This is a genomic window from Bacillus luti (assembly GCF_009739945.1).
Taxonomy (GTDB): Bacteria; Bacillota; Bacilli; order Bacillales; family Bacillaceae_G; genus Bacillus_A; species Bacillus_A luti.
Window position 1 is genome coordinate 4,390,001 of the sequence record NZ_CP040336.1, and the last position, 57,671, is coordinate 4,447,671.

The window sequence follows — 57,671 nt, forward strand, 5'->3', positions numbered from 1 at the left end:
ACTCACGCGGCGTTGCTCCGTCAGACTTTCGTCCATTGCGGAAGATTCCCTACTGCTGCCTCCCGTAGGAGTCTGGGCCGTGTCTCAGTCCCAGTGTGGCCGATCACCCTCTCAGGTCGGCTACGCATCGTTGCCTTGGTGAGCCGTTACCTCACCAACTAGCTAATGCGACGCGGGTCCATCCATAAGTGACAGCCGAAGCCGCCTTTCAATTTCGAACCATGCAGTTCAAAATGTTATCCGGTATTAGCCCCGGTTTCCCGGAGTTATCCCAGTCTTATGGGCAGGTTACCCACGTGTTACTCACCCGTCCGCCGCTAACTTCATAAGAGCAAGCTCTTAATCCATTCGCTCGACTTGCATGTATTAGGCACGCCGCCAGCGTTCATCCTGAGCCAGGATCAAACTCTCCAATAAAGTTAGTTTGTCTAGCATCTAAAAATAAAAATTGACGTTTCACGTTGTTTGTTTCGTTCAGTTTTCAAAGAACTTGTCCGCCGCTTCAGAAGCGACTTCATCATATTAACATCTTCATTTTTCGATGTCAACTAAGTTTTAAAATTTCTTTTTGTCGTTTTCTGCGTTTCCGCATCAGCGACGTTTATTAATATACCATCATGGTTTTTAAATAACAAGTGTTTTTATAAAAAAACACAAAAAAAATTATCTATCCTACTTTCTTCTATAGTAAGACTCTTTATCCTCTCTACTGAAAGCAAGTATTTTGATTATATGCCAAAACACTCTGATCAACCAAACTGTATTTCACTCTCTTCTATATTAAACTTCATAATCATTTATCTCTCTATAAAATAACGATACACGTTAGACGCAAGAAAAGGATCCCCCGTACTAAAAAGCAACTCAAGTGAATACCTCCTCTCCAATCAGATATTTCACTTTCTAAAAATAATGAAATGTCGCCAAAAACATTAACTTAAGATTATTGTTAGAATTTTTTTACATTTAATTAATGAAAGATATCCATTTTTTGTTATATAGTAAGAAAGTGCCCACAAAACTATAAATACTAATGGAGGAATTATCTTATGGATAGGTTAACAAAGTTTTCATTAAAAAACCGCGCCGCTATTATTATCATGGTTTTTCTCATTTCCATACTCGGCGTTTATTCCGGTTCTAAATTACCGATGGAATTTTTACCAAGCATCGATAACCCCGCAATAACTGTAACGACATTATCTCAAGGACTTGATGCTGAAACGATGACCAAGGAAGTAACTGATCCCCTCGAAAAACAATTTCGTAATTTAGAACATATTGATGGCATCACTTCCTCCACACACGAGGGATTATCACGGATCGACATTGCATATACATCCAAGGCAAATATGAAAGACGCAGCACGCGAAGTCGAAAAAGCAGTTAGTACGATTAAATTACCTAAAGATGTAACTAAGCCTGTAGTTAGCCAATTAAATACGTCTATGATTCCACTCGCTCAAATTACCATCCAGAAGCAACACGGATTTTCAAAAGCAGATGAAAAACAAATCGAGAAAGAAATCGTACCACAACTCGAAAACATTGATGGTGTTGCCAATGTCATGTTTTTCGGAAAATCAACTTCCGAATTATCCATCGTACTTGATCCTAGCAAACTAAAAGATAAAAACGTAACATCAGAGCAAATATTAAAAGCTTTACAAGGGAAAGAAACTTCCACTCCAACTGGAGCGATTACCGTTAACACGGAAGAATACAACCTTCGCGTCATCGGGGATATAAAAAATGTAGATGACATTAAAAACATCACCGTTGCACCTCAAGTAAAATTACAAGATGTTGCCCAAATTGAACTTAAACAACACTACGATACAATCTCACATATAAATGGAGAAGAAGGTACAGGATTAATCATCATGAAAGAGCCTAGTAAAAATGCGGTGGCAATCGGAAAAGAAATTGATAAAAAGGTTAAGGATATAGATAAGGAGTATAAAGGTCAGTTTTCTATTAAGCTTTTAGCCTCAACTCACGAACAAGTTGAAAATGCTGTTACTAGTATGGGAAAAGAAGTAATCCTTGGGGCCATTGCTGCAACTCTTATTATCTTATTTTTCTTACGTAGCTTCCGAACGACACTTATCGCTGTCGTCAGTATTCCTTTATCTATTTTATTAACACTCTTTTTACTACACCAATCTAACATCACACTTAACATTTTAACTCTCGGCGGCTTGGCAGTTGCAGTTGGACGTCTCGTCGATGATAGTATCGTTGTCATTGAGAATATTTTCCGCCGTTTACAAAAAGAAGCTTTCTCTAAAGATATTATTCTCGATGCAACGAAAGAAGTTGCCGTCGCAATTACTTCTTCTACTTTAACAACGGTCGCTGTTTTTTTACCTATCGGCCTCGTATCAGGAGCAATCGGAAAATTAATGTTACCTATGGTATTAGCAGTTGTATATTCTATTCTATCTTCCTTAATCGTTGCACTAACAGTTGTTCCACTTATGGCCTTTTTACTACTCAAAAAAACAAAGCATCGAAAACCGAGCTCTTCACCACGATATGTCGCTACATTAAAGTGGGCTCTTTCTCATAAATTCATCATTCTATTTACTTCTTTTTTATTATTTGTAGGATCAATCGCAGCCTATATATTACTACCGAAAGCAAACATAAAATCTGAAGACGACACAATGTTATCTATTAACATGACATTTCCAGCCGATTATAACGCTGAAGCTCAAAAACAAAAAGCATTTGATTTCGAAAAGAAACTACTTTCTAATTCAGATGTAACAGACGTTATTTTACGAATGGGATCTAGCGCAGAAGATGCACAATGGGGGCAAACAACTAAAAATAACCTTACCAGTATATTTGTAGTCTTCAAAAAAGGTTCTGATATCGATCAATATATTAAAGAGTTAAAAAAAGAAAACAAAACTTTTGAGCCTGCTGAACTTGATTATATAAAAACAAGTTATTCGAGCTCCGGTGGCGGTAACAATTTGCAATTTAACGTAACAGCTACTAACGAAACGAATTTAAAAGAGGCAGCTACTATCGTCGAAACAAAACTAAAAAGCATGGATATTCTTTCTAAAGTAAAAACGAATTTAGAAGACTCTAAGAAAGAATGGCAAATTTATATCGATCAAACAAAGGCCGAACAACTAGGTTTAACACCAGAAATAGCTGCGCAACAAGTAGCATTCCTTATGAAAAAATCACCTATTGGCGAAATTACAATTAATAATGAAAAAACTACTATTATGATAGAACACAAAAAAGAAAACATTAATAAACAAGAAGATATTTTAAACACAAACATACTATCACCTATTAATGGACCAATCCCTTTAAAAGACATCGCAACTATTTCAGAAAAACAAACTCAAACAGAAATTTTCCATAAAGACGGAAAAGAAACGATTCAAATTACCGCAGAAGCTTCAAATGAAGATTTAAGTAAAGTAAGCGCAGAAGTAAATAAAGCGATAACTGAATTAGATTTACCTAGCGGAGCTAAAGTAAATCTCGCAGGTGCCACTGAATCTATGCAAGAAAACTTTACAGACCTATTCAAAATTATGGGGATCGCAATCGGGATTGTGTATTTAATTATGGTTATCACATTTGGGCAAGCACGCGCCCCTTTTGCAATCTTATTCTCCCTGCCATTAGCTGCTGTCGGCGGTATTTTAGGATTGATTATTTCACGAACACCTGTTGATGTAAATTCCTTGATTGGTGCATTAATGTTAATCGGGATTGTTGTTACAAACGCTATTGTATTAATAGAAAGAGTACAACAAAACCGGGAACATGGCATGGAAACGAGAGAAGCCTTACTTGAAGCAGGTTCTACTAGACTACGCCCGATTATTATGACAGCTATTACAACAATTGTCGCTATGCTCCCACTCCTATTTGGTCAATCTCAAGCAGGAAGTATGGTATCAAAAAGTCTGGCCGTTGTTGTGATCGGTGGCCTGGCAGTTTCAACCGTCCTTACCTTAGTAGTGGTTCCAGTTATGTATGAACTATTAGATAAAATTGGGAGAAAAAGGCGCTCTCGCAGAAAAATAAGCACTTCTACAGAAACACCTGATATTTAAAAGAAAAAGGGTTATCTTCATTCATGAAGATAACCCTTTTTCTCTACCTACTCATATACTCCATCATTTTTCCGTATACCGTTCTAGAGGTTCACTAGAATCCACAATAATATATTCACTATTTAAAGGTCTTTTACTACCGTTTAACCACTTTTTAAAAGCTACTTCCGACTCTACCTTTTCAATTAGACTGACCATACGCTTACGTGTTCGCAACCTATTGTTAATCTCTTCCATACCATTCAGATAACACTCAATATATTTATATTTCACACCATGTTTATTAGACAACTTAATTCCTTTTTCAACCACCCCTTTATATAGACATGGACTATCCAATATCACACTATGCCCTTGTTCTAAATAAGAATCAATCAATACCCATTCAACATCGTATTATCCATTCCTTCTATATTAAAATACAAAAAGAACTCCCTACTTATAAATAGAGAGTTCTTCTTTATAACCTATGCTGCTTTTACCTTCTTCGTCGTTTTACTTTTTCTCTTCGTTCCTGTAAAACGTTTGTGTAATACAGATGCTATCAAGCGTGAAATAACGTTGAATAGTAATACCATAATAATTAATACCGCTGCAGATTTTGTCGCAATCAACTTCGCATCTGGGATAACCCCTTCAGAATTCAACTTCCAAATGTGAACCGCTAATGTTTCAGCTGGTCTAAATGGATTTAAAGGATGCGCAGGACTTGATAATTCTACTGCCGAATTTAAAATTGGAGATGTTAAACCCGCTGTATAAATTAACGCTGCCGCTTCTCCAAATATACGACCCGCCGCTAAAATAATTCCTGTAATAATTTGCGGTAATGATGACGGAATAATAATACGAGCGATCGTTTGCCACTTTGTTGCACCTAATCCAAGACTTGCCTCTTTTACATTATGAGGGACTTCCGAAATCGCATTTTCACAAACACGTGTTAAACCTGGTAAGTTTAAAATAGTTAAAGCAAGAGCACCACCCATTACTGTGTATCCCCAGCCTGTCATTGTAACGAACACTAACAAACCGAATAAACCAACAACAATAGAAGGTAAAGATGCCATTGTCTCAATACATAAACGAACAAAATTTAAAAAACGTCCTTGTTTTGCATACTCTGCTAAATATATTCCCGCACCTAATCCAAGAGGAATAGAAATAACAAGTGTTATAACAAGCATGTAGAAGGAATTAAATAACTGCGGACCAATTCCACCACCAGCTCTTGTATTGCTTGGTTCTCCAAACAAGAAATTAGGATCCCAAAAACCCCATCCCTTTTGTAAAATTTCAAACACTAAGAACACTAGCAGCGCTACAACTAAAGCCGCAACTGCATAAAAGATACCTGTCCAAACTTTATTTACCGTTCTTGCATTCATTATTATCGCTCACCTCTTTGCCCAATCGCTCGAATTACTAAAATAAACAGGAATGAAATAACAAGTAAAATCATCGCTAAAGTCCATAGCGCATTGTTCCACGCAGTTCCGTTCAATGTATTTGTCATATCCATTGTCAAAATACCTGTTAACGTTGCTGTCGGACTATATATTCCTTCTGGTAATTTAATCGTGTTTCCGATTACCATTTGAACCGCTAACGCTTCACCAAAAGCACGCGCTAAACCTAAAACAATACCTGTTAAAATCCCTTTTTTCGCAGCAGGAACAATCACTCGGCTAACCGCTTGCCATTTCGTTGATCCTAGACCATAAGAAGCTTCTAAATAATCAAACGGAACAGAGCGTATTGCATCAGAAGCGATACTAGCAATAGTAGGTAAAATCATAATACTTAATACAACAATACCTGCAATTAAACTAAAGCCCACTCCACCAAACGAATCACGTAATAGCGGAACTAAAATCGTAACCCCTAATAATCCGTATACAACTGAAGGAATACCGACTAATAATTCTAAAACAGGCTTCAATACTTTATTTCCAAACTTCGGCGAAATTAAATTCATGAATATAGCAAGAGCTATAGCAATCGGTGCACTAATAATAACCGCACCTAACGAAACCACCGTTGAACCTACAATGAAAATCAAAGCCCCAAAGGTTCCTTCGTCAGCATTTGGATTCCATTTTGTCGATGTTAACATCTCAGTAAATGAGATTCCACTTTGCGTAAAAGATTGAATTCCTTTACCACAAATAAACGCAATAATAGCTAATGTAATTAAAACAATTAAAATACCACAAAACGTAACAAGTGATCTTCCTATATATTCACTTTTCACGTAATTAATTTGTTTTTTCCCCTTCATCACAGGACAGACCCCACTTCACAGATTGAAATGAACAGGACTGGCCTTGCAGCCAGCCCTATAAATTTGATTATTTACTTAATTTAGACATTGGAATGTAACCCATATCTTCTACTTGCTTTTCAAAATCCTTACCTTTTACATAATCGATGTAAGCTTTTGTTGCTTCTTTCGCTTCACCTTTTGTTACCATATATTCGTAAGACCAGAATGGATATTTACCAGACGAAATGTTTTCAACTTTCGGTTCAGCACCATCAATTTTCACTGTTTGTAATGCACCTTTTTTATCGCCAACCATGTAAGACATTGCTAAATAACTTACTGAACCTGGCGTAGAATTAATTGCCTGCTCTACTGCACCGTTAGAATCTTGTGTTGTACCAGTTCCATCGTTAATTTTTGCATCTTTCATAATCGTTTTTTCGAATGTAGCACGTGTACCAGATGAAGCTGGACGATTAATTACGTTAATTTTTTCATCTTTCCCGCCTACTTCTTTCCAGTTTGTTACTTTTCCAGTGAAGATATCTTGTACTTGTTGTACTGTTAAGTTATCAACTTTTACATCTTTATTTACGACAAGAGCGAATGCAATACCCGCTACCTTGTTATCTACTAATTCTTTTGCCTTTTCAGCATCTTTTATTTTATCTGAGGACGGAACATCTGAGTTACCAATTTGTACCGCACCAGATGCTACTTGGTTAATCCCAGTTCCACTACCGCCACCTTGAACTTGAATAGAAACTTTCGAGTTTTTCTCCATGAATTTCTTTCCAGCTTCCTCCGCAAGAGGTAGAAGAGCTGTAGAACCAGCCGCTGCAATCGTACCTGATAATTCTTGTTTCGCATTATCGCTTCCTTTAGCAGCCTCTTTATCCGTACTTTCTGCTTTTCCACATCCAACTAATGCACCTGCCATAACTAAAGCTGCTAAAGAAAATTTAATACCTTTTTTCATAACCATGTCTTGTACCCCCATTTGGATTATCGCTTTTCGAATTCATTTTCTTTCGAACACAAATTCATTGTAGGACAACAATATTATGTGAGTGTTAAGCAATTTTTAATTTTAAGTAAATGACGATAATAATCCTTAAAAACTAGTAATCCCAACATTTATAGTTAAAGAACCCAACAAAATCCACACTAATTAAGCTGTAATGTAAATTTACTCTTAACAATGTAAATTCAATGTAAATGTTTTTCACTCTTTTTCCCTTTTAGTTAAAGTTACATTTACAATTCTGCTGTATTTTGTTACTTTTACGCGCCTAATTTATGCACATTACAAAGAATTTCAGTAATATTTTTTAGTACAACTAAATAAATTGGAACAATTCTAAAAATAAATGAATATTTTTAAAGTACCAATTGACAGCATCATCCAATGTAGTCTACTATATTACTAACAAAAAGTTTACCTAAGGAAACTTTTTAAACTTAAACTAACAATATAGAGATGAGGTAACTTTTATGGTATCGGCTAATACAAAACCACTTTCCGAATTTAAGACAGGAGAGTTTGTACAAATTGAGAAGATACAATTAGAAGGAACTATGAAACGACGTTTATTAGATTTAGGATTTATCCCTGGCGCAACGATTAAAGTATTACAACGCAGTCCACTTGGCGATCCGGTCGCTTATCAAGTAAGCAACACAACTATTGCACTACGTAAGGAAGAAAGTTCCCTTATTTTCGGGGTATTAATAGGAGATGATTTCAGATGAGCAAACATCGCATTGCTTTAGCTGGCAACCCGAATACCGGGAAAAGTACATTATTCAATACTTTAACAGGCTTAAAACAACATACTGGAAACTGGACAGGAAAAACTGTTTTAAAAGCTGAAGGGGAATATGAACATAACGGTAGTAAATATACATTAATAGATTTACCTGGAACTTACTCACTATATTCAAATTCTACGGATGAAGAAGTAGCAAGGGATTATATTATATTTGAAAAACCAGAAGTAACTGTAGTTGTTATCGATGCAACTGCTATGGAAAGAAATTTAAATTTAGCACTCCAAGTGATGGAAATGACGAGTAACGTAGTCATTTGTATTAACTTAATTGATGAAGCTGAGAAAAAAGGCATCGTTATCGATGAAAAGAAATTAGCAAAATCACTCGGTGTACCTGTAGTTAAAATTTCCGCTCGTAACCGAGTAGGCATCGGTCATTTACTAAATGTCATTGCCAAAGTAGCAAACAAAAAGCTAATTCCAACACCAATTAAAGTTACTTATAGTGAAAAAATCGAAAATATGATTCGAGAATTAGAACCACAAATTTATAAAGTGTTCGGTGATACGTATCCAGCACGTTGGATTGCGTTACGTATATTAGATGGAGATAAAAATTTCTTAACTACACTTCAAAAACACCATAATGAACCACTTGTAAGGGAGGTCGTAATTAATGGAATCTCACTCAGCCAGTAAAGCTCTTCCATTAGACTATATTATTCAACATGCACAAACACTTTCAAAAGAAGATATACGAGATGATATTGTCGGAGATATTTATCGAACATCTGCAAGCATATGTAAAGAATCTGTTCAATATACAAATACGGATAAATTATATCGTTCTGAGAAACTAGATAAAATTTTCACATCTCCAATCTGGGGATTCCCAATTATGTTAGGTATTTTATCTATCATTTTTTATCTTACAATTGCAGGTGCTAACGTACCTTCTGATATGATTGCCGAATTCTTCGGATGGACAGAAGGATATTTAACATCTTGGTTCCAAGCAATGCATGCACCTGAATGGTTACATGGCATTTTAATACTTGGTTTATTCCGTGGTATCGGTGCTGTTATTAGTGTTATGTTACCACCTATGGCAATCTTTTTCCCTATGTTCGCACTATTAGAAAACTATGGATACCTACCACGCGTTGCGTTTAATATGGACCGCTTATTCAAACGCTCTGGTGCACACGGCAAACAATCTTTAACAATGGCAATGGGATTTGGTTGTAATGCTGCAGCCATCATGTCAACACGTATTATTGAATCACCACGTGAACGTATGCTTGCAATCTTAACAAACAACTTCGTCCCTTGTAACGGTCGCTGGCCTATGTTAATTTTAATGGCTTCACTATTTATGGCCGCTGGTTATACAGGCAGCATGCAAACACTTGTTACTGCCGGCGTTGTAGTTGGAATGGTTGTAATTGGTGTTATTATGACATTAACCGTTTCTTGGGTACTATCAAAAACAGCTTTAAAAGGCGTTCCAACTCACTACACACTTGAGTTACCGCCGTACCGGAAGCCAAAGGTTTGGAATACAATTGTACGTGCAACACTCGATAAATCAGTCTATGTTTTAAAACGTGCTGTTGTTGTAGCTGCCCCTGCGGCTGCATTAACTTGGTTACTAGCTAATATTTTCATCGGTGACACGAGCCTACTTATGTATTTTGTAAACTTCCTAGATCCATTCGCTAAAATGTTAGGACTTGACGGCTTTATTCTAGCTGCATTCATTCTTGGACTACCAGCGAATGAAATTGTTATCCCGATTTTATTAATGTCTTACTTATCAACCGGAGCTTTAACTGAAATAGATGATTTTAATCAAATTAAAAATCTATTCTTAGAAAATGGTTGGACTTGGTTAACAGCGCTAAACACAATGTTGTTCTCACTTCTTCATTTCCCATGCGGAACAACACTGGTTAACATATATAAAGAAACAAAAAGTGCAAAATGGACATTCTTATCGTTTGCAATCCCTACCGTTATCGCCATTGTTGTGACATTCCTCTCTACACAATTGGTACATTGGTTAGGGCTTGTATAAAAACAAAGCATACATAGAAGGTATCCCCCTTCATATATGCTTTGTGCGAAAGAAACCTGAAATTATTCAGGTTTCTTTTTTTGTATATCTGTATTCCAAGGCTGTGCTCCATACGTTGTAATTTTTTTATGAATGTAGTATATGGCTCCCGGAAGAACTGCCATTAATATTGTGCAACTAATCCCTAATCCAGTAAACACCTTCCATCACCTTACTTTACTCTTTTTGGTAAAGCTGAACCCGAATGTTCAATTGTCGGATGAACATGAATAGTAACCTCAGCATCACTAAAGTAATTTTCACCTTGATCCCAATTCTTACTTATTTTTTTCCACTCTTTATAATTATGCCGCTTATATACTTCCCCTAATTCTAATACATCTACCTTATATTTTTTTTGAACAAGCTTAATCGATTTTCGGATGCGCTTCTCCATTTCCTCCGAAATATCCTTCTCTAAACGTTTTTCATTCAAGACCTTTTTATGATCACTAAAGTGTAACTCAGCTATTGTACCTTCCAAAAATAAGTGAATATTAAACTTTGGTTTTGTAACATTCGTTGTAGATACTTTAATTTTCCGACGCAACTTATGAATTTCATATGTAATAAGTTGATTTTTTTTGCGGATGGTAAAAAAACCTCCAATTTTTTTACCTATTATATAATTCATCCCTAATGTTTCCTCACCATTCAAACTACCTACACACTTGTTATCCTTCCCACGGAACAACGCTGCCCCGTTCATTTGTACACCTTGCTTTGTTAATTCAAGAATAGGTAATACGAAACTTCGATTGGAAATCATCTTTTCCTGAACCTCACCAATTCTTGCAGCCTCAATCATTTGGGCATTTTTTGGAGGATGTTCAGCTAACATATCAATATACTGCGCTGGTAAATTTTCAGGCTTAGCGCTCTGCTTCAAAATAGCTTCTGCATCTTTATCAGAAACGAACAAACGAATATTTCGTCTCATCTCATGATCACGAATATATACATCTAACGTATTTTGTAAAACATATGGATTCACTAATAAATCTTTAGAAAAAATTATGACTTGTATATGCGGAAAGAAGAATGAGCGACTAATTTTTTTTGCGATAATTCGTATTTGTTCAAAGACATTATCTGCTTTCGCACTAACGTTAATATAATTCTCGCTTTCTCCACCACCTTGTCCACCTTGCTGCGCTAACTTACTGGGAAGTACCATCTGATACGTACCTTTCATAATTGGATTCGCTTTCTTTTTTTTCACAATATCATAGGCTGCACCTACTACAAATCCTCGTTCTTCTATTTCTTCTAGCTCAGAGCACCCACTTATAGATCCAACTAAAACCATAACCATTATAATTTTAAGAAGGTGTTTCATTTCTACCATTCCTTCTTTTTATTTTATATACAATAAAAACTAACAAAGGCGCTAACACGACAAACCCCATATCTATCCAAGCTAAGTAAGTTCCATAATTCGACAATTCATTCAAACTACTAGGTATCATATTCGCCATAAAAATAATCGGGGCACTTACAAAAATGAAAATATGTTTCTTCACTTTTGGAAACATAGCACAAAATAATAAAGATGCGACGTCATAATACATGGCTGTAGTGTTATAAATAGTAATAATCCAAGTTGTAAAAAAAATTGCATCGAACCTTTCTAAAAACCCTCCACCAATTTCAATTTCTTTCCCTAATTCAATTGTTGGGTACGTCAATCCACGAGTTGTCATATACGTAAAAACACTAATACAAGTTACATAAATTAAAATGTACGACAGCACATTTACCATTACCGCTTTCGCAACTGCCATTGGTGCTTTTTTTGCCGTCTTATCGTTTAACAACACAGCATAAAACAGAGCTACTTCAAATCCAATAAACGTAAAAATAGAATTCTTAACTCCAACAGCATATTGACTCACTTTCGTCTGAAAAGCTGGTAGCAAATTATTTATTTCCATTAAATTTATATTCAATAAAGAAAGAAGCACGATCGCAATTAAAACAATAGGTAAAAATAGAACATTTAACCTTAATAAAGCCGCTCTTGATCCTGCTATTCCATAAATAACAACTAATAAGAAGAAGAAAGACAGTAGTTGTATTGGTGTATCACTAAATAAATACGTTTGGGAAATGACTGAAATCATTCGCGATTCATATGCCGTCAACGCAGCAAACGTTAATACTAAAATGCTACTAATCGTGTATGCAACAGGCTTTGTCAAATGCGCACTTGTATATTGAACAAAGTTTTGTTTCGGGAATAAAATAGCTACCCTCGTTACAAACCAACCTAAAACTGCACACACCAATCCACCCAAAAGCAAAATAATCCAACCGTCCGAAAACAAAGTTTGGTTAGCGATATCTCTTGGCATAGACAATGCCCCTATACCAATAATTGTTGAAGATACCGCAAACCCAATTTCCCGAGATCCAATCTCTTCATCGCCATACTCAAATGGTTTCAATTATTCTCGCTCCTTTGGACGTATTGTAGAATCCTTCGTTTGTAAATATTCCGGTCTCTCTTTCAGCATTGATTTTGGCAAACGAATAATTTCTTCTTTCCAATCTTTATAAAATGCAGGAGCAATTGGAGTTGTATACGGTACACCAACGCTTGTTAAATTTGTAATATGAACAGCAAGTGCGATAAGCGCTAAAATAATTCCATACAATCCAAAAGCCGTTGCAGCTAATACAAATACAAAAAGTAAAATCCGAAACGTAATCGTAATACTGTATACAGGTAATGAAAAAGTAGCAATTGCAGTCACTGCAATAATAATTACTAAGAACGGATTTACAATCCCTGCATTCACCGCAGCCTCCCCAATTACTAGACCACCTACAATCCCAATTGTTTGCCCCATCGGTTTCGGCAACCTAATTCCAGCTTCTCGTATTAACTCCATCGTTAATGCCATCATTAACGTTTCAATATATGCAGGAAACGGAACACCTTCTCTTGCCCCAGCGATTGAATAAGCCAATTTAGAAGGAATAAGTCCTTGATGATATGAGACGAGCGCTACATACATCGCTGGCATTAAAACCGCAATTATACCAGAACCCATCCGCAAAATTCTTAATAAAGTCCCTATTACCCAACGCTCATAATGATCTTCCACAGATTGAAAAATATCAACAAATACGAGTGGCGCGATAAGAGCAAACGGTGATCCATCCACCAAAATAGCTGCCTTTCCTTTCGCTAATGAGGCCACAATATTATCAGGCCTTTCCGTATTCAAAAACTGCGGAAACGGTGACAAATTATTATCTTGAATTAATTGCTCAATTGTACCCGTCTCAAAAATGACATCTGTCACTATTGATTGAAGACGCCGATCTAGCTCTTTTACAATGTGAGGATTAATAATATCTTCTATATATACTAGGGTTACTTCTTTCTGCGATCGCTTCCCCATAATATAAGATTGGAACCTCAACTTTGGATCACGTAAACTACGGCGAATTAACATTTTATTAACGTTAATATCTTCATTTAATCCAACTCTCGGCCCACGTATTAAATCTTCTGTCACCGGAGGCTCTAAACTTCTTTTCTCCCAAGCTCTACTATTAATCACGATAGCAGTTTGAATATTATCGATTAATATGACTGTATCTCCCGCTAAAATTGCATTTATAATATCCGGGAACGTTGTCTTCTTACCAACTTCCGCAATAGAAATAAAACGATCCAATAACGTTTGAACAACAGCTGCTTCTTGTACTTCTTCATATTGAAGTGTACGAACTACATATTTATAAACATTATCCTTATCTGTTAACCCACATAAAAAACAACAGCACAGCGTGTAAAACTACCAGCAAGGGCAACTTCCCTAATTGTTAAATCATTAGGCGAACCTAACTCATCCCTAATTTCTTTCATAACTTCAAATAAGTTACCTTTTAACTCTAACAAGTCCCCCACCTAACTTCCTTTTCAACAAGTTTTTAGTTAGATTCCGCTAATAGAAGAAAATATATACAAAAAAGAGCTATCTCTTTTTTGAAGATAGCTCTAATACAAGGATTACTTTTCTACTATTATATTGTTTTTCTTTATCGATACACTTTTCGTGAACCAACTAACTATAAACATTACAATCATATTCATTAACAATGCGACTATTCCTACATTTAAATCTTTTATATATTGGGGGAAACCCGGAAACATTGTAGCTATAGTAGAACCTGATAAAGTGATATATGCAACTACTAACAGCCCCATCCCCATTCCTGCAATTGCCCCTTGCTTCGTAATAATTTGGCGTGTAAACAAACTGCATACAAGCGCAGGAAAAAGTTGTGTAACGATACTGTAACCCATTAATAGAAGCGCTCCTATTGTTTCTCCCCCTTTAAATGTAAACAAAACTGCTACTAGTGTTACTACAGGTACAAATAATTTAGCTGCTTTAGCAACTTGTCTGTCCGAAGCAGCTGGGACCATTGTCCGGTAAATATTTTTTGCTAACAATGTAGAAGCGGCCATAACAAGCATAGAACCTGGAACTAATGCTGTTAAAACCCCAGCACTACCAATAATCCCAATAAACCAAGGATCAAAAGTTTGAAGAGCCAGACGGAATAACGAAAGGTCTACATCCCCTCCCTTTAATCCAGGAACTTGCAAGATAGCTGCAAATCCTGCAAAGAACACGAAAAGTAAAACTAAAGAATACAGTGGCATAATTGCCGCATTTTTACGAAATACTTTTTCGTTTTTTGCAGAGAAAGCAGAAGCGAATGTATGGGGCCACATATAGAAGCCGAGAGCTGTTAATACAATAGTAGAAACAAACCAAGAAATGCTCATTCCTTCATCAGGTAAAGATAAAAATCCTGGTTTTGCTGCTTCTACAGCTTCAAACATCGGCTGAAATCCTCCGTAATAATGATATGGTAAATATATACCTAAAAACATAACGATAAACAGTATCATAATATCCTTCAAAGCGGCCGTCCAAGCAGAGCCATGTATACCTGAAACCATTACATATATCGTTATAACAATTGCCCCAATCCACACTGCAATAACTGGTGATACCCTTCCGTAAGATGCTTCTGAAACGATAATTCCTAATCCTTTTAACTGTAAAACAAGGTATGGGATAATCGAAATAACTCCAATGATAGAAACGATAATGCCAAGTGTCTGACTCTTATATTTCTTCACAAAAAAATCTGGCTGTGAAACAAGATTATGTTCTTTCGCATACTTCCAAACTGGTGGCAATAAAAAGTAAGATAAAATATAAGCCAATGCACCATAACCTAAAATATAAAAAGTAGGAGCTCCTTTACTATATGCCCATCCACTTCCACCTAAAAATGTGAAAGTCGTATAAATCTCACCTGCCATCAGAAGAAAAACAAAAATAGTGCCAAATCCTCTTCCACCAACTGACCATTGCTCTAAATTCATATCTTTTCCATGTTGTGCCCGAATCCCTAAAAATAGTGCGAGAAACAAAAATAATATAATGATAAGTAATGCGGTCATTTCACATCCCCCTTATTAGCAGGATCAAATACGTACACAAGTCCCATACAAAGAGACGTAATGAGCACTGATAATAATACCCAAAATAATAAAAATGGCATCCCGAGTACGTAAGGAGTGACCGAATTTGCAAATACTGGTCCAACTACTAAACAAAGAACTGGAATAAGCGCTAGCACGTGTATTTTCTTCATCTCATTCTCCTTTATTTATGAAATTCATAATGGATGATACAAAAACTTCCACCCCAATCGGTAGTGCATCTTCATCAATCGTAAAACGAGGATGGTGATGAGGGTATATAATTCCCTTCGCTTTATTTCCTGCTCCGATAAAAAAGAATGTCCCTGGTGCCTTTTGTAAAAATGCAGAAAAGTCTTCTCCGGCCATCGTTGGTTGCAACTGAACAACCCTTTCTCTTCCATAAAGTTGCAATGCAGTGCGTTCAATAAGTTCGGTAGCTTCATAATCATTTACAACTGGTCGATACCCATATTCATAAGAAAATGTATATTTCGCTCCGTAAGATTCCGTAGTATGTCTCACAATCCGCTTAATTTTCTCTTCTGTTTCTCCTCTTAATTCATGTCTTAAACTTCTCACTGTCCCTTCAATCGCCGCTTGCTCTGGTATCACATTGTGAGTTGTTCCCGCATGAAATTGTGTAACAGATATTACGAGAGAATCTAATGGATTCGTGAGGCGAGATACAATTTGCTGAAGCTGCGAAACGACTTGTGTACCAATTGCAATACTATCAACTGTTTCATGAGGGATTCCAGCATGTCCCCCTTTTCCTTCTATTGTAATTTTAAAAACATCTGGTGCAGCCATTGCCGGACCATACGTTACACCAATTTTCCCAACTTCTAACGCAGCCCAAAGATGAGCACCGATAATGTAATCCACACCTTCCATTACCCCTGCCGCGACCATTTCTTCTGCACCGCCTGGAAAATTTTCTTCTGCATGCTGAAATAGAAAACGAATTTCTCCTTTAACCTTTTCTCTTTCTTCTACTAACTTATGTACGACCCCAAGTAATATCGCGATATGTCCATCGTGACCGCACGCATGCATCACACCTGGGTATGTAGAAATAAAATCAAACTCATTTTCTTCATGAATAGGAAGAGCATCCATATCAGCACGAACCGCAATTGTTTTACCAGGTTTCTTACCGGTTAACTTTGCCATTACACTATATTTAGTAGGTCTTGATACTTCTAAATGCGGGATATTCTGAAGTATATCGAATACAAATTGAGATGTTCTTTCTTCTTGAAAAGATAGCTCTGGATACTTATGAAAATGCCTTCTCCACTCAATCAACTGATTCTTTGACAAAACAAGTTCTTTTGCAACATCCATTTCTCTTCTCTCCTTCTTCACCAAGTTAAATGTTATTATAACGTGAATTGTTAACTTTTAAAAGAATCTTCTGAATTTTCTATCTTAATGAATTAAAAATAAAAAGCCATCGCAAGATGACTTTTTATTTTTATAAAATAGTAATAGCTTGTTTCCCCATTTGCTCCCAAGCTTTCTCAAATTCTGCTCGCGGGACAGCGAAACGTGGATTGTTTTTTAGAGGATCATTTACATATACAAAGTTTTGATCGTATCCAACCACTACTACACTATGCTCATAATATGTAATTTTCACTTCTCCTGAGCTCGTATTCCATGTTTCAAAACTACTTTCAGCTAGCGGCTTAAACGTCGTATTAATAATGACCCAAACTGGTGAACCAGAACTAATTACTTTATATACATCTTGCACATCTCTACCCGTTAAATTGAGTACTTTTTCAGGAATATATTTTTCTGCTAAATTAAAAATCGGTTGATTATATACGCCATATCCAGGTTCAGATTTCGTATAAATGTTACCAACAAATCCTTCATAAGGATTTCCCTTCAATCCATTCTGTTCAAATGGAACGCGATGAATCTCACTAGCAAGTTGCATCTTATCTATTTGAATACCTTTATATTGTAATAACATCGCTAAACTTGTCACTTCGCATCCTCGAGGTAATTCTGGTAACTGTTTTATGAATGGTACATTTTCAATCATTGTTGCTTCTTTCATTTCAGACATGAAATCTAATCGTATTTGCTGCGCTTTTTGCATAATTTTATTTTTCCCTACCAAAAAAGCTACGCATAATATTATACCTAGAATAAAAATATATTTTAACTTTTTCACCATTAACCAAACTCCATTATATCAATTATTTTAAAGACGTAACCTCTACCATTGTACCTTTCTTCTCACTAGTTTGCTAGAAAGATTCTGTGAATTATTCTTCACATCTGTATCGTTATAAAATTCTAATTATTTTTAATAAAAAGAAAAAACAATATACTTTCCCAGAATATTTTGCTAAAATCAAAATTATTAACATAGTGAAGATATCACCTTGTTAATAAACATTCTTAGAGTATTTAGTCATAGTTCTTTTTTTTGCATACTCCATTCATTTCATAACAAATAAACTGAGTATGTGTCACATCCCCCACTAATGATTAAAAACTCAGAATGAAACCAGTTAATACACACAAGAAACTAACGGGGTGAGGGGCATATGAATCAACAAGTAGAACAAACAGATTTAAAACGAACCATGAAAAGTAGACATTTATTTATGATTGCACTGGGTGGTGTCATAGGAACTGGTCTATTTATGGGATCTGGTCAAATCGTCCATAACGCTGGACCTGGCGGTGCTATTCTTGCATTTTTAGTCGGTGGATTTGTTATGTATTTAACGATGTTATGTCTTGGTGAATTATCGGTTGCTATGCCAGAAGCAGGTTCATTCCAAAGCTATGCAAGCAAATTTATTTCACCTGGTTTTGGTTTTGTCGTCGGTTGGATGTATTGGTTAAATTGGGCTGTTACAGTTGGAGTAGAGTTAACAACTGTAAGTATTTTAATGAAGCGCTGGTTTCCAGACGTTTCTTCGTGGATTTGGTGTGTTACATTTGCGGCAGCACTCTTTCTTGTGAACGCTTTATCAGCAAAAGCATACGCAGAAGCAGAATTTTGGTTCGCAAGTGTAAAAGTCGCAACTATTGTTGTTTTCATCGTACTCGGTGGTGCAGTTATGTTCGGTCTACTAGACTTTAACGGAAAACCAGCTCCAATGCTTCACAATTTCACTGAAAATGGCGGGCTATTTCCAAATGGTGCATTAGCTGTTCTTCTTACGATGATTACAGTAAATTACTCCTTCCAAGGAACAGAATTAATCGGAATTGCTTCAGGAGAAAGTGAAAATCCTGAAAAAACAATTCCAAAAGCAATCAAAAATACAATTTGGCGTACTCTATTCTTTTTCGTCTTAGCAATATCAGTTGTCGTAGGTTTACTCCCATGGCAAGAGGCTAACCTAGTCGAAAGTCCATTTGTACTTGTATTTGATGTAGCAGGTGTTCCATATGCAGCTGACATTATGAATTTTGTTATTATTACAGCTGTATTATCTGTAGCTAACTCTGGTCTATACGCGAATTCTCGTATGCTTTGGGCGATGGCAAAACAAGGAATGGCCAGTCCAGCATTTACGAAGTTAACTAAAAAGGGTGTACCACTAAACGCATTGATTTTCAGTCTAATCTTTGCAAGTCTATCCCTATTAACAAGTGTATTTGCAGCAGATACTGTCTTTTTAGTCCTAACATCTATTGCAGCAATGGCTGCTGTTGTCGTTTGGATGTCAATTGCGGCTTCACAGTTTTTCTTCCGTAGAAGCTTTGTGAAAAATGGTGGCGACATAAATGATTTAAAATATCGCACACCACTTTATCCGCTAGTTCCAATCGTAGCATTCTCACTCAATTTCATTACATTTGTTAGTTTAGCTTTCATTCCAGATCAGAGAATTGCTCTTTATTGCGGCATTCCATTTATGATTATTTGTTACATTTTATACCAAGTTAAATATAAAAAAGTTGTCACATTTGAACAACAAATAAACCTAAAAAAAGAAGTAAACTAAATATACAAAATATTCAGCTATCTTTCTTATGATAAGATAGCTTTTTTCTATTTTTTGGATATCTTGGTATAACTTTATTTATCTTAAAATTTTCACAATCACGTTTTTCACTGGAAAATGGTTTACAATATAATCAAGTTACAAATGATATTCACCTTAAAAAGTGTGCATTTGTGTCTATTTTTTAACAATATCACAAAAACTATTGCCATCTATAAATTAATAGGTTTATATTGTTTTATTGGCATAGTTTCAATCCAAGGAGAAAGGAGATTTTCAATCGTGCAACTAAAGAAAACGTTTTGGAAGCTGGCTTCGCTTCTTCCGTTATCATTACTTCTGTTCCTCGGTGGCTGTGATAAGAAACTCGCAGTATTAAATCCGCAAGGACCTGTTGCAAAAGCACAGTATGATTTAATTGTTTGGTCATTCTTGCTTATGTCATTAATTATCGCAATTGTATTCATCTTGTTTACAGTCATCTTGATTCGTTATCGTGAAAAACCAGAGAATATGGACTATGAGCCACCTGATCAACACGGTAACACATTATTAGAAATCATTTGGACGCTTGTTCCTGTTATTATCGTTATCGCATTGTCGATTCCAACAGTTAAAGCAACTTATGCTTCGGAAGAGGTTCCGGAAGAGTCCAAACATATCAAACCAGTTGAAATTTATGTTACATCTGCAAACTGGAAATGGTTATTCAGTTACCCAGAGGAAAAAATTGAAACCGTTAACTATTTAAACATCCCAGCTGGTGTACCGATTCAATTTAAACTGACTTCTGTAGGTCCAATGAATGCTTTCTGGGTTCCAGAACTTGGTGGTATGAAATACACTATGGACGGCATGATTATGGATTTATATTTACAAGCTGATAAGCCTGGTTCTTATCTAGGCCGTAGTGCGAACTTCTCTGGTGAAGGATTCACTCACATGGAGTTCGAAGTTGAAGCAAAAACACAAGAAAAGTATGACAAGTGGGTTAAAGAAGTACAAGAAACTGCTCCTAAACTAACAGAAGATAAGTACAACGAAATTGTTAAACCTGGTGTAGTTGGTCGTATGACGTTCTCTAGTCATCACTTAAGTTATGTAGATCCAAAATCACTTGAATATTGTGATTACAACTACTACAAAAACAAAAAATAATAGCTATTATTCCAACAGATTGGAGTGAACACAGTGAAGCTTGATGAATTCTTTGTCACAGGTGACCCGATTATTTACGGTGCAGACGCTTCTATCGTTCTTGTGACATTAGCAATCATTTTCGTACTAACAAAGTATAAAAAATGGAAATGGCTTTGGGACGAATGGTTAACAACTGTTGACCACAAAAAAATCGGAGCCATGTATATAATTTCTGCGGTTATCATGTTATTCCGTGGTGGTATGGATGGTTTAATGATCCGTGCACAGTTAACATTCCCAGAAACAACTTATTTAAACGCTGAACACTATAACGGAATCTTTACAACGCATGGTACAGTAATGATTCTTTTCATGGCAATGCCATTCGTTATGGGATTAATGAACCTTGTAGTACCATTACAAATTGGTGCTCGTGACGTTGCATATCCGTTCTTAAATGCTTTAAGTTTCTGGTTATTCTTTGTCGGAGCAATGTTATTCAACATCGCTTTCGTAATCGGTGGTTCTCCAGACGCTGGGTGGACTTCTTACTTCCCAATGGCAGGTACAGAGTTTACTTCTGGCGTAGGAAATAACTACTACGCAATTGCATTACAGATATCCGGTCTCGGTACGCTAATGACAGGTATTAACTTCCTTGTTACTATCTTAAAAATGCGTACACCTGGTATGACTTTAATGAGAATGCCAATGTTTACTTGGTCAATCTTAATTACAACAGTTATCATTATTTTCGCTTTCCCAGTATTAACAGTTGCTCTTGCATTAATGACATTTGACCGTCTATTCGATGCTCACTTCTTTACGATGGCGAGCGGCGGTATGCCAATGTTATGGGCCAACCTATTCTGGGTATGGGGTCACCCTGAAGTATATATCGTTATTTTACCGGCATTCGGTATTTTCTCTGAGATCATTAGTACATTCTCACGTAAACGTCTATTCGGTTACAGTGCGATGGTTTACTCAATGGTCGCAATTTCGTTACTAAGTTTCGTCGTATGGCTTCACCACTTCTTCACGATGGGTGCAGGTCCAGCGGTTAACTCATTCTTCTCGATCTCGACAATGGCGATTTCGATTCCAACCGGGGTTAAGATCTTTAACTGGTTGTTTACACTGTATAAAGGACGTATTCGTTTTACAGTTCCAATGCTTTGGTCATTGGCATTTATTCCAAACTTCGTAGTCGGTGGGGTTACAGGGGTTATGCTTGGTATGGCAGCAGCTGATTATCAGTACCATAACAGCTACTTCCTAATTGCTCACTTCCACTACGTATTAATCGCAGGTACAGTATTCGCTATGCTTGCTGGATTCACATTCTGGTATCCAAAAATGACTGGTCATATGTTAAATGAACGCCTAGGTAAATGGACATTCTGGATCTTCATGAGCGGATTCAACATCTGTTTCTTCCCAATGTACTTCTTAGGTTTAGACGGTATGACTCGTCGTATGTACACTTACTCTGAAAGTCTTGGATGGGGATGGCTAAACCAAATCGCATCTGTTGGTGCGGTAATGATGGGTATCGGCTTCCTAATTCTTTGCTACAACGTAATTTGGAGTGCACGTCACGGTGAACGTGACACAACTGGAGATCCATGGGACGGCCGTACACTTGAATGGGCAACTCAATCTCCTGTACAACATTACAACTTCGCGAAACTTCCTGAAATCAAAGAAGCTGATGCTTTCTGGTTCATGAAAAAACGCGGAGAAACAGTTATACCAGCGGCAGAAGATATCAAACCAATTCACATGCCAAGTAACTCTGGCGTGCCTATTATTGCGTCTGGATTCTTCGGTCTTGCAGGTTTTGCATTAGTATTTAGCTGGTTCTGGCTTGCAGCAATCGGTGGTATTGGTATTTTAGCTTGCTTAATCTATCGTTCATTCGATTATGACGATGGTTACTACGTAAGTGTTGATGAAATTAAAGAAACAGAACATATAGCATGAGAGGTGAAATGACATGGCGGCTTTAGATAAAAGCTTACCTTTGGAATATCAATCCGAACAAAGCAGATTGAACATCCTAGGATTCTGGATTTTTCTTGGGGCTGAAATTATGCTGTTCGCAACACTTTTCGCCTCTTATCTAGTCCTTGCTGGTCGTACGGCAGATGGCCCAACACCAGCGCAACTGTTTGAACTTAAAACGCTTTTAATTCAAACATTACTACTTTTAACAAGTAGTTTCACATGTGGTATCGTAATTCACGAAATGCGTAAGCATAACCAAAAAGCAATGCTTGGATGGTTCATCCTTACATTACTTTTAGGTGCAGGCTTCCTATTCTTTGAAATTGAAGAATTCATTTTGTACGTTGGTGAAGGCGCAACAATTCAAACAAGTGCTTTCCTATCTGCATTCTTCGTTCTTCTTGGAACGCATGGTGCCCACGTAACAGGCGGTATCATTTGGGCAACTTGTGTTATTATCCAAATTTTAAAACGAGGTTTAACACCAGTTACAGCTCGTAAAGTATTCATTATCAGCTTATACTGGCATTTCCTTGATCTTGTTTGGGTCTTCATTTACACACTAGTTTACTTGAACGGGATGGTGGCGTAAATGGGTCAAAATAACAATCAAGCAAACGGGCACGCGCATAGCGGATTCCCTTGGTCACACGTTTTCGGATTTATTTTATCGCTTGCATTAACGTTTCTAGCGTTATACGTGGCACTTTATACAACCTTGCCACTTTCAACAGTCTTAACAACTATTATCATCATGGCTGTTGCGCAAGCTTTATTACAATTAATTATGTTCATGCATTTAAAAGAAGGAGAAGGAAGAGTTCAAATTCTTACAATGATATACAGTTTCTTCGTTGCAACTGCAACAGTTGGTTTAACTGTATGGATCTTCTTCTCAATGTAATGTACATGAAAAAGACTGCTGAGATTTCTCAGCAGTCTTTTTTTATCCCTTCCCCTATTACATCCACATTACGGAATTAACAACAGAATCATGAAAAATATACTTATTATGACAAATGTTAAGAAAACTCTTTCTTTATGAAATCGAATCCATATGCGTTGCTTTTCTACCTATTATATGGCTAAATAGGTACTATATTTATTTGAAGGGAGAGAACGCAATGGAACATCATACTTCTGTTCTATCACTTATGGTTGTCGTTGCAATCGCGTTTTTCGTTCCCCTTTTGTTACAACGCTTTAAATTAAAAGCACTTCCTGTCGTTGTTGCAGAAATTATCGCAGGAATCTTTGTAGGTAAAAGTGGATTTAACATCATTGAGCCAGATATGTGGCTTCAAGTCTTATCAACACTAGGATTTATCTTCCTAATGTTCTTAAGTGGTCTAGAAATTGACTTTTCGATCTTTAAACAAAAAGGGAAAAAGAATACGACAAACGAACCAAACACATTCCAAGCAGCAAGTATTATCTTCTTCTTTATTTTCATCTTATCTTATGCCCTATCATTACTATTCGTATGGCTAGGATTTGTAGATAATGCAATGTTTATGACTTTAATTATTTCAACAATTTCTTTAGGTGTTGTCGTACCAACATTAAAAGAGAATAACTTAGGAAAAACAGCAATTGGACAAATCATTTTATTAGTCGCGGTTATTGCAGACTTAGTTACAATGATTTTACTAGCTGTATTCGTCGGATTAAATTCCGAAAGCGGCCAAAGCATGTGGCTCCTTCTCCTTCTATTCGGCGCTGGTATTGTTATTTACTTCATTGCAAAACGCTTTAAAAACATTCCATACTTAGATAGCTTAAAAGCTGGTAGTGTACAAATTGATACACGAGCTGTTTTTGCACTCATCTTAATATTAGTTGGTTTATCTGAATCGGTTGGGGCAGAAAACATTTTAGGCGCCTTCTTAGCAGGTGTACTCGTATCGTTATTATCACCAAATGAAGATATGGTAGAAAAACTTGATTCCATCGGATATGGTTTCTTCATCCCTATTTTCTTCGTAATGGTTGGTGTAAATCTAGAAGTTTGGTCTATTTTCAAAGAACCTTCAAGTATGCTAATGATTCCAATATTAATTGTAGGGCTATTTATCTCAAAACTATTACCATCACTCGTTTTACGAAAATGGTATCCACGTAATATCGTACTCGGAAGTGCCATCTTATTAACATCAACACTTTCTTTAGTTATTGCGGCTGCACAAATCGGTGAAAAATTAGAGATCATTAGTCCAAGTTTATCAGCTTCTCTTATTTTAAGTGCTGTTATTACTTGTATTTTTGCACCTATATTATTTAAAAAGATGTTTCCAAAAGTAGAAACACCAAAACCAAAAGTATCTATTATTGGTGCGAGCCGAATTACCCTTCCGTTATCACTTGATTTAAAACGCGAGGACTATGACGTAACACTATATATGATACGCCAAAACAAACTAAATGATGAGGAAGCGAAATCTCATGACTTCCCTATCGTTAAACTTGATAAAATGACAATTGAATCATTAACTGAACAGACAGCCTTTGATGCAGATCGTGTCGTTGTTGCAACAAGCGATGATGAGCAAAACTTATTATTAGCAGAACATGCAAAAGAGCTAGGTGTTGAACATGTCATTGCGAGCGTAGAAGATCCTCTTCTACAAGAAAAAGCAACGCAAGAACATATTGCAGTATTCTCAACAATTAACTCTACACGTATTTTATTACGTGCCCTTATTGATAAGCCAAGTCTTGTTCGTTTAATTACAACAGCGAATGAAACAGTACGTGAAGTTGAACTACGTAGTAATACATATAACGGTGTTGCACTACGTCGCCTTCCGTTTTTAGGTGATGTACTCGTCATTCAAATTTATCGCGGCAATAAAGCATTAATCCCGCATGGTGATACGAGACTACAACATGGTGATACATTACTTGTAACAGGTTCAAAAGAACATATCGATACATTGAAAAGCATATTAGAGTAGAAAAATGCCCCTCATATAATTGAGGGGCATTTTTTTAAAGTTTCATATGGTAAAATGTTACTATCACATATTATGGGGATGGATCACATTATGTCTATTGCAACTTTAGCTCTCTTATTATTAGCGGAAGTACTCGTTGCCATTATTCTCATCGGTGTTAGCATTGAAATTTGTAGTTATGGCTGGAAACAATCAAATGGAGTCAAATACACTTGTCTCTTGCTTTCACTCCTTCTTGGAACTGCTAGCATACTCGGGCTTTTCGCGGCACCTGCCTATTTCTTTATACAACTAACAGAAAACGCCTTATAAGAAAGGATGTTAATATGATTACCGTGAAAAATATTAAGGGATCTGAAACTTACGTATTACGTCAAAAAATTTTACGCCCGAATCAAACATTAGCAGATTGTAAATACTCTTCCGACTATGAAACAGATACCTTTCACTTAGGCGCATTTATAAACGATGAACTGATTAGTATCGCTTCCTTCTCAAAAGAAATATATCCTGACTTACTAGCAGGTGTTCATTATCGACTACGAGGAATGGCCACATTACCAAACTTTCGAAACAAACGCGCTGGAAGCTCCCTAATCCATGAAGCCGAGACAATTTTACAAGAACGTAACGCAAATATTTTATGGTGTAATGGCCGAATTACTGTAGCTGACTATTACAAACGATTAGGTTTCCACGAACACGGTGAAATCTTTGAAATTGAACCGATTGGCCTGCATAAAGTTCTGTATAAAAAACTATAAGAAAAGCTTTCCTCAATGTAGGAAAGCTTTTCTTATAGTTTAATCTTCACTTTTTATCTTTTTCATATATATGTATATAAATAAACTAGGAACTAAAAAACAAGCAAACATTATAAGTGCTGTTATACTAATTTCCTTTATCGAAATATCTGGTGTTATAATGATACAAATAGCTAAAATCCCAATAACAACCCCTACCGGAATTAATAGTAGCTTCATGAAATAACGACGCGATACTCCCCCTGTATGCTCATACACTTCCACTGAATTTTTCAGATTTAAAAAGTTAATAACTATTATCCCGCCCATAAACACCATTAATAAATCCGAAATACTTTCATATCCTGCATCTTGCAAAACGTAACGATAAAAAACAATACCTAGTATGACAATATTTTGTAAGATGAAAACTAATCTAATATGTTTTAATCCTTCAATCATTAAACGTTCATCTTTCACGATTTTCACCTTATCACTCCTTTTCCTCCCAAAATAAATCATTCAATGTTTTATCTACCGCATAACAAATTTTTAAACATAAATCTAAAGACGGATTGTATTTCCCCTTTTCAATTAAACTAATCGTTTGCCTTGTAACCCCTACTTTTTCCGCTAATTGTTGCTGTGTTAAATCTAACTGAACACGTGCGACTTTTATTTTACTTACAGCCATTCATGTTCCTCCTTCGCCTTTATTGTAACATATATATTCCATTAAGTAATTTATATTTTACGTAATTAATTTGATTTTCACCTTATTATACACAAAAAAGGAGCCTCTCATCAGAAGCCCCTCTCCCAATATATTATAAGAATAAATGACATCCAAATAAAATTGTAAATAAGTATAGTAACGGATGTACTTCCATCCCTTTCCCTTTCACAATCTTTAAGACTGGATACACTAAAAATCCAATTGCAATTCCATTCGCAATACTAGAGGTTAACGGAATACCTACGAAAATTAAAAATGCCGGCAACGCATCTTCAAACTCATTCCAATTAATATCTCGAATGCTTTGTGCCATTAAACTACCTACTATAATTAATGACGGAGCTGTAATAGCAGCTACACTTGATAAAGACGCGATAACAGGACTGAAAAATGCCGTTATAATCGTTAAACCAACAACTACAATACCTGTTAATCCAGTTTTACCACCTGCAGCAATACCCGCTGACGATTCAATCGTCGCTGCTGTTGGGCTTGTTCCAAAGATGGAACCTGTCGTTCCGCCAATCGCATCTGCGATAAATGCTTTACCAAAACGTTTCTCGGTATTATCTGTAATTAAACCTGCTTGTTTAATTAAACCAAGTAATGCACCTGTCGTATCAAATAAAAGCACGAGTAAAAATGAAAATACAACACCATATAATCCGTATTCAACTACATCTGAAAATGCATTGATTGGATTGGAAACGATAATTCCTTCTGGTAAATGAGGCATCGCAACAATTTTATCGGCAAACTTCAGTTGCCCTGTAAAGAAGGCGATAACTCCCGTCACAAGCATACTAATAAATAATGCACCACTCACACGTAATGTCATTAATACCGCCGCTAAAATTAAACCAATTAAAGTTAATATAACGGCTGGAGAATGAAAATCACCAATCGTAACTAAATTAGATGGATGATCCACCATAATTCCAGAAAGGCGTAATCCAATAAAAGCAATAAATAGCCCAATTCCACCTGCAATTGCATGCTTTAAACTATCAGGAATTGCGACAATTAGCTTCTGCCTAAATGAAGTGAAAGATAATAAAAGAAAAATGATACCTGTTACAAATACTGCTGAAAACGCAATGACATACGTAATCCCCTCTGCTTGTTGAACAACAGAATAAGCAAAATATGCATTCATTCCCATAGCTGGAGCAATAACAATTGGATAGTTAGCTAAAAACGCCATACATAGCGTCCCAATAACTGTCGCAATAATAGTTGCCGTAAAAGCTTGATCAAATGGTACACCTGCATCAGATAATATTTTCGGATTGATGACAAGAATATACGCAAATGTAAAAAAAGTTGTGATGCCAGCTAAAAGCTCTTGCTTCACAGAAGTGTTATATTTTTGTAATTGAAACATGCTTATGTACCCTTCCTACATCTGAATTATTATTACACATTCTTTTCTTACTAGTATGTGAGAAAATATAATACTTAATCTTAACAATCAATAAAAAGAAGAGTCAATATATTCTCTAATAGTGAGAATTTTAAGTTTAAGTCTGACAAGTACAGATGTAGTACAGTTAACTATGTTTATTTTTGTAGCATAACAGATGAAAATGTTTTATAATTTGAAATAGTTAAATATTTAGTAAACGCATTCAAATATCGTTCACTCTACAAGGGGGATTCTTCTTATGCAGCACACAAACAAATCTGGAACTTTAAACCGCGGTTTAAAAGAAAGACATATTACTTTAATGTCACTCGGTTCAGCTATTGGCGTTGGACTATTTTTAGGATCCGCTTCTGCTATTAAACTAGCTGGCCCTTCTATTTTACTAGGCTATATGATTGCCGGACTCGTTATTTTTTTCATTATGCGAGCACTTGGAGAAATGGCAATTGAACAGCCTGTTGCTGGTTCTTTTAGTAAATATGCAAATGATTATATCGGACCACTAGCTGGCTATATTACCGGTTGGAACTATTGGTTCTTATGGGTTGTTACTTGTATGGCTGAAATTACGGCAGCAGGAATTTATATGCAGTACTGGTTCCCAGATATCCCACGTTGGACTTGGGCATTACTCGCTCTATTATTAATGAGTGCTTTCAACTTCTTATCCGTAAAGGTATTTGGAGAACTTGAATTTTGGTTTGCTCTCATCAAAATTGTCACAATTATCTGTATGATAGTAATTGGAGCTGGCATTATTTTATTCGGATTTGGAAATGGTGGTATCGCTACTGGTATTTCAAATCTTTGGTCACATGGTGGATGGTTCCCTAATGGCTTTTCTGGATTACTACTCTCCATGCAAATGGTATTATTCGCTTATTTAGGAGTTGAACTAATCGGTGTTACAGCTGGTGAAGCTCAAAATCCAAAGAAAACACTCGCAAAAGCAATCGATAACGTATTTTGGAGAATCTTAATCTTCTACGTTGGAGCATTATTCGTGATGATGGCAATTTACCCGTGGAACGAACTTGGTGAGAAAGGAAGCCCATTCGTATTAACATTCCAACAAATCGGTATCGCAAAGGCAGCGGGTATTATCAACTTTGTTGTTTTAACAGCTGCACTTTCTTCTTGTAACGGCGGTTTATTTAGTACAGGCCGTATGCTATTTACATTAGCACAACAAAAGAAAGCTCCTGAACGATTCGGCCGTTTAAATAAAAACGGTATCCCAAGTCAAGGAATTGTAGCAACAGCAATCGTTTTACTCATTGGTGTTATATTAAACTATCTTGTTCCTGCAAAAGTATTTACATGGCTTACTAGCATTTCAACTTTCGGCGCAATTTGGACTTGGGGCATTATTTTAGTCGCTCAAATTAAATTCCGTAAAGGATTGCCAAGTGATAAAAAAGACAAGCTAACATATAAAATGCCTTTACATCCATTAAGTTCATATTTCTCACTCGGTTTCCTCGGACTTGTACTAGGTATAATGGCCTATTCGGAAGATACACGAATCGCATTAATTGTAGGTCCGATTTGGCTTATCGGCTTAGCTATCGTGTATTACATAAAAGGGTTTCATAAAATTGATGAAGCACCTAATTCAAAAATAAGTTAAACCTGTGATCTCTTCCTATTTACTAGGAAGAGATTTTTTCATTATTCACATAAATATTTATCAACTAAATTAACGTTATTTTTACATTATTTAATATTTTCTATCTTTCTTTCCTAAAAAAAATAGATTACATTATGAAAGCACATATATTTATTATTAGGGGGATTCTTCTATGAAGAACAAAAAATGGATTACATTTTCTTTAGCAGCAGCAATTACACTAAGTATAGGAGCTTCGTTCATTCCATCTACTTATGCCGAAAGCTCCGTAGATCCGGCTCCTGAAATTGCCGCAAAAGTTGTAAATCAAAACAATGGGAAGAAAGTATTATTTGATAATACACACGGTCAAACGGCTGGAACAGCTGACTGGGTTATTGATGGCGGCTTTTCTGACTTCGGAAACGGCATTGCCCAAAACGGATATCATGTAAAGGAACTCCGTAAATCAACATCTATTACGTACGAAGATTTAAAAGATTACAATGTATTTATCGTTCCAGAAGCAAATATTCCTTACAAAAAATCTGAACAAGACGCAATGTTACAATATGTGAAAAATGGTGGAAGTATTTTCTTTATTGCCGATCATTATAATGCAGATCGTAATAAAAATCGTTGGGACTCTTCTGAAGTATTCAATGGATATAGACGCGGTGCTTGGGATAATCCCGCAAAAGGAATGTCAAACGAGGAAGTAAATTCACAAGCTATGCAAGGAGTAGAAAGCTCTGATTGGCTAGCTGATAACTTCGGTATTCGTTTCCGCTACAATGCAATTGGTGATGTTGCAGCTAAAAATATTGTGTCACCTGAACAATCATTCGGAATTACAGAAGGAGTTTCATCTGTAGCAATGCATGCTGGTTCTACTCTAGCAATTACAAATCCAAAACTAGCAAAAGGACTTGTTTACCTTCCAGAAAACCCGTCAAAATGGAATAATGCCGTTGATAGTGGTGTTTATAATGGCGGTGGTGTTGCAGAAGGACCTTACGCTGCAATCGCAAAAGTAGGACTTGGAAAAGCAGCCTTTATTGGGGACTCTTCTCCTGTTGAGGATGCATCGCCAAAATATGTTCGTGAAGATTCTGGTCAAACAAAGAAAACTTACGATGGTTATAAGGAAGAAAACGATGCGATCTTACTAGAAAATATCGTAAATTGGTTATCGAAGAAAGAGACATTTACAAGCTTAGATCAAGTTAACGGTTTACAGCTTGATGCACCTACAGCTCTACAACCATTCGAACAACCAAGTTTATCAACAGAACCACAACCAGAACCTTGGAGTGCGCCAAACGCAGGTTACCAATGGTTCAATACAAATACTTTTAAACCAGGTTCATACGGTTATAACGGTGCGGTAACAGCAAACGACTACGTAGTTACACACCCTAGCACTCTACCAAACAATGAAGTGTTCCAAATAAAGATTCAAGTGAATAACTTACTACCAAATACAACTTACAACAACTATTCTTTAGGTATATTCACTACTGGCGGTACACAGGTAGCAAAAGTTCAAAATGCAAACGGCACTTGGCCATCTACTTTCGGATATAGTAATGCATTTTCTTTCACAACAAACAGCTTAGGTTCTGCTGAAAAAATTGTAAATGTGCAAATCAATCCAACTACAACTGGACAAGCAACACTTCGTCTACGCCAAAACACAACAGCGAAATATAATGAAGCTGTCACGATTAACAAGCAATAATGAAAAAGGCAATCCGCATATGGATTGCCTTCTTTTCATTTCTCTTCTTTTGAGAAAAACATTCTTGAAATAACGATACCTATACTACCTACTATTAAGAATAACACTGCCCTGATCATCATTGATACTTCTGGTAAGTCTAGAAGGAATAGCTTCCCTATCGTTACGATTAATACGACTAAGCCGGCATACAATATTTCATTCATATTTTTATTCCGTCCAAGCCAAACTGCAAATAATGCATATATCATCCATAATAACGATACCGAAACACTAATTATGCTTCCATCTGTAGATAAAACTTCACCGATTCTCGTAATTGTAACGAATACAAGAACCATAAATGAATAGAGCGCTATAGAATAAACATATTTTCCAAAACTTATTAACACTTCTTTCGATTGTTTCATGCAGTAATAAAATGTCCCTATTAAAATAAGGTGAGCAACAAACCCCGCTGAAATAAATTGATCAAACGGACTAAAGATCGTTTGTATCATTCCAATCGCATAAATCGTTGCACTAACATACAATTTTATCTGTTGTTTTACTTTAATAGCAGTCATCATCCCTAGGAAACCTTGCAACAATAATACGATCGCTGCATTCACTAAACTGTATTCATATAAAATTGCTAAACTAAATGCTCCCATGGCGAAACCAAATAACAGATTTGTAAATGTAGAGTGTCTATTCTGCCTATATTCAAATACGAACATAATAGCATGCACAAGTGCACTAATGATTAATCCCCATGTTGTGAATTCTGGAATTTTTGCAATGGCTAATATAAAGAAAACGGCATTCGCACTAAATATCGCCAAGCGTGGTTCTAATATAAAACTTCTCTCCGTAAACATATGCCAAAATAATAGTAAATGAATCAAGCCATAAACAAACGTTAATTGTATTTGCAAATTCTCTACTAACATTGACATAACCGCAAAGAAAACAAAAAGGACAATTGCAGCAACAGCATAAGAAATCATATATAAGTACTTATAACGATTTTTCAAGGCATACCATAATAAACTAAGCGTTAATATCGTCTCATATCCAAAGAAAATGTACGAATTAGGAGTCGTACTATTTAACAAGAATGGCACGAAGAACGCTCCGACTGCTACGAAAATAGTAAGATATTCCGATTGATATCTTTTCGCTAAATAAATGCCTAAAATAACCCATACAATATTACAAATAAACGCGACACTTGCTGGAATGAATCCATATAAATAATGTGCCGCAAACGTCGTTAAAACAATACCCGTAATACTTCCTCCAGCTAACACTAACCCTAACGCTTGCCGCTCTCGTTTAATTTGAATGTCCCCTATATAATACAAACCGATAGATAGGGCAATACCAAACACAATTCGTATCGCTGGTGTTAATAAACCAGCATCTACCCCTGCTTTAAATAACCAAATAACCCCGAGTAACATAATACCGACAAATATGCGCGGCAACCATGTTTGGCAAAACTTAATAATATTGAATGGTTCCGGTTTAAAAGCAGCTATATTTACTTGTTTTTCCTCAATTTCTTGCATGGGCTCTTTAATTGCAACTACACTTTCTTGTGATTTTTCATCCACTATCGTTTCCATGTATACTTTCTTTTCCTTACAAACATGTTGCTGAGCGTTTTCTACTTCTATTTCTCTTTGTTTCGCTTTCAAGTCAGAAAGTGCTTCTTGCATCGTTTCTATTGCCGTTTCGAGTGCTTCTATTTTCTTATCCAAATCTTCCTTCATACGCTCCCTCCTCATCATCCTTTCGAAACCTATATATTACCAATTACCTTTATCATACTCTTAGTCTATTCATTTTCAATACTATTTTTCCAAAAAAAGAAAGGTGTTTTCCGAAATTGGAAAACACCTTTCTTTTATTTCTTCTTATTTATAGCAATACTAACAATTACACTAGGGCAGAAACCTACAAGTGCTGAAGCAATGACACTTGGCCATCTACTTTTGGATATAGCAATGATTTGCTAAAATAAAGTGAAACTTTAATCAGTGGGGGTTTTCTTCATCCCCCACTGATTATTAGCCTTCACCAATCGGACTTTTATGGGCAGTTGATCCCCCACCTAACTTCTTTGCTTTCGCTGAATTTTGAGGTGGGGGTCTTACTGCCCATTAAAGCGGGATAAATTATTGCTTTTCATGTATACAAAAGCCTTTTTACCTGCTTATCTTTTATCAATTTTTGCAGCAATTCGATTTCCAATGAATTGGACAGACTGGACAAGAATAACAAGCATAAGTACTGTAACTACCATAACGTCGGTTTGAAAACGATAATATCCAAACCGAATTGCTAAATCACCAATACCGCCTCCTCCGACAACACCTGCCATCGCAGAATAAGAAATAAAACTTACTGTTAAAACCGTTAAGCTTAATACAAGACCCGAACGTGCTTCAACGAGTAATACTTTCCGTACAATTTGAAGCGGCGTTGCTCCCATTGCTTCCGCGGCTTCAATTACTCCTTTTGGAACTTCACGTAATGCCTGTTCTACAAGTCTTGCAAAATACGGAATTGCCGCTACTGATAAAGGAATCGTTGCAGCAATTGGACCAATTGTTGTTCCTAATATCGCTCGTGTAAGAGGCACAAGAGCCACTAATAATATAATAAATGGGAATGAGCGGATAATATTTACAATCCCGTTTAAAATACGATGAACAATGTTCTGTTCCAGAATTTGTCCTTTACTTGTAAAATATAAAATAACACCTAAAGGAACGCCTAAAATAATTGCGGCTCCAACAGAAAGTCCAACCATTAACAATGTTTGCAAAAGTGATGTCCCAATCTCCGGAAGCAATGGGATAATGTTATTGAACATGTGCAATACTCCCTTCTTGCTCTACACCTAATAAGAGTTTTGCAATTTCTGATGTTGGTTTTAATTGTTGATCATACAAATCAAATGATTCAACAACTTCTCCCTCTTCCATAATTGCGACTTTATTACAAATTTGTTTAATGACATTCATTTCATGTGTTACGATTACGATTGTAACGCCTAATTCTCTATTGATTTTTTGTAAAAATTGCAAAATAGAAAGTGTTGTTTTCGGATCAAGCGCCGATGTCGGTTCGTCACAAAGTAGTACTTTAGGATTATTTGCTAATGCTCGAGCAATTGCTACCCTTTGTTTTTGTCCGCCACTTAGTTGTGAAGGGAAATGATGTGCTTTATCACTTAAACCAACAATCTCTAAACATTCCCTTACACGATTTTCTCTTTCTTCTTTCGAAACTGATTTTAGCTCTAATGGTAAAGCGACATTATCTAATACATTTTTATTATGAAGAAGATGAAAATGCTGAAATATCATACCAATCGATTGTCTTGCCGTTCGCAAATCTTTCTTAGATAAATTTGTTAAATCATTTCCGTTCACAATGATTGCACCTGAATCTGGCTTTTCTAATAAATTCATTGTACGTAACAATGTAGACTTTCCGGCACCACTTAATCCGGCAATCCCGTATATATCATATTCTTCAATTTGCAAAGAGACTGATTTCACCCCGTGAAATAAACCTTCTTTCGTTTGAAAGGTCTTATTTACATCACGTAACGTTATCATTTCACTCACTCCTTTTCACTCGATTTAAAAGCATCTTCCGCCAGTAACGAAAGCGTAACATCATCCATAGGAGGATTGTGCAAACCAGCTCGAACATTCAAATAATAGCGGTGTAATGGATTTGTTTCAGATAAGCTTTTAGCCCCTACAATTCGCATTGATTTATCAACAACTGATATCGCTGTATTTGTCGCAATATATTTTGCTGCTGCCAGTTCCGCTTGTAATGATTGTTTATCTTCTACATCATCATATTTTTTTGCGATTTGATATACAAACGTACGAGCTTGCAAGAGTTCTAGCTCTAACTCTCCTACTAACCTTCTAACATTAGGAAGCAAACTAATCGGATGAGTTAAACTATTCGGTTGATATGATTTTGCAAAATCAATTGCATAATTTCTTGCGGCCTGTGCAATTCCTAAATAGCATGCTGGTATATGAAGTAACCATCCAATTCCTTTTGGTTTCGTCTTTGAATCCTTTATATCAGTTAAACACTTATCAGCAATCTCTACATTTTTTAATACAAGATCATGACTAGCGGTTCCACGCATCGCAACGCTATCCCATGTTTCTTCAATAAAAACGCCTTTTTCATGTCTTGGGATTACAAATTCTCCAATTTCTTCGCGCCCTTCTATGCTGGCTGATATGATGAAATAATCAAGTACAGGAGCCATCGTTGTAAAAGTTTTTCTCCCGTTTATTATCCACTTATCACCTTTTTGAACAGCTAACGTTTCTGGTTTTCCACCACGCGTAGGACTCCCTGTATTTCGCTCTGTTGCAGCTCGGTTAAAAAGAGCACCCTTTTTTACTTCTTCACAAAGCCAGGAAAACATGTCAGGTTTCCACGACCGATTTTCAGCAAGTTCCTTAATAATTCCAAGATGCCACCCAATTGATAAAGCTGTCGCACCATCTCCTTCGGCAATCTTTTCTTGAAATAAAACAAAATCATATAAAGAAATAGACTCTCCTCCAACATCTTTTGGGAGCGTTAGTTTTGTATAGCCAATATCCTGTAAATCTTTCATATTTTCAAAAGGAAAAGAACCAAGCTCACTTAGCTGATGCTCTCTTCCTGCAAACTGTGGAATTAACTCCTTTAACTTCTCTAACACAAGCAGTTGTTTTTCTGTTTCTACATACGAGATTGCCATATTGAAGCCTCCTTTTACTTTAAATAATCAGGTAAAATAAAACCGTTAAACTGTTCTTCAGATTCAATCATTTTTTTAAATTCTGGTGAATGATATGCCTCAATTAAATCTTTAACAAATGCTTTCTCTTTGTCCTCATCACGAACGGTAACGATGATTCGGTGTTGTGATGGTGTTTTTTCTAATTCAAGTGCCTCTTTTAATTTATGTCCTGATGAAATAACAAGATTTCCGTTAATAATACCGTAATCTAAATCCTTCATAGCTCGTGGAATTTGCGGCGATTCAAGTGGAACCAGTTTGAAATTTTTCTTTTTATACGTCACGTCTTTTTCAGAAATCGTTAAAATATTTACATTGTCCTTTAACTTCACCCAACCAATTCCTTCTAAAATTCGTAATGCACGCTCTAAGTTAACAGGATCATTTGGTACTCCTATTTTCATACCATCTTCCAAATCATCTAGTGATTTATGTTTTTCAGAATATACACCTTGAGGTGCTGATGGGACTTGTATTACCCCTTTAATTTTCGCATTATTTTCTTTTGCGTATGATTCCATAAAGGCAGTACTTTGAAATATGTTTGCATCAATATCTTTATTTGTTAACGCTGGATTTGTTTCGTTTGGTGAATTAAACTCAACAATTTTAACTTTATACCCCTTTTTCTCTAAGTACGGCTGTACTGCTTTTTTCACTTGATCACTATACGGACCAGGTGTAAATCCTAAACTAATTTCTTTTTGATTCCCCGTTGATGTTTGTGTGCAACCAGTAATAATAAACAAACTACATACAATACTTACAAGTGCTAAAAATAAACGCTTCATCTCTTTTCCCCTCCTAATAAAAAAACAACCTTACATATAAGAAGGTTGTCGTTTTCCCCTCTTATCTACTCGGAATTAGCACCTTGTCATTTTTCAGGTTGCTGAAGTTTCATTGGGCCGTTCCCTCCACTTCTCTCGATAAGATTATATTGAATTGTTCTTTCTATTGTGTCACTATTCCGATAAAAATACAATGTTTTTTTACGTTTTTTTCCACATGATGTAGAGCAACGCATCCCAATAAAATATATTAATCCTACAGGAAAAAGACTTCTGTATCATTCCAACCTAGTAAGTTATTACACGCACATACACTTTTACCAATTGTTTTACTTTAATAGCAGTAACATTAGTCTATTCATTTTCAATACTATTTTTCCCAAAAAAAGAAAGGTGTTTTCCGAAATAGGAAAACACCTTTTACTTATTTCTTCTTATTTAAAACACTACTCACGATAACACCAATACAAGCACCTATAATAGCTGGAACAATCCACCCAACACCTTCTGTATAAAAAGGAATGTATTTCAATACTGACGTCCACTCATTCATCATTACATTTTTATTAAAAATATCAATTGCACTAAATACCGCTACAGCCCCAACGGTTACTGTATATACGTATACATACTTTCCAATATACTGATGGAATAACCCTAAAATAATAAGCGTTAATGCAACTGGATAAATAAATCCAAGGATCGGTACTGATACTTTTAAAATTTGCGTTAATCCTAAATTCGCTAAGAGCATACTAACAAAACTTAGTATAAACGCCCAAATTTTATAAGATACTTTCGGGAATGCACTTGCGAAAAATTGACTACAAGATGTAACGAGTCCGATTGAAACACATAAACATGCGATAGTAAAAATAAGACCTAATAAAACGACTCCGCCTTGTCCAAATAATACCGTCATAACTTGTGATAACACTTTCGCGCCATTATCAAACGTACCTAATGAACCACTAATTGAACCAACATACCCAAGGATGACATAAATAATAGATAATAAAAGACCTGCTCCAATACCAGCAATACTCATATATTTCGCTAAACCTTTATCATCTTCAATACCTTTTGCACGCAGCGCATTGGCAATCACAATACCAAAGATTAAAGCCGCTAGCGCATCCATCGTTAAATATCCGTCTAAAAACCCTTGGAACATAGGAGCTTGTCCATAGTTTCCAGCAGGTTCTTTCACACTACCTACTGATGTAAACATGCTTTTTATAAAGATAAGAGCAATCATACCTAATAATAACGGTGTTAAAACCTTTCCGAACAACCCCATTAATTTAGACGGTGATAAACTTAACCAGTACACAATACTAAAGAAAATAACCGTGTAGCATAATAAAACTACGCTTCCCGCTTCTGGGAAGAACTGACCTGGCCCCATTTCAAAAGCTAAACTTCCTGCACGTGGGATACCAAGACCTGGTCCAATAAATACATACACGATACACGGAAAAATAATGGCAAATGAAGAATGAACCCTACCCGCTAACGTTTGAAAACTTCCCGCTTTCGCAATAGCAATAACTCCCAATATAGGAAGACCTGTTGCTGATATAATAAACCCTACTAATGAAATCCACACATGTTCTCCTGCTTCATAACCAAGAAAAGGCGGGAATATAAGATTCCCTGCTCCAAAGAACATTGAGAATAACATAAGACTAATAAGTAAAATTTCTTTTTTCTGTAACAATTTCATTTCTTTCCCCTTCTTTAATTTCATCTTCCATGAAATCAATTTCACATATAAAAAAGTGCAATAATCCGCTTCCTTACAAAGAAAACATAGTCCATAGTCTATCACAAAAGAAACGCTCCTTCTATAGCTATCCCTCTTTTCCAATTTCTTCTGAAAAATCAACCTTTATTGACTTATAATAGTTAATAAGGTAAAATATTAAATGTACAAAATTATTAACTTTGTTTTTGTTTGTGTCAGGAGGAAAATAACATGGAATCAGCGATACAACTAGAAAGAGAACAACAAAGAAAAAAGAAACATCCTCCAGGTTTATACTTACTCTTCTTTACAGAAATGTGGGAAAGATTTAGTTACTATGGATTACGAGGATTATTAACATTATATTTAACGACAGCTTTAGTAAGCGGTGGTCTTGGGTTTAGTCCCGCATGGGCACTCTCTATTTACGGATTTTATACTGGAGCCTGCTATTTCACACCAATGATTGGTGGATACTTAACAGACCGTTTTCTAGGTAAACGAAAAGCGATCACAATTGGTGGTATAACAATGGCAATCGGTAACCTTACACTATTTGCCTTGCAAAACCAATTAGGCTTATACCTCGGATTAGCGCTTATTATTATTGGTAATGGATTCTTCAAACCGAACATCTCTACACTGGTTGGGGAATTATATGAAGAGAACGATTCAAAACGTGATAGTGCGTTTACCATTTTCTATATGGGTATTAACGTCGGGTCATTTTTAGCTCCACTCGTTTGCGGATTTTTATCAGAAAATTTATTCAAAACAACAGTTGATGGAGTGGTACATTACGGATTCCGTTACGGTTTCTTAGCCGCTTCAATCGGAATGATCATTGGACAAATTTTATTTACAACACTATCAAATCGCTTCCTTGGTGATATTGGTAAAAAACCAACTCGCGATTTGCAAACAGCTGCTGGACAACCATCAGTAGGAGATACACCGTTAACAAAAAAAGAAAAACAACGTACCGCAGTTATCGTCATTTTAACATGCTTTGTTGTCTTCTTCTGGGCTGGCTTTGAACAAGCCGGTAGTTCATTAACATTATATACAAACAAATTTGTAGACCGCTCTGTGTTCGGATGGGAAGTTCCAACATCTTGGTTCCAATCGGTCAATCCATTATTTATTATTTTACTTGCTCCAGTCATTTCAGCATTATGGGCAAAACTTGCAACTAGAAAAAAAGGGGACTTAAAAATCCCAACAAAAATGGGACTTGGTATGATCCTACTCGGTATCGGCTATATCATTCTCGTTATGGCTACATTAAAAACAGGTAGTGATGAACATAACATTACAGAAAAAGCAAACCTACTATTTATCGTCTTTACGTATCTTTTCCATACGTTAGGTGAGCTATTCTTATCACCTGTTGGGCTATCAATGGTTAGTGCACTCGCTCCAGTAAAACTTGCTTCTTTATTAATGGGTGTATGGCTAGCAAGCTCAGGAATCGCCAACATTTTAGGCGGACAACTTGCGAGCTTTACAACTTCACTTGGATATTCTGAAGTATTTATAGTAATTGGAGCTGCCGCGATTGTCTTAGGTTGTGTTTTATTATTAATTTCTAAGAAATTAGTGAAATGGATGGAATAAAAAAAGATGAGGAATTTCTCCTCATCTTTTTTTATTCTTTCTTACCCTTTTCTATAGCTTGCTCATACAGCTCTTTATGTTCTTTATATTCACTTGGCACGAAATTTTTATAGAAGAATGAAAGCCAGCTATCTCCCTTTTTATATCCTTCTTCTCGAATTTCCGTTGCCTTTTTATTTGATTTAAATCCTTCAACAAACCATTTCTTTAATGATTCATTCTTTTCATACTTAGCAGGAACTTTCAAATCATAGTTTTCAAATGCATACTTATAGCCAGCTTTTTCTACTGCCTTTTTTGTAGACTTATAGCCTTTTTCATACGCGGTTTCATATGCTTTCACGTATGCATCTTTATCACTATTCCCAGGATTCTTTTCTGCTAACTCTTTACCAGCCTTTTCCCCTAGTTCCGCTTGCTCTTTTTCAATTTTTTCCGTTCTTTCTTTATTTCCTACTTTGAATCCCTCTTCAAAGTTTGGTTTAAACTCTGGGGCAACTTGACTATCGTCCATTACCTCTTGTGCTAACCCCTGCTCTTTCCCTTTTTCAAAATGCGTTTTTTTCTGTTCTTCTAACGACCATGCCGCAGCATAAGCAGTTGTAAATGCTTGTTTATATGTATCCGATTTTCCAGCTACATGTGCTTCTGCAGCATTTTTACCAGCTTTAAAATCAGTTTCTCCATTTTTTTGGCCTTCAAGTTGACCTTTTTCCATATCAGCTTGGCGCTTAGCTTCTTCTTGCTTACGCGCCTCTTCTGCTTTTCTTTGTTCCTCAGCTACACGTTGTCTCTCTTCTTCAGCTTTACGCTGTGCTTCTGCAGTACGCTGCCTCTCTTCCTCTGCTTTACGCTGTGCTTCTGCAGCACGTTGCTTTTCAACCTCAGCATTGCGCTGTGCTTCTGCTTGTCTTTCAGCTTCTACAGCGCCGTTATTATTTTGACTAGGTGCTGGGCTCGTTGCACCACTACCAGAAGCTGGTTTATTATGATAATGATATTCCCCGTACTGTAATCCCCATTTCTCACAATTTGTACGACACGTATGTCCACCATTAGCATCTGTACGCCCTGGATGCGCATAAGCTGAAATTGGAGCTATCAATAACGCTATACTTGTTGTTAAAAGAAGTTTCTTCACCTGTTGTTTCACTCTTGTTCCTCCCAAAATCTAGAATTCTAACTTTATTATACATAAATAGAAAAATACTTAAATACCAACTAAAATATTCTATTATTTCTCAAGATTAGTAAAAAATAAGGTCAACTCTTTAAAGAGTTGACCTTATTTTTTATTTCTTCGCCTTCGTTCCTACTAAATCACCAGCAACAACATAACGCTTAGAATTATCCTTCACAGATACACATGTAATAAGCGTTATCTCATCTTTCCCATGATCCTCTACAACTTCCCACTTATCAGGAGTTACTTCAGATACACCCGTAACTGCATACTCATATTCATTTTCATTATCATACAAATAAATTTTATCGCCCTTTTTCAAAGAGGCTATATCACTAAACAAAACACCTTTTTTAGACATGTTATGTCCTGCTAGTGCGTAATTCCCTTTTCCCATTACTTGATTTTCTTTTACTGTCGCTGCACCTGATAATAGGTTTTTCTCAGTAGAAGATTTTAAAACAGGAAGCTCTACTGAAACACTTGGAATCGAAATACGGCCAATCACTTGTTTCTTATCTAATGATGCATTCGCTACTTCCGCCAAGTCTGGTTGATTAATTTTTGAAGCATCTACAAATTCCGTCTCATGCTTTTCATAATCCATCTGTTGAACAGTCTGTCCATTTTCAGTCTGTTTCTTTTCAGCCTGATATCCATCATAAAATGGCTTTCCGATTAAAACACCACCTACAACAAATAGAAGGATCGCTACTATACTATAAATTCTTTGCTTATTCATATACAATTCCTTTCCGTTACAAAATCTTACTCTATATAAAATGATAAGATAATATTGCTGTATGTACAAGTGTAAGCTTAAAAAGAAACCTTCTTGCTAATGCAAGAAGGCTTTTTTTAAGCTAATTTATTTCTGTATAGGGATATATGGAAAACTGTCATTTGAATAAAGAAAATAGAAAATAGAATATATAACGGGTATCCAGGAAGGTATTCATTAATAATAGGTGAAAAGGTTAAAAATCCAACTGCACAAGGTAATACAAACCATAATGATACAAATGTTGTTCGACAGGCTTTATCGGTAATCGCTTTTTCACGCTCATCTTCTAGTGGAAATAATAATGGATACATCCAAAAAGATAAATTCTTGTATTTTTTCTTTTGAATTCTATAAAAAATTGTAACTATACTAGCTCCAATAAATAATAAAATAAATGGCACTCCATTAAACCATACTTCAAATGGAAATTTCTCGTTTTTAATTATATCTGCTAATTCTGTAATCACACTATAAAATTCAATAAATGTCCAGCATGCTAACGCAGTATAGAGTACATTTATAATATAAGAAAAACCAATTCTATTCATCCTCTTCCCCCTCCTTATTTAAAACAAATACATCTTCCATCTTTAGCTCGAACACATCACAAATCGTAAGTGCTAATAACAAAGAAGGAACGTAATCTCCTTTTTCAATTGCAGCAATTGTTTGTCTCGTTACTCCAACCTTTTCTGCTAATACACTTTGCGAAAAATTAAAACGAGCTCTTAATTCTTTCACTCTGTTAAAAATGGTCAATTTTACCACCTCTCACCACCATTGTATGCTATCCTTAACAAAATGTAAACTCAACTTAACATTATTCTCACAAAAAAATCCAACTTTACAAATTGTAAAGTTGGATTACGTGTTAATTTAAAATAGTTAATTTAACATTTTTTCTGCCCCAATTACTAGATGAAGCTTTATCAGGCATTAAAACATCGATTTTGTGACCTTTAATCGCGCCACCAGTATCTGCTGCAATTGCTTCTCCATATCCTTCAACATATACACGAGAACCTAATGGAATAACAGATGGATCCACCGCAATTAATTTCATTCCTGGGTTTGCAGTTAGATTATAACCTTTACCACCTGGGCCCCATGCAGAATATACTTGTTGACCTGGTCCATAACCATTTTCAGCTGGGTCTGCTGTATAAGCTGTTGCATGTACATAAAGTTCTTTTCCACCAGCAGTTGGTTTAGAAGGTTGTGCAGGTTCTACCTTCGAATTATTATTAGCAACAGGTTCAGCTGGCTTATTAGCTTTTTCTTGCTTTTGCTTTTCTGCAATTTCTGCTTGCGCTTTCGCTAAGGCCTCTTGCTCAGCCTTTGCAGCTGCTTCTGCTTTTGCACGCTCTTCTGCTGCAATTCTCGCTGCTTCTTGCTCACGAGCAATTGTTTCTTGCACTGCCTTCATATTTGACTCAATTTTAGCTTTTTCTTCTGCTGCTAAATTAAGTTGGCTTGCAATCTGATTATATTTAGCTTGAACCGTTTGTAAGTTATCTTGACGCTTTTTCAAGTTATCTTGCAGTTCAGCTTGTGCTTTTGCTAATCTTTGCTTGTCTACTACTAATGATGCTTCTTTTTCATCAATTGTTTTCTTATCCTCTTCAATTTGACGAAGATCTTGTTCTTGTAGACGTAAAATTTCTTTATCTGCTTCTAGAATAGTAGTAACTGCATTCATACGTTGTATGAAATCTGCAAAGTTTTTTGACTCTACTACAACTTCTACTACTAAACTTGTATTTGAACTGTTTTGAACAGAAATCATACGTTTTCTCATAATATCCTTACGAGCAAGGACTTTATCTTCTAAAACGACAATTTCTTCCTTTTTTTGTTCAATCTGCTTATGTGTTTCATCGATTTTACGTTGAATAGCAGCTTGATCCTCTTTATTTTTTGCAATTGTATTATTTAAATTATGTAGTTCGCTTTCGATACCTTGAATTTCTTTACTAACAGCTTGCTTCTCTTGCTCTTTCTTCTGCATATCTGCATCGTTTTGCTGCAATTGCTGTTGCATGTTGTTAAGTTTCTCGTCGTTTGACTCTGCTTTTACAGCGACTGTACTAGAAAGACCGATAATTCCTGCTAATACTAGACTACTGATTCGCTTAAAATAGTTCATAATCCGACTCCCTTCTTATACAGTTATACATGATTTATTTTACAGTTTGTTTACAATACCATTAAATACAGTTTATTTTTCATGACGAAAAAAAGGGAATTATGAATAAAATGTAATAGATTCTTAAATATTTAACAATTCCTATATTTATAAATTATAAAAGATGCTAAAATCCAAATATAGAGAAAATATAACTTCCAAAGGCGGTTGAATGAAATAAAATGTTTACTCAAAAGAAAACACTCCAACATAAAATTGAACAATTAGAAAATCGTATACATGAGCTAGAGACAGAATTAAAACAAAAAGATATTGAAAAACGAGAAATAATTTCCACTATCCACGATCGTGTACAAAGCGTCGTCCAAGAGCATCAACTTGTAAATAACCAACACCATACACTTCAAAATTTAGTTCAACAATTAAACTCATGTTTTGAAAATGTTTCAACACGTACAACACATTCCAATGAATTGAACAGTGAAATGTTACAAAAAGAACATAGCTTAATTCAGTCTATTGAAGAAATTATTGACTGCTCTAATGAAGGAAAAGAATCTGTTCACCGTTTACTTATTGTTATTAATAAATTAGGTGAACAATCTCAGCGTACATCTAACAGCATGAATCATTTAAGTGAACGCTCAAAAGAAATTGAGCAAATTGTAGAAGTCATTCAAAACATAGCAGCGCAAACAAATCTACTAGCGTTAAATGCAAGTATCGAAGCTGCACGTGCTGGAGAGCATGGTAAAGGCTTCGCTGTTGTTGCCAATGAAGTAAGAAAACTAGCAGAAAGTACGGCAGAGAGTACAAAAAATATCGGCAACTTAACGAAAAAAATTCAAGAAGAAATTGAAAAAGCATACGAAAACACAAAGGATAATTTACATTTAGTCGATGAGGGTGTCGAAATGAGTGCCGATACAAACGCTAGAATCGAAAATATTTTAATCATGATTCAAACGTTACAAAATGGTGCTACAAATGTTATTCAAGCGATTGAAAACCAAAAATCTTGTAATGACGATATATTACGAGAATTTGCACATACGCAACAAATGTTCCAAAAATTAAATACTACTATTATGAGCCATATTCATGACGCTGAAAAAATCGATGTTCAATTGACTACAAGTCTTCAAGAAACAGCGGCTTCTCATTAATAATAAAAATCCCCTATAGCGCTATAGGGGATTTTTATTATATTCCGAATATTTTTTTCTTCCCAATATTCATCCATATCTTTGTTATAATGGAAAAGTTGTTTCTTTATACTAATTAACAAGGAGGATGTTATGGAACAATTTTACTACATTTTAAAATATTTAATTCTTGGTTTGTTCCAAGGACTAACAGAACCAATTCCGATTTCTTCAAGTGGTCACCTCGTTTTAGCACAACATTTGCTAGGACTAAAAATAGAAGGGTTTAGCTTTGAACTACTTGTTAATTCAGCTTCATTATTAGCTGTATTACTTATTTATAGAAATGATTTAATTCGTCTAACGAAGAATGGTATATCTTATATATTTACAAGAGCAGAAGATACAAAATCAGATTTCTTCTTTATTATTTACCTTGTAATTGCCACGATTCCAGCAGGTGTTATTGGTGTTTTATTTAAAGATTACATCGATCAGTACTTAAAAGGTGTGAAAATGGTTGGGATTTCCCTTCTCATTACTGCTGTCGGCCTTTGGATTATTAGAAACTTGCGTGGACGTAAAAATGATGGCGATCTTTCTATGAAAGATGCAATCATCGTCGGATTAGCACAGGCTTGCGCACTAATCCCTGGGATAAGCCGATCTGGTGCCACAATCGTAGCAGCGATGTTACTTGGTATGAAGCAAGAAACTGCTCTTCGCTTCTCATTCTTACTATACATTCCAGTTAGCTTAGGTGGTTTATTACTAAGTATTACAGACATTGCAAACGATCCAAATCTAGACACGTTATTCGTACCATATGTCGTTGCATTCATCGCAACATTTATTATGACGTATATTTCGTTAAAATGGTTTATGAACATTATGGCAAAAGGAAATTTAAAATATTTCTCTTTCTATTGTATTATCGTAGGTGTACTTACTATTATTTTCTTGTAAGGCGACGGCTTTTACGGGCAGCCCCGTCCACCTAACTTCTTTGCTTTCGCTGAATATTGAGGTAGGGGGCTTACTGCCCGCAAATATCGGGATAAAATAAACTTACAAATTTGAAGCGAGTCATTCTATTAATATAGAACGACTCGCTTTTGTATAATCCGATTAAAATAAAACCTATCATTATAAGAGAATTCATCTAGTATGCCCCCTCTTACCTTTGTCATAGGATAAGATAAGAGGGCTTTCTTATGCATAAACTTTCTTTTCTTGACAATACAAACGAATAACATGCTTATTTTGTTGAAATACATCATGTGTTAAGCGAATAATAATAAAGTTTCGTTTTATTTGATTGTCATGAACAAAAATCTGTTCCCCCTCCTGAAAATGCCATGCACTTTCAAAAGTCGTAATATGCCCCCCACTTACAGAAAACAGCTCATATTGCATCTCTTATACCCTCTCTCAATTTATATAATCATAATATCTTTATATTAAACTTAGTATAGCTTAATCCCTCTAAAGTTTGTAATTTTTTCTATTTTAAACTATTATAACTTTGTTTTAAATTCTTTTTAGCGCTATAATGATAAACGAAATTTCATTGAAAGGAGACTTCATTTTGACTGCATATTTATTTCCAGTAAAAACAGCTTTTATTTTATTTCCTATTTTAGCAATGTTTCTCTTAATCCCTTTTTTAATATTTAATTATCGAAAATACGGTTATTTAAATAAATGGCGCTCATTTATTTTATACTCATTATTACTCTACTTATTAAATGCCTATTTTCTTGTTATTTTGCCATTACCACAAACGTACGATACTTGTAGCCTACAACCGGCTAATACACAGCACATGCAACTCTCACCATTTTATTTCATACAAGAGATTAGCAATCATACATCGGCAATTTTAACGAAACCAGCTACTTATTTCTACTTATTAAAAGAATCTGCATTTTTACAAGTTGCATTTAATGTTCTATTAACCGTTCCATTCGGTATTTACTTACGTTATTATTTCCGACGTAGTTTATTACAAACCATTTGCATTTCTTTTTGTTTTTCACTATTTTTCGAACTAACACAAGTGACTGGGCTATATGGTATTTATAATTGTGCCTATCGCTTATTTGATATCGATGATTTGTTTTTAAACACACTAGGTGGCGTAATTGGTTTTATCATTGCACCGATATTTACGTACTTCCTTCCGAAAGCGAGCGAATTAGATAGTCATATTGATTTGGAAACGAAACCAGTTGGATTCGTTCGTCGCCTGATTGCGATGCAAATTGATTGGATTTTCTTATCTATCGTTGTACCTGTAATTAAAAACAAAGGAAATTCTATCTTCCTTTCTAATATTCAATCTTACACCAATATGTACGAACTCATTTTCATTACGTGTTCGATCTTTATTTACTTTATTATCATTCCATACTTTACGAATGGAAAAACAATTGGAAAAGCATTGCTTCGCATTTACGTGAAAGGAAAGTCAGATCGCATTACAATGAAGGAATTATTCATCCGTTACGGTATATTCTATTTCATTTTAGGTGGAATCAATTATATTCTTTCTAGTAGCTCTATCTTAAATCTTACAGAGCCTTTAGTATTACTAGTTATAGTATTGTTCCAATTCGTCATTAACGGCCTATTTATTATCCATGTTTTATTACATGTATTTAGCCGTGATAAGTTACTATTTTATGAGCGCATTAGTCAAACAAGGCATGCAATTATACTAAAAAAAGCTGACAAATAATTATTTGTCAGCTTTTTTTCATACTCATAAATAACTTTTCTGCGTAAGGATTTAAAAACATTCCCATTTCATCTAGCGACTTCCTCACCTGTAAAAACGAATGAAATTCTGGATATATATGTTGTAATTGCTCATACGATAAAGTATGCATTTTCCCCCAATGCGGGCGCCCTTCATATTTCAGAAAGATCTTTTCCACTTCACCAAAATAAGCTGCATATTTCATACCTTTATACATATGAACAGCGATATAAGCTGAATCTCTTCCGTGCGCTGGACTCAGCCATATATCATCACCTTTCACATAGCGACATTCAATTGGAAAATGCACCTTATACTTTTTCTTTTCAATAAGTTTTGAAATCTCCTCTACAGCATCCCTCATATACTTCGATGGGACACTATACTCCATTTCATAAAATGGAACCGTACGTGATGTAGCGAACACTTCATAGCTTGGTCCAATTATTTTTGTGTTTGGTACAGCCTTAGCTGATAATCGACTTACCCTTTTACTTATGGAAGGGAACAATTTACAGCCTTTAGATAATAAAGAGAACATCCTATTTTCCAGTAACTCCACCTTTAGTTTATGCCATTTCAAATCACTTTCTTTACTCATTGTTTCATTTGTAAACTTCACTTGTACCTCCTCTGAATAAGGAAAGACAAAAATTCAAAGTGACGATTCTTCTTATATTCTTCTAGCTTGTTCATTACAGTAGATAATGACTGTTTTTCACTTTCATAAACGAGCGAATACGCTGGAATAACCTTCAATTTTATCTTCACAATTATACCTAGCATCCCAAGCGACAACTGAAATGCTTTCCAATATTCGATGTTTTCGGTTTCTGAACACACTATACTCTCTCCTGTAGATAAAACTGCCGTAATTTCCATAACTTGTGTCGATAAACTCCCAAAAGTAACACCCGTCCCATGAGTTCCTGTACTAATCGCTCCTGCAATAGATTGTGAATCAATATCTCCTAAATTTTCTTGCGCATAACCTTTCTCTTCAAGTAACTTCCCTAAATCATGTAGTTTTGTTCCTGCCCATACTTCGACTGTCATATTCTCTATATCAACATCCATAATCCCTTTCAGTTCATCTAACGAAACTAAAATTTCTTCCGTTTGCACAAGAGGTGTAAACGAGTGTCCGGAACCGACAACACGAATTTTCTTTCCTTTTTTTCGTGCAAGCCCCACAACTTCTACTACATCTTGTATACTTTCTGGGTACATCGTATAATGCGGCGTTCCTTCTACATTTCCTGTCCAATTTCTCCATTTTTGTCCCTTTATAGAAAGCATTGACCATCCCCCCGATATGTTGAATACTCCCCAACGATTTCTCCTTTTTTAACACGATATAAAAAAGGAAACCGCTCACATAACTCTCCAGCTTTACTATGGCGAAACAAGATGGAATCACCTATATCTACTCGTTCTTCACCGTTATAAAAAATTGGTGTTTGTACCTCACCAGCACCTTCTAAAGGTAATAGTTTTGCACCATTCGGTCTCCAAACCTCAGGCTCTTTATCTTTTCCAACTGCCCCTGAAGCAATGTACCCACCACCGAGGCAAGTATAAATAGACAGGTCTGGTTTACGCACAACTGGTAAAGCAAATCCGACAGCTGGCTGAAATTTCACTTCTTTATAGTAATCAAACAGTTTCGGCGAATAAAAAGCAGAGCCTACCGTAATCTCTGTAACTGACTTATCTTTCTCAGTTGTTTTTATACTTCCTGTGCCTCCTCCATTTACAAATCTTAGATCAATACCTAGGTTTTGTATTTCTTTTACGATATGTCCTCTTCTTTCTTTAACTTCTAACACCGATTTCTTCTTTAAATACGAAATCGCTTTACTTTTCATCCATTGATTCGGTATATGATCCCCCACCCCGGCAATTTGAGCTTCATATCCCATTACACCATCTAGTATTAAATATAATGAATCCTTTACCTTTTTTACTATTTTCAAAGCGCCCTGTACATCTTTTACCGGAGATCTTTTTACACCAAAATGAAATTGAAAAAAACGACTACTCATATCAATATCCAAACAAACACGAAAACAGCCTTGAGACTTCTTCGCAATTTTTTCTAAATAAACAATATGCTCTTCACAATCTACCATACAAGTTATAACGAGCCCTTGCTTCGTCAGCAGACTAATTTCATGTAAAGCTCTTTCATCATAAGCAGGGTACCCTAGCAATACATCATTAAATCCTTGTTCAATTAAAAATAAAGCTTCTCTAGGTGAAAAGCACATAATACCTTGAAACCGATTATTTGCAGCTAAAATCTTTTTCATAATCGGAACGGAGCGTAATGATTTACTCGCTATACGAATATTCTTATTTCCACTTAACTCTGTAATCGATTGAATATTTTCCTCTAAAGCCACTTCATCTAAAAATGCACACGGTAATGGAACTTCCTTAAAAATTCCTCTATCCACATTCTTCTCTCCTCTTCTACATATGTCTTATACATATTGGAAAGAAAGTTTGAATTTCCTCTTACAAAATAAAAAAGTTTCTTCATATTAAGAAGAAACTTTTTTCAGGACTACTTCATAGAAATAATCGCCCCTACTGGATAATGATCCGAATAATCATCATACGTATATTTTTTGAACCATGATGTAACAGACCACTTTGGCGATTTCACTTGTAATACTTTATTCTCTACATATGATGGAGTTGCATGTTCTTTACTTGTCATGATGTAATCCAAATGTTCAGCAGGGCTATCGGGATAATTGTATTTCGCAATGCTATTTGTCGTTGCATCCCAAGTTGCTGTATGTCCAGTATAAGATGGTACAGAAGCGTTCAATATTTTAAACATAGATGCATACTCTGAATCACTCTTATTCTCTGCATTTATTTTATTTACGTTCATATCACCACCAATTAAAACATACTCGTCATTTGGTATATTTTTATTTTTAATAAAACCTTGAATTTCTTTTAACTGGTTTGTACGTACAGATGCCGGTGAAGTTTTTCCACACATACTATCTTCAGCCTGCAAATGCGTCCCAATTACATGAACGAAACGATCATCTTTCTTGATTTTCGTGTATACAAATCCTTTATTTGACAAATTATCTGGCCCGCATCCTTTTGCAAATACATATTGAATCTTTTCAACGATCGGCCATTTACTCACGATTGCAACGCCCCCATCTTCAGGAGTTGAAGATGAATAGTTCCCTAATGTTTTATCCCATTCATTTCCGTTACTACGACCGAGTACCGCTGTTTGATTCGGATATTCTTTCTTCAAGTTTCCTAATAAGCGATTTGAAGCACTATTATCAAACACTTCATTTAATATAACAACATCTTGATTCTTTATATAATCCGCTGCCCCAATTAAATCAGCACGCTGGCTTTGTCCCCAGTTCGGATATAAGTTTGTTGATAGCATGTACACATTATGCGTCATTACCTTTAATGTATTATTTTCATTTACGGATACATCTGCTTGAGCAGGAGATCCGCTATATAAAGCTCCTAAGCCAATGCCAAAGCTAAGTACACCTTTTAGTAATCTGCTTTTCATATTTCATATCCCCCATGTGTTGTATAGTAATAAAAAGGCCAAATGCTCTATTTTGACATTTGACCTTCTTCAAAGACTTAACGATTTCCGTACGTATCAAACCAAAGCTGAATATATCCAGCAGTTACACGTTGTGCTTCCATTAATCGCTTACCAGTCGTTGGTGTAACTTCAGCACGCCATTTATCCGCATAACTTTGTGATACAGCCGCTTTCACAAACCAACTTTTCGTATTACTATTTACAATACCAGAGTAATCTTGCTTCGCAGCTACTGCCGCTCCATGAATCCATTCTTCTGGATTCATACCTTTCCAATTCCAATATCCATTTCCGTCCGTTACTTTATAATTATCTTTAATTGTATCTACAAAGTTTTCATATTTAGAATGGAACCCTTGTGGATACGAAAGATTCGTAAAGTTTGCCGCATGCATTGGCTGATTTACATCTCCTAAATAATGAAGAGATAGTCCTAAATAGAAGAATGCTTGTTTCATATCTTTATTTTTATAAGACTCACCAGCTAATTTAAAATATTTATTTCCTGTTTCTTTCGCCTGTTTTGCAAGTCCAACATATGTTTTCCCAGTATCAGGATCATAGAAATGAGAAGTAAATGTACTATTATCATAATAAGGATTTTCATAATCAGCAGCATAAATACCTTTCTCTAAATCTGTACGCCATGCATTTAATAGCGCTACTTCATCTTGCCTTACAAGAGTTGTATTACGAGACATAATATCAATAGCACGGTTTACAATCCATAAATGAGAATTTACACCTTCTGAGTGTGTATCTTCCGCAGACCAATACTGAGTAATAATTGGTACATTTCCTTCATTCTTTTCATGTGCAAAAGCTACATTTTGTAATGGTGCTACTAACGTAATCGCAGCTGCTAAAGCAAGAACTTTCTTTTTCATATGAAATCCTCCATTTTATAATTAAGTTATTGTAAATATTTTGTTAGGATCCTACGACGTCTTTCAGTTAACCTATAATTAGAATATCCCACCTTTCACCGAACTTCTATCATTTAATCAAAATATGCAAATGTTCATATCACTATACCTTTATACATAGTGAACGTAATGAATGAATGCACTTACATTGTAATAAAGTATTATTAAGCTACTGCAAATACTTGTCTAAAATAATGTAAAAAAAGAGTAAAGCAATTAATGCTTTACTCTTTTTTTCTCTTCGATAGTATACTTGGCAATTGCACGTTAACTGCCAACTTATGAATAAATCCAAAAACTAATCCGATCCCGATAAATATGTATAATATCGTAAATATCTTTCCAAAGTCAGTTTGAGGACTGAAATTTCCATCCCCAACAGTAGTAAGTGTCACGACGCTAAAATATAAAGCATCAAGAGGACGTAATCCCTCCACTGTGCTATAAAAGATCGTACCAGATATTAAAGTTAGAATTGTTAATACGAATAACACTTGAAATTCTTTATCTTTCCACGCTCGTAAACAAGCTTTTAACATCCGTTTCAATGTCAACATAAATGAAAGCATTAAACTTCCCCTTCCAAACAAAATACCTTTAGTTAAAGGAAAGTCTATCACCTTTCTGTATAGAAAAAAAGTAGCCCTCTTCTATTTCTAGAAAAGAGCTACTTTTTACTATTCTCTACTATTTAGGTGAAACAAGAATTTTCACTTGTGTTTTATCTTTTACAAGTGCTTCAAATCCTTCTTCAACAACTTGATCCACTGTGATTTTTTTCGTAATTAATTTCTCTGCTTGAATTTGGCCAGAGCTAATTAATTTAATAACAGCTGGGAAGATATGGCGGTATCCAAGAATACCGATAACCTCTTTTTCTTTTAATACAAGGTTATTCGGAGTAATTGTTGCATCTTTTTCCCATACACTAACAATTACAGTTTGTCCTTCGAAGCTTGTACTTTCAATTGCTTGACGAAGTACTACTTCAACACCTGTTACTTCAAAGCTCACATTTACACCTAAACCATTTGTTAAGTTACGAATTTCTGCTAGTACATCTTGAGTAGCTGGATTTAATACATAATCCGCACCTGCTAATTTTGCTAACTCTTGACGTTCTTTAGAAAGTTCAACTGCAATAACAGGAGTTGCTCCCGCTGCTTTAGCTGCTTGAATAACAAGAAGTCCAATTGGACCACAACCAAATACTGCTACTGCTTCCCCTTCTTTTAATTTACTTTGACGTACTGCATGAACTGCTACTGCTGCTGGTTCTACAAGTGCACCTTGTTCATACGTCATTTCATCAGGAATATGGTGAACCATATCTTCTGGTACTACTGTATATTCAGAGAAACCGCCGCCATCTCCGCCAAGACCATGGAAAACAAGTTGTTCACAAACATTGTAATGTCCATGTTTACAAGCTTCACATTTACCACAAGAATAAATTGGTTCTACAACGACGCGATCTCCCACTTTATGAGAAGTAACGCCTTCACCGATTTCAACTACCTCACCGCTAAACTCATGACCTAAAATAACTGGTGCTTTTACATGTGTTAATGGGTGCTCTTCTGTTGGAATAAAAATAGGTCCTGCTAAATATTCATGCAGGTCTGTCCCGCAGATACCACACCATTTAACTTTGATCTTAACTGCTCCTGGTCTTACAGTTGGTTCTGGTACTTCTTCTACTCGTACATCACGTTGATTATGCCAAAGTAATGCTTTCATTTTATACATCCCTCTCTATGTATATACTTAACCTGGTGAAGTTTACAAATCTATTATAATACTTCTATCCATATATTTCAAAAAAACAATCTCATTTCCACTAAATTTTAACAAATAATGTTCAATATTTTGTCACTTTGTACTTTTTTCCACATCTGTTAATTCAATTTCATTGCGGTTGAAATTAGCATTATGCCATAATAGCATAGGAGAGGTGAATATCGCTTGAAATATTTTATTTACTTTATTGTTATCGTAGCGTTTCTAGATACATTTTCACAATTACCTATTATGAGTACGTTCGCTCAAAGTCTTGGAGGATCTCCTCTTATTATTGGGCTAGTTGTCGGTATGTACTCATTCGCTAATATGATTGGTAATATTATTGCTGGCGCTGCTGTCGATAAATTTGGTGCAAAAAAAATACTTTATATAAGCATGGGACTTACGAGTTTCATAGTCTTGTTATACACCGTTGTTCAAAGTGGTGAACAACTATTAGTTGTGCGCTTTATGCACGGCTTTAGTGACGGATTTTTAATTCCTGCTGCCTTTACGTTTTTATCAAAACAAACAAATTCAGCAAGACAAGGTAAGGCAATGGCTCTATCTGGCGCTGCTGTTGGAACAGCTGCAATTGTAGGCCCTGCTTTTAGTGGTATTATGAAAGCTACTGCTGGTATAGAGTGGGTATTCATTACCATTTCTATTTTAATGGTCCTTGGTACAATCGTATCTCTATTCTTCTTACCAAATAACGTATCAAGAAAAGATACATCAAGAACGCAAATGATGAACAAAGAAGATATGATTGAACTGTTAAAATCAGAGCCGTTATTGCAAGCATACATCGGTGCTTTCACATTAATGTTTTCACAAGGAATTGTCACATATATGTTACCAGTAAAAGTTGAGGCATTAGCGCTTAAAGCGTCTACTACAGGTATGATGTTAAGTGTATTTGGCATTACCGCTATCCTCTTCTTCTTACTACCAACAAATCGTATTTACGATCGATTTAATCGTTCAAAACTAATGTTGATTGGTATTGCCGTTATGGCATTAGCACTATCTTTACTCGGATTATTCACAACAAAAGGTATGCTCTTTATCGTTATGATGATTTACGGCATTGGATTCGCTATCCTTTTCCCATCGATAAATGCATTACTCGTTGAAAATACGACAGATGATAAACGCGGAAAAGCATTCGGATTGTTTTATGCTTTCTTCTCATTAGGAGTTGTTGCTGGCTCCTTTACAGTCGGAGCAATTGGAGCATCACCTAGCGCTAGCTTCGTTATCGGAAGTGCATTCTTAGTAACATTTGCTGGAATGATTTATGTCCGAAGCAAAATAAAAGACAAAGGCAAAGTAAAAAAGACAATGATAGGCTAATTCCATCATTGTCTTTTTTTCTCCTAATATATTACTTTTGTGTATAACTAAGTAATACTGTAAATAAGCTTATGTATAAAATCAATACTACCTTCTTCCTTTAAAAAAGAAACTAAATAAATACCGACGATACTTCGACAATTTCCTCGGAAATATTTCTTTTCCCCACATAATTTGATAGACTACATGTGAACAAACACTTGTATTTCATAAACTAAAATAATAACTTACTGTACAAATTAAAAAGCACAATCTTCATATGAAGATTGTGCTTTTATGTTATTAACGTTTAATCCATACAGCGCCTGCTGATTTATCCTCTGCTTGGCCAACAACTTGGAATTTAAGTCCAAGGTTTGGAACTTTTCTTCCCGCATCAGCAATTTGTTTATTACTGTATACTTTTGAATCATCAAAAGTTGTCACACCTTGTAATCCAGAATAATTAAACTGTCCGCGTGTTAACGAATTTGCACTCCATGCTGGCGTTTGATCAAATGAAAATGCAGCGTCCGCAATTTGCATGCCTGTATTACCGTATGCTGGTTTCCCATTTAAATTACCAACAAACGCTTCTGGATGAGAGTCGACAACCCCAAGGAAGCCTTCACCTGGATGCACCCCAACCCAGTTATCTTTAAAACTATCATCTGCATACCAAACGACAAGACCTGTATTATACACTGGACCTTTTCCTGCTTTTAATCCATTATCTGATCCCGCATAGTTTCTCCATTCTAAATAATAATAATGAGGTTTTTTCTCTGTCCCATCAGAAACAACGAATCCATTTAACTTCATTTTAGACGGTCCTTCTACATCATCAGAAAATACTACTTGTCCATCAACTGTTACATTTACATCATCCATTGCGAAACCTTTATATG

The 57,671-nt window shown here is 35.7% G+C and carries 49 protein-coding genes, 1 rRNA gene, 4 pseudogenes and 1 riboswitch (2 of these 55 running past the window's edge); of the genes and pseudogenes, 19 read left to right on the forward strand and 35 right to left on the reverse strand.

The features are described 5' to 3' along the window. Positions 1-417 (reverse strand): 16S ribosomal RNA (locus tag EUC40_RS22335); it reaches 1,135 nt to the left of the window's first position. A 632-nt stretch (positions 418-1,049) separates the two neighbouring features. On the opposite strand from EUC40_RS22335, the gene EUC40_RS22340 reads away from it, so the two are divergent. Beyond that, on the forward strand, positions 1,050-4,094 hold the full coding sequence (locus EUC40_RS22340) for an efflux RND transporter permease subunit (RefSeq protein WP_156576637.1): 3,045 nt from the start codon (positions 1,050-1,052) through the stop codon (positions 4,092-4,094). Positions 4,095-4,137: 43 nt separating this feature from the next. On the opposite strand, the pseudogene EUC40_RS22345 reads toward EUC40_RS22340, so the two are convergent. The 4 genes and pseudogenes from EUC40_RS22345 to EUC40_RS22360 form a co-directional block, all read right to left on the reverse strand. Then, positions 4,138-4,490 (reverse strand): annotated as a pseudogene (locus EUC40_RS22345) (P-loop nucleotide/nucleoside kinase family protein); the annotation flags it as partial. Between the two features lie 71 nt (positions 4,491-4,561). Next, entirely contained in the window at positions 4,562-5,482 is a 921-nt protein-coding gene (gene pstA / locus EUC40_RS22350; RefSeq protein ID WP_000994146.1) for a phosphate ABC transporter permease PstA, read from the reverse strand. 2 nt (positions 5,483-5,484) lie between these two features. Beyond that, positions 5,485-6,375: a phosphate ABC transporter permease subunit PstC gene (pstC, locus tag EUC40_RS22355; RefSeq protein ID WP_033665411.1), complete on the reverse strand. Its 891-nt coding sequence runs from the start codon at positions 6,373-6,375 to the stop codon at positions 5,485-5,487. Between the two features lie 70 nt (positions 6,376-6,445). Next, positions 6,446-7,345, reverse strand: coding sequence for a phosphate ABC transporter substrate-binding protein PstS family protein (locus tag EUC40_RS22360; protein ID WP_071710309.1), 900 nt, complete (start codon positions 7,343-7,345; stop codon positions 6,446-6,448). Positions 7,346-7,854: 509 nt separating this feature from the next. On the opposite strand from EUC40_RS22360, the gene EUC40_RS22365 reads away from it, so the two are divergent. Genes EUC40_RS22365 through EUC40_RS22375 form a run of 3 tightly spaced genes read left to right on the forward strand, consistent with a single transcriptional unit; the run spans position 7,855 to position 10,209 of the window. After that, positions 7,855-8,112, forward strand: a complete 258-nt coding sequence (locus tag EUC40_RS22365; RefSeq protein WP_000252989.1) for a FeoA family protein — start codon at positions 7,855-7,857, stop codon at positions 8,110-8,112. Next, complete coding sequence (locus EUC40_RS22370; protein ID WP_156576638.1) at positions 8,109-8,831, forward strand: FeoB small GTPase domain-containing protein; 723 nt, start codon at positions 8,109-8,111, stop codon at positions 8,829-8,831. Before EUC40_RS22365 ends, EUC40_RS22370 begins: the two co-directional genes overlap by 4 nt. Beyond that, a complete protein-coding gene (locus EUC40_RS22375; RefSeq protein WP_156576639.1) occupies positions 8,809-10,209 on the forward strand; it encodes a nucleoside recognition domain-containing protein in 1,401 nt (466 codons plus the stop codon). The genes EUC40_RS22370 and EUC40_RS22375 overlap by 23 nt, the downstream gene beginning before the upstream one ends. Before the next feature lie 62 nt (positions 10,210-10,271). Here EUC40_RS22375 and EUC40_RS27075 read toward each other — a convergent pair whose 3' ends face one another. The 8 genes and pseudogenes from EUC40_RS27075 to EUC40_RS22410 all read right to left on the reverse strand — a co-directional run bounded on the left by EUC40_RS27075 (position 10,272) and on the right by EUC40_RS22410 (position 17,960). After that, positions 10,272-10,409 carry a hypothetical protein gene (locus EUC40_RS27075; RefSeq protein ID WP_000493994.1) on the reverse strand — a complete coding sequence of 46 codons (138 nt, stop codon included), beginning with the start codon at positions 10,407-10,409 and terminating at the stop codon, positions 10,272-10,274. An 11-nt stretch (positions 10,410-10,420) separates the two neighbouring features. Next, complete coding sequence (locus EUC40_RS22380) at positions 10,421-11,587, reverse strand: Ger(x)C family spore germination protein (RefSeq protein WP_156576640.1); 1,167 nt, start codon at positions 11,585-11,587, stop codon at positions 10,421-10,423. Further along, positions 11,571-12,695: a spore germination protein GerLB gene (gerLB, locus tag EUC40_RS22385; protein ID WP_156576641.1), complete on the reverse strand. Its 1,125-nt coding sequence runs from the start codon at positions 12,693-12,695 to the stop codon at positions 11,571-11,573. Before gerLB ends, EUC40_RS22380 begins: the two co-directional genes overlap by 17 nt. Then, positions 12,696-14,170: pseudogene (gerLA, locus tag EUC40_RS22390) on the reverse strand (spore germination protein GerLA). 102 nt (positions 14,171-14,272) lie between these two features. Beyond that, positions 14,273-15,745, reverse strand: coding sequence for a sodium:solute symporter family protein (locus EUC40_RS22395; RefSeq protein WP_156576642.1), 1,473 nt, complete (start codon positions 15,743-15,745; stop codon positions 14,273-14,275). Then, positions 15,742-15,939, reverse strand: a complete 198-nt coding sequence (locus tag EUC40_RS22400; RefSeq protein ID WP_002134449.1) for a DUF3311 domain-containing protein — start codon at positions 15,937-15,939, stop codon at positions 15,742-15,744. The genes EUC40_RS22395 and EUC40_RS22400 overlap by 4 nt, the downstream gene beginning before the upstream one ends. 1 nt (position 15,940) lies before the next feature. Next, the gene (locus EUC40_RS22405; RefSeq protein ID WP_156576643.1) at positions 15,941-17,116 is read right to left on the reverse strand and encodes an amidohydrolase; all 1,176 of its coding nucleotides are present in this window, start codon (positions 17,114-17,116) and stop codon (positions 15,941-15,943) included. 130 nt (positions 17,117-17,246) lie between these two features. Beyond that, positions 17,247-17,960 (reverse strand): C39 family peptidase, encoded by a 714-nt coding sequence (locus tag EUC40_RS22410; RefSeq protein WP_000239431.1) that lies wholly within the window; start codon positions 17,958-17,960, stop codon positions 17,247-17,249. Between the two features lie 376 nt (positions 17,961-18,336). Between EUC40_RS22410 and EUC40_RS22415 the strand changes: the two genes are divergently transcribed. The 8 genes from EUC40_RS22415 (at position 18,337) to EUC40_RS22450 (ending at position 26,620) form a co-directional block, all read left to right on the forward strand. Beyond that, positions 18,337-19,752 carry an amino acid permease gene (locus EUC40_RS22415; protein WP_151626408.1) on the forward strand — a complete coding sequence of 472 codons (1,416 nt, stop codon included), beginning with the start codon at positions 18,337-18,339 and terminating at the stop codon, positions 19,750-19,752. 282 nt (positions 19,753-20,034) lie between these two features. Continuing rightward, positions 20,035-20,910, forward strand: coding sequence for a cytochrome aa3 quinol oxidase subunit II (locus EUC40_RS22420; RefSeq protein WP_071710301.1), 876 nt, complete (start codon positions 20,035-20,037; stop codon positions 20,908-20,910). Between the two features lie 33 nt (positions 20,911-20,943). Continuing rightward, positions 20,944-22,878, forward strand: a complete 1,935-nt coding sequence (gene qoxB / locus EUC40_RS22425) for a cytochrome aa3 quinol oxidase subunit I (protein ID WP_000762381.1) — start codon at positions 20,944-20,946, stop codon at positions 22,876-22,878. Between the two features lie 13 nt (positions 22,879-22,891). Beyond that, positions 22,892-23,494 carry a cytochrome aa3 quinol oxidase subunit III gene (gene qoxC / locus EUC40_RS22430; RefSeq protein WP_071710300.1) on the forward strand — a complete coding sequence of 201 codons (603 nt, stop codon included), beginning with the start codon at positions 22,892-22,894 and terminating at the stop codon, positions 23,492-23,494. Continuing rightward, positions 23,495-23,806, forward strand: a complete 312-nt coding sequence (qoxD, locus tag EUC40_RS22435) for a cytochrome aa3 quinol oxidase subunit IV (RefSeq protein WP_000531386.1) — start codon at positions 23,495-23,497, stop codon at positions 23,804-23,806. 220 nt (positions 23,807-24,026) lie between these two features. Next, positions 24,027-25,856, forward strand: coding sequence for a monovalent cation:proton antiporter family protein (locus EUC40_RS22440; protein WP_156576644.1), 1,830 nt, complete (start codon positions 24,027-24,029; stop codon positions 25,854-25,856). Between the two features lie 54 nt (positions 25,857-25,910). Further along, positions 25,911-26,168 carry a DUF4022 family protein gene (locus EUC40_RS22445; protein WP_156576645.1) on the forward strand — a complete coding sequence of 86 codons (258 nt, stop codon included), beginning with the start codon at positions 25,911-25,913 and terminating at the stop codon, positions 26,166-26,168. A 14-nt stretch (positions 26,169-26,182) separates the two neighbouring features. Beyond that, positions 26,183-26,620, forward strand: a complete 438-nt coding sequence (locus EUC40_RS22450; protein ID WP_156576646.1) for a GNAT family N-acetyltransferase — start codon at positions 26,183-26,185, stop codon at positions 26,618-26,620. 39 nt (positions 26,621-26,659) lie between these two features. Here EUC40_RS22450 and EUC40_RS22455 read toward each other — a convergent pair whose 3' ends face one another. The 3 genes from EUC40_RS22455 to EUC40_RS22465 all read right to left on the reverse strand — a co-directional run bounded on the left by EUC40_RS22455 (position 26,660) and on the right by EUC40_RS22465 (position 28,719). Continuing rightward, positions 26,660-27,088, reverse strand: a complete 429-nt coding sequence (locus tag EUC40_RS22455; protein WP_156576647.1) for a hypothetical protein — start codon at positions 27,086-27,088, stop codon at positions 26,660-26,662. Between the two features lie 4 nt (positions 27,089-27,092). Beyond that, the gene (locus EUC40_RS22460) at positions 27,093-27,293 is read right to left on the reverse strand and encodes a helix-turn-helix transcriptional regulator (protein WP_000301182.1); all 201 of its coding nucleotides are present in this window, start codon (positions 27,291-27,293) and stop codon (positions 27,093-27,095) included. Positions 27,294-27,426: 133 nt separating this feature from the next. Then, the gene (locus EUC40_RS22465; protein WP_156576648.1) at positions 27,427-28,719 is read right to left on the reverse strand and encodes an NCS2 family permease; all 1,293 of its coding nucleotides are present in this window, start codon (positions 28,717-28,719) and stop codon (positions 27,427-27,429) included. Between the two features lie 280 nt (positions 28,720-28,999). Here EUC40_RS22465 and EUC40_RS22470 point away from each other — a divergent pair, with 280 nt between their 5' ends. Both EUC40_RS22470 and EUC40_RS22475 read left to right on the forward strand, forming a co-directional pair. Further along, positions 29,000-30,391, forward strand: coding sequence for an amino acid permease (locus EUC40_RS22470; protein WP_156576649.1), 1,392 nt, complete (start codon positions 29,000-29,002; stop codon positions 30,389-30,391). 172 nt (positions 30,392-30,563) lie between these two features. Further along, complete coding sequence (locus tag EUC40_RS22475; protein ID WP_156576650.1) at positions 30,564-32,111, forward strand: DNA-binding protein; 1,548 nt, start codon at positions 30,564-30,566, stop codon at positions 32,109-32,111. Between the two features lie 35 nt (positions 32,112-32,146). Here the strand turns inward: EUC40_RS22475 and EUC40_RS22480 are convergent, their stop codons facing one another. The 6 genes from EUC40_RS22480 to brnQ1 all read right to left on the reverse strand — a co-directional run bounded on the left by EUC40_RS22480 (position 32,147) and on the right by brnQ1 (position 39,450). Then, complete coding sequence (locus EUC40_RS22480; RefSeq protein WP_156576651.1) at positions 32,147-33,868, reverse strand: DUF2339 domain-containing protein; 1,722 nt, start codon at positions 33,866-33,868, stop codon at positions 32,147-32,149. A 443-nt stretch (positions 33,869-34,311) separates the two neighbouring features. Next, positions 34,312-34,974, reverse strand: a complete 663-nt coding sequence (locus EUC40_RS22485; RefSeq protein WP_017560983.1) for a methionine ABC transporter permease — start codon at positions 34,972-34,974, stop codon at positions 34,312-34,314. Continuing rightward, entirely contained in the window at positions 34,964-35,725 is a 762-nt protein-coding gene (locus EUC40_RS22490; protein WP_156576652.1) for a methionine ABC transporter ATP-binding protein, read from the reverse strand. The genes EUC40_RS22485 and EUC40_RS22490 overlap by 11 nt, the downstream gene beginning before the upstream one ends. Positions 35,726-35,730: 5 nt before the next feature. Beyond that, entirely contained in the window at positions 35,731-36,891 is a 1,161-nt protein-coding gene (locus tag EUC40_RS22495) for an acyl-CoA dehydrogenase family protein (protein ID WP_156576653.1), read from the reverse strand. Between the two features lie 14 nt (positions 36,892-36,905). Next, positions 36,906-37,724: a MetQ/NlpA family ABC transporter substrate-binding protein gene (locus EUC40_RS22500; protein WP_156576654.1), complete on the reverse strand. Its 819-nt coding sequence runs from the start codon at positions 37,722-37,724 to the stop codon at positions 36,906-36,908. Positions 37,725-37,782: 58 nt separating this feature from the next. Next, positions 37,783-37,869, reverse strand: a riboswitch (SAM riboswitch). A gap of 279 nt (positions 37,870-38,148) precedes the next feature. After that, a complete protein-coding gene (gene brnQ1 / locus EUC40_RS22505; protein WP_425278196.1) occupies positions 38,149-39,450 on the reverse strand; it encodes a branched-chain amino acid transport system II carrier protein BrnQ1 in 1,302 nt (433 codons plus the stop codon). Between the two features lie 252 nt (positions 39,451-39,702). On the opposite strand from brnQ1, the gene EUC40_RS22510 reads away from it, so the two are divergent. Continuing rightward, positions 39,703-41,088 (forward strand): peptide MFS transporter, encoded by a 1,386-nt coding sequence (locus EUC40_RS22510; protein WP_156576656.1) that lies wholly within the window; start codon positions 39,703-39,705, stop codon positions 41,086-41,088. Positions 41,089-41,119: 31 nt separating this feature from the next. On the opposite strand, the gene EUC40_RS22515 is transcribed toward EUC40_RS22510, so the two are convergent. The 5 genes from EUC40_RS22515 to EUC40_RS22535 form a co-directional block, all read right to left on the reverse strand. After that, complete coding sequence (locus EUC40_RS22515; RefSeq protein WP_156576657.1) at positions 41,120-42,241, reverse strand: YHYH domain-containing protein; 1,122 nt, start codon at positions 42,239-42,241, stop codon at positions 41,120-41,122. 139 nt (positions 42,242-42,380) lie between these two features. Further along, positions 42,381-43,013 (reverse strand): class A sortase, encoded by a 633-nt coding sequence (locus EUC40_RS22520; RefSeq protein WP_156576658.1) that lies wholly within the window; start codon positions 43,011-43,013, stop codon positions 42,381-42,383. Positions 43,014-43,129: 116 nt separating this feature from the next. Further along, entirely contained in the window at positions 43,130-43,603 is a 474-nt protein-coding gene (locus tag EUC40_RS22525; RefSeq protein WP_156576659.1) for a DUF2178 domain-containing protein, read from the reverse strand. Further along, the gene (locus tag EUC40_RS22530; RefSeq protein ID WP_071710279.1) at positions 43,596-43,814 is read right to left on the reverse strand and encodes a helix-turn-helix transcriptional regulator; all 219 of its coding nucleotides are present in this window, start codon (positions 43,812-43,814) and stop codon (positions 43,596-43,598) included. The genes EUC40_RS22525 and EUC40_RS22530 overlap by 8 nt, the downstream gene beginning before the upstream one ends. A gap of 112 nt (positions 43,815-43,926) precedes the next feature. Then, positions 43,927-45,201, reverse strand: coding sequence for a 3D domain-containing protein (locus EUC40_RS22535; RefSeq protein WP_156576660.1), 1,275 nt, complete (start codon positions 45,199-45,201; stop codon positions 43,927-43,929). A 632-nt stretch (positions 45,202-45,833) separates the two neighbouring features. Here EUC40_RS22535 and EUC40_RS27650 point away from each other — a divergent pair. Then, a pseudogene (locus EUC40_RS27650) lies at positions 45,834-46,367 on the forward strand (methyl-accepting chemotaxis protein); the annotation flags it as partial. A gap of 132 nt (positions 46,368-46,499) precedes the next feature. Then, a complete protein-coding gene (locus tag EUC40_RS22545) occupies positions 46,500-47,312 on the forward strand; it encodes an undecaprenyl-diphosphate phosphatase (RefSeq protein WP_156576661.1) in 813 nt (270 codons plus the stop codon). Between the two features lie 246 nt (positions 47,313-47,558). On the opposite strand, the gene EUC40_RS22550 is transcribed toward EUC40_RS22545, so the two are convergent. Further along, positions 47,559-47,762, reverse strand: a complete 204-nt coding sequence (locus EUC40_RS22550; protein ID WP_001199183.1) for a hypothetical protein — start codon at positions 47,760-47,762, stop codon at positions 47,559-47,561. Between the two features lie 172 nt (positions 47,763-47,934). Between EUC40_RS22550 and EUC40_RS22555 the strand changes: the two genes are divergently transcribed. Then, a complete protein-coding gene (locus EUC40_RS22555) occupies positions 47,935-49,086 on the forward strand; it encodes a VanZ family protein (RefSeq protein ID WP_071710272.1) in 1,152 nt (383 codons plus the stop codon). A 7-nt stretch (positions 49,087-49,093) separates the two neighbouring features. On the opposite strand, the pseudogene EUC40_RS22560 reads toward EUC40_RS22555, so the two are convergent. The 6 genes and pseudogenes from EUC40_RS22560 to bdhA all read right to left on the reverse strand — a co-directional run bounded on the left by EUC40_RS22560 (position 49,094) and on the right by bdhA (position 55,386). Then, positions 49,094-50,406 (reverse strand): annotated as a pseudogene (locus tag EUC40_RS22560) (D-arabinono-1,4-lactone oxidase). Beyond that, complete coding sequence (locus tag EUC40_RS22565; RefSeq protein ID WP_156576662.1) at positions 50,394-51,566, reverse strand: amino acid deaminase/aldolase; 1,173 nt, start codon at positions 51,564-51,566, stop codon at positions 50,394-50,396. The pseudogene EUC40_RS22560 and the gene EUC40_RS22565 overlap by 13 nt, the downstream one beginning before the upstream one ends. Positions 51,567-51,676: 110 nt before the next feature. Further along, a complete protein-coding gene (sph, locus tag EUC40_RS22570) occupies positions 51,677-52,678 on the reverse strand; it encodes a sphingomyelin phosphodiesterase (protein ID WP_156576663.1) in 1,002 nt (333 codons plus the stop codon). A 77-nt stretch (positions 52,679-52,755) separates the two neighbouring features. After that, positions 52,756-53,607: a phospholipase CerA gene (gene cerA, locus EUC40_RS22575; protein ID WP_071710264.1), complete on the reverse strand. Its 852-nt coding sequence runs from the start codon at positions 53,605-53,607 to the stop codon at positions 52,756-52,758. A gap of 263 nt (positions 53,608-53,870) precedes the next feature. Then, positions 53,871-54,215, reverse strand: a complete 345-nt coding sequence (locus EUC40_RS22580) for a potassium channel family protein (RefSeq protein ID WP_000948242.1) — start codon at positions 54,213-54,215, stop codon at positions 53,871-53,873. Between the two features lie 118 nt (positions 54,216-54,333). After that, positions 54,334-55,386: a (R,R)-butanediol dehydrogenase gene (gene bdhA, locus EUC40_RS22585; RefSeq protein ID WP_000645832.1), complete on the reverse strand. Its 1,053-nt coding sequence runs from the start codon at positions 55,384-55,386 to the stop codon at positions 54,334-54,336. Between the two features lie 225 nt (positions 55,387-55,611). On the opposite strand from bdhA, the gene EUC40_RS22590 reads away from it, so the two are divergent. Beyond that, positions 55,612-56,784, forward strand: coding sequence for an MFS transporter (locus EUC40_RS22590; RefSeq protein WP_071710262.1), 1,173 nt, complete (start codon positions 55,612-55,614; stop codon positions 56,782-56,784). 282 nt (positions 56,785-57,066) lie between these two features. Here the strand turns inward: EUC40_RS22590 and inhA2 are convergent, their stop codons facing one another. Beyond that, positions 57,067-57,671, reverse strand: the 3' end of a protein-coding gene (gene inhA2 / locus EUC40_RS22595; protein ID WP_156576664.1) for a M6 family metalloprotease immune inhibitor InhA2. 1,795 nt of this gene lie beyond the right edge of the window; 605 of the gene's 2,400 nt are visible here — the last part of the coding sequence; its start codon lies off the right edge, out of view; the stop codon is at positions 57,067-57,069.

Excerpts from the sequence above, each read along its gene's own strand:
- EUC40_RS22550 (WP_001199183.1), bottom strand. The coding sequence starts at position 47,762 with ATGCAATATGAGCTGTTTTCTGTAAGTGGGGGGCATATTACGACTTTT.
- EUC40_RS22470 (WP_156576649.1), top strand. The coding sequence starts at position 29,000 with ATGCAGCACACAAACAAATCTGGAACTTTAAACCGCGGTTTAAAAGAA.
- EUC40_RS22445 (WP_156576645.1), top strand. The coding sequence starts at position 25,911 with ATGTTACTATCACATATTATGGGGATGGATCACATTATGTCTATTGCA.
- EUC40_RS22370 (WP_156576638.1), top strand. The coding sequence starts at position 8,109 with ATGAGCAAACATCGCATTGCTTTAGCTGGCAACCCGAATACCGGGAAA.
- EUC40_RS22490 (WP_156576652.1), bottom strand. The coding sequence starts at position 35,725 with ATGATAACGTTACGTGATGTAAATAAGACCTTTCAAACGAAAGAAGGT.
- EUC40_RS22580 (WP_000948242.1), bottom strand. The coding sequence starts at position 54,215 with ATGCTTTCATTTATGTTGACATTGAAACGGATGTTAAAAGCTTGTTTA.
- EUC40_RS22365 (WP_000252989.1), top strand. The coding sequence starts at position 7,855 with ATGGTATCGGCTAATACAAAACCACTTTCCGAATTTAAGACAGGAGAG.
- EUC40_RS22450 (WP_156576646.1), top strand. The coding sequence starts at position 26,183 with ATGATTACCGTGAAAAATATTAAGGGATCTGAAACTTACGTATTACGT.
- EUC40_RS22525 (WP_156576659.1), bottom strand. The coding sequence starts at position 43,603 with ATGAATAGAATTGGTTTTTCTTATATTATAAATGTACTCTATACTGCG.
- EUC40_RS22415 (WP_151626408.1), top strand. The coding sequence starts at position 18,337 with ATGAATCAACAAGTAGAACAAACAGATTTAAAACGAACCATGAAAAGT.
- pstA (WP_000994146.1), bottom strand. The coding sequence starts at position 5,482 with ATGAATGCAAGAACGGTAAATAAAGTTTGGACAGGTATCTTTTATGCA.
- EUC40_RS22395 (WP_156576642.1), bottom strand. The coding sequence starts at position 15,745 with ATGACCGCATTACTTATCATTATATTATTTTTGTTTCTCGCACTATTT.
- EUC40_RS22495 (WP_156576653.1), bottom strand. The coding sequence starts at position 36,891 with ATGGCAATCTCGTATGTAGAAACAGAAAAACAACTGCTTGTGTTAGAG.
- EUC40_RS22465 (WP_156576648.1), bottom strand. The coding sequence starts at position 28,719 with ATGTTTCAATTACAAAAATATAACACTTCTGTGAAGCAAGAGCTTTTA.
- EUC40_RS22500 (WP_156576654.1), bottom strand. The coding sequence starts at position 37,724 with ATGAAGCGTTTATTTTTAGCACTTGTAAGTATTGTATGTAGTTTGTTT.
- sph (WP_156576663.1), bottom strand. The coding sequence starts at position 52,678 with ATGAAAAGCAGATTACTAAAAGGTGTACTTAGCTTTGGCATTGGCTTA.
- pstC (WP_033665411.1), bottom strand. The coding sequence starts at position 6,375 with ATGAAGGGGAAAAAACAAATTAATTACGTGAAAAGTGAATATATAGGA.
- EUC40_RS22375 (WP_156576639.1), top strand. The coding sequence starts at position 8,809 with ATGGAATCTCACTCAGCCAGTAAAGCTCTTCCATTAGACTATATTATT.
- EUC40_RS22410 (WP_000239431.1), bottom strand. The coding sequence starts at position 17,960 with ATGGTGAAAAAGTTAAAATATATTTTTATTCTAGGTATAATATTATGC.
- bdhA (WP_000645832.1), bottom strand. The coding sequence starts at position 55,386 with ATGAAAGCATTACTTTGGCATAATCAACGTGATGTACGAGTAGAAGAA.
- EUC40_RS22480 (WP_156576651.1), bottom strand. The coding sequence starts at position 33,868 with ATGAAGGAAGATTTGGATAAGAAAATAGAAGCACTCGAAACGGCAATA.
- cerA (WP_071710264.1), bottom strand. The coding sequence starts at position 53,607 with ATGAAAAAGAAAGTTCTTGCTTTAGCAGCTGCGATTACGTTAGTAGCA.
- EUC40_RS22460 (WP_000301182.1), bottom strand. The coding sequence starts at position 27,293 with ATGGCTGTAAGTAAAATAAAAGTCGCACGTGTTCAGTTAGATTTAACA.
- qoxD (WP_000531386.1), top strand. The coding sequence starts at position 23,495 with ATGGGTCAAAATAACAATCAAGCAAACGGGCACGCGCATAGCGGATTC.
- EUC40_RS22340 (WP_156576637.1), top strand. The coding sequence starts at position 1,050 with ATGGATAGGTTAACAAAGTTTTCATTAAAAAACCGCGCCGCTATTATT.
- brnQ1 (WP_425278196.1), bottom strand. The coding sequence starts at position 39,450 with ATGAAATTGTTACAGAAAAAAGAAATTTTACTTATTAGTCTTATGTTA.
- EUC40_RS22510 (WP_156576656.1), top strand. The coding sequence starts at position 39,703 with ATGGAATCAGCGATACAACTAGAAAGAGAACAACAAAGAAAAAAGAAA.
- EUC40_RS22545 (WP_156576661.1), top strand. The coding sequence starts at position 46,500 with ATGGAACAATTTTACTACATTTTAAAATATTTAATTCTTGGTTTGTTC.
- qoxC (WP_071710300.1), top strand. The coding sequence starts at position 22,892 with ATGGCGGCTTTAGATAAAAGCTTACCTTTGGAATATCAATCCGAACAA.
- EUC40_RS22405 (WP_156576643.1), bottom strand. The coding sequence starts at position 17,116 with ATGGATGTTGCAAAAGAACTTGTTTTGTCAAAGAATCAGTTGATTGAG.
- EUC40_RS22360 (WP_071710309.1), bottom strand. The coding sequence starts at position 7,345 with ATGGTTATGAAAAAAGGTATTAAATTTTCTTTAGCAGCTTTAGTTATG.
- EUC40_RS22440 (WP_156576644.1), top strand. The coding sequence starts at position 24,027 with ATGGAACATCATACTTCTGTTCTATCACTTATGGTTGTCGTTGCAATC.
- EUC40_RS22380 (WP_156576640.1), bottom strand. The coding sequence starts at position 11,587 with ATGAAACACCTTCTTAAAATTATAATGGTTATGGTTTTAGTTGGATCT.
- EUC40_RS22475 (WP_156576650.1), top strand. The coding sequence starts at position 30,564 with ATGAAGAACAAAAAATGGATTACATTTTCTTTAGCAGCAGCAATTACA.
- EUC40_RS22535 (WP_156576660.1), bottom strand. The coding sequence starts at position 45,201 with ATGAACTATTTTAAGCGAATCAGTAGTCTAGTATTAGCAGGAATTATC.
- EUC40_RS22400 (WP_002134449.1), bottom strand. The coding sequence starts at position 15,939 with ATGAAGAAAATACACGTGCTAGCGCTTATTCCAGTTCTTTGTTTAGTA.
- EUC40_RS22485 (WP_017560983.1), bottom strand. The coding sequence starts at position 34,974 with ATGTTCAATAACATTATCCCATTGCTTCCGGAGATTGGGACATCACTT.
- EUC40_RS22520 (WP_156576658.1), bottom strand. The coding sequence starts at position 43,013 with ATGAATAAGCAAAGAATTTATAGTATAGTAGCGATCCTTCTATTTGTT.